Annotated in this window: 51 protein-coding genes, 1 tRNA gene and 1 pseudogene (2 of these 53 only partly in view); 32 read left to right on the top strand and 21 right to left on the bottom strand. The window is 53.3% G+C overall.

Annotation, left to right across the window (positions count from 1 at the left end; genetic code table 11):
• From ATHL_RS09185 to ftsH, 7 genes are all read left to right on the top strand, one after another.
• A protein-coding gene (locus ATHL_RS09185) for a type II secretion system F family protein (RefSeq protein ID WP_062192560.1) crosses the window boundary here: on the top strand, nt 1-582 show its 3' portion. Its footprint begins 378 nt before the window's first position; only the last 582 of its 960 coding nucleotides appear in the window; its start codon lies off the left edge, out of view; the stop codon is at nt 580-582.
• 25 nt (nt 583-607) lie between these two features.
• Nucleotides 608-1,366, top strand: coding sequence for a ComF family protein (locus ATHL_RS09190; protein WP_062192562.1), 759 nt, complete (start codon nt 608-610; stop codon nt 1,364-1,366).
• A 13-nt stretch (nt 1,367-1,379) separates the two neighbouring features.
• Nucleotides 1,380-1,946: a ribosome hibernation-promoting factor, HPF/YfiA family gene (gene hpf, locus ATHL_RS09195; protein WP_062192565.1), complete on the top strand. Its 567-nt coding sequence runs from the start codon at nt 1,380-1,382 to the stop codon at nt 1,944-1,946.
• Between the two features lie 174 nt (nt 1,947-2,120).
• Nucleotides 2,121-2,678, top strand: a complete 558-nt coding sequence (gene efp, locus ATHL_RS09200; RefSeq protein ID WP_062192567.1) for an elongation factor P — start codon at nt 2,121-2,123, stop codon at nt 2,676-2,678.
• Between the two features lie 77 nt (nt 2,679-2,755).
• Nucleotides 2,756-3,121 carry a hypothetical protein gene (locus ATHL_RS09205; RefSeq protein WP_062192570.1) on the top strand — a complete coding sequence of 122 codons (366 nt, stop codon included), beginning with the start codon at nt 2,756-2,758 and terminating at the stop codon, nt 3,119-3,121.
• Nucleotides 3,090-4,304, top strand: coding sequence for a DinB family protein (locus ATHL_RS09210; RefSeq protein WP_062192572.1), 1,215 nt, complete (start codon nt 3,090-3,092; stop codon nt 4,302-4,304). The genes ATHL_RS09205 and ATHL_RS09210 overlap by 32 nt, the downstream gene beginning before the upstream one ends.
• A 117-nt stretch (nt 4,305-4,421) precedes the next feature.
• Nucleotides 4,422-6,287, top strand: a complete 1,866-nt coding sequence (gene ftsH / locus ATHL_RS09215) for an ATP-dependent zinc metalloprotease FtsH (RefSeq protein ID WP_062192575.1) — start codon at nt 4,422-4,424, stop codon at nt 6,285-6,287.
• A 5-nt stretch (nt 6,288-6,292) separates the two neighbouring features.
• Here the strand turns inward: ftsH and ATHL_RS09220 are convergent, their stop codons facing one another.
• The 5 genes from ATHL_RS09220 to ATHL_RS09240 all read right to left on the bottom strand — a co-directional run bounded on the left by ATHL_RS09220 (nt 6,293) and on the right by ATHL_RS09240 (nt 11,354).
• Nucleotides 6,293-7,195, bottom strand: a complete 903-nt coding sequence (locus ATHL_RS09220; protein ID WP_162787656.1) for a hypothetical protein — start codon at nt 7,193-7,195, stop codon at nt 6,293-6,295.
• Between the two features lie 119 nt (nt 7,196-7,314).
• The gene (locus ATHL_RS09225) at nt 7,315-8,973 is read right to left on the bottom strand and encodes a long-chain-fatty-acid--CoA ligase (RefSeq protein ID WP_062192580.1); all 1,659 of its coding nucleotides are present in this window, start codon (nt 8,971-8,973) and stop codon (nt 7,315-7,317) included.
• Between the two features lie 14 nt (nt 8,974-8,987).
• Entirely contained in the window at nt 8,988-9,950 is a 963-nt protein-coding gene (miaA, locus tag ATHL_RS09230; RefSeq protein ID WP_062192583.1) for a tRNA (adenosine(37)-N6)-dimethylallyltransferase MiaA, read from the bottom strand.
• On the bottom strand, nt 9,919-10,281 hold the full coding sequence (locus ATHL_RS09235; RefSeq protein WP_062192586.1) for a YraN family protein: 363 nt from the start codon (nt 10,279-10,281) through the stop codon (nt 9,919-9,921). Before ATHL_RS09235 ends, miaA begins: the two co-directional genes overlap by 32 nt.
• Nucleotides 10,278-11,354, bottom strand: coding sequence for an MGDG synthase family glycosyltransferase (locus ATHL_RS09240; RefSeq protein WP_162787657.1), 1,077 nt, complete (start codon nt 11,352-11,354; stop codon nt 10,278-10,280). The genes ATHL_RS09235 and ATHL_RS09240 overlap by 4 nt, the downstream gene beginning before the upstream one ends.
• A gap of 157 nt (nt 11,355-11,511) precedes the next feature.
• Between ATHL_RS09240 and ATHL_RS09245 the strand changes: the two genes are divergently transcribed.
• From ATHL_RS09245 to malQ, 4 genes are read left to right on the top strand one after another with little or no spacing between them, the layout of a single operon-like run.
• Nucleotides 11,512-12,681 carry a CinA family nicotinamide mononucleotide deamidase-related protein gene (locus ATHL_RS09245; protein ID WP_062192600.1) on the top strand — a complete coding sequence of 390 codons (1,170 nt, stop codon included), beginning with the start codon at nt 11,512-11,514 and terminating at the stop codon, nt 12,679-12,681.
• Between the two features lies 1 nt (nt 12,682).
• Nucleotides 12,683-14,659, top strand: coding sequence for an amidohydrolase family protein (locus tag ATHL_RS09250; RefSeq protein ID WP_062192603.1), 1,977 nt, complete (start codon nt 12,683-12,685; stop codon nt 14,657-14,659).
• The gene (locus ATHL_RS09255; protein WP_062192606.1) at nt 14,656-16,140 is read left to right on the top strand and encodes a glycogen synthase; all 1,485 of its coding nucleotides are present in this window, start codon (nt 14,656-14,658) and stop codon (nt 16,138-16,140) included. Before ATHL_RS09250 ends, ATHL_RS09255 begins: the two co-directional genes overlap by 4 nt.
• Nucleotides 16,137-17,669 (top strand): 4-alpha-glucanotransferase, encoded by a 1,533-nt coding sequence (gene malQ, locus ATHL_RS09260; protein WP_062192608.1) that lies wholly within the window; start codon nt 16,137-16,139, stop codon nt 17,667-17,669. The genes ATHL_RS09255 and malQ overlap by 4 nt, the downstream gene beginning before the upstream one ends.
• On the opposite strand, the gene ATHL_RS09265 is transcribed toward malQ, so the two are convergent.
• The gene (locus tag ATHL_RS09265) at nt 17,670-18,617 is read right to left on the bottom strand and encodes a DMT family transporter (RefSeq protein ID WP_062192611.1); all 948 of its coding nucleotides are present in this window, start codon (nt 18,615-18,617) and stop codon (nt 17,670-17,672) included.
• 164 nt (nt 18,618-18,781) lie between these two features.
• On the opposite strand from ATHL_RS09265, the gene ATHL_RS09270 reads away from it, so the two are divergent.
• The 3 genes from ATHL_RS09270 to ATHL_RS09280 all read left to right on the top strand — a co-directional run bounded on the left by ATHL_RS09270 (nt 18,782) and on the right by ATHL_RS09280 (nt 21,423).
• Entirely contained in the window at nt 18,782-19,393 is a 612-nt protein-coding gene (locus tag ATHL_RS09270; RefSeq protein WP_062192614.1) for a superoxide dismutase, read from the top strand.
• A gap of 40 nt (nt 19,394-19,433) precedes the next feature.
• A complete protein-coding gene (locus tag ATHL_RS09275; RefSeq protein ID WP_084001310.1) occupies nt 19,434-19,844 on the top strand; it encodes a 4Fe-4S dicluster domain-containing protein in 411 nt (136 codons plus the stop codon).
• A 130-nt stretch (nt 19,845-19,974) separates the two neighbouring features.
• Nucleotides 19,975-21,423 (top strand): aspartate ammonia-lyase, encoded by a 1,449-nt coding sequence (locus ATHL_RS09280; protein ID WP_062192616.1) that lies wholly within the window; start codon nt 19,975-19,977, stop codon nt 21,421-21,423.
• Nucleotides 21,424-21,436: 13 nt separating this feature from the next.
• On the opposite strand, the gene ppgK is transcribed toward ATHL_RS09280, so the two are convergent.
• The 4 genes from ppgK to ATHL_RS09300 are packed head-to-tail and all read right to left on the bottom strand — an operon-like array spanning nt 21,437 to nt 25,264.
• The gene (gene ppgK, locus ATHL_RS09285) at nt 21,437-22,204 is read right to left on the bottom strand and encodes a polyphosphate--glucose phosphotransferase (protein WP_236822360.1); all 768 of its coding nucleotides are present in this window, start codon (nt 22,202-22,204) and stop codon (nt 21,437-21,439) included.
• Nucleotides 22,201-23,343, bottom strand: a complete 1,143-nt coding sequence (mltG, locus tag ATHL_RS09290; protein WP_084001311.1) for an endolytic transglycosylase MltG — start codon at nt 23,341-23,343, stop codon at nt 22,201-22,203. The genes ppgK and mltG overlap by 4 nt, the downstream gene beginning before the upstream one ends.
• Complete coding sequence (gene ruvX / locus ATHL_RS09295; RefSeq protein WP_062192620.1) at nt 23,340-23,768, bottom strand: Holliday junction resolvase RuvX; 429 nt, start codon at nt 23,766-23,768, stop codon at nt 23,340-23,342. Before ruvX ends, mltG begins: the two co-directional genes overlap by 4 nt.
• Complete coding sequence (locus tag ATHL_RS09300; RefSeq protein WP_062192623.1) at nt 23,765-25,264, bottom strand: baseplate J/gp47 family protein; 1,500 nt, start codon at nt 25,262-25,264, stop codon at nt 23,765-23,767. The genes ruvX and ATHL_RS09300 overlap by 4 nt, the downstream gene beginning before the upstream one ends.
• A 333-nt stretch (nt 25,265-25,597) precedes the next feature.
• On the opposite strand from ATHL_RS09300, the pseudogene ATHL_RS18860 reads away from it, so the two are divergent.
• Nucleotides 25,598-27,223 (top strand): annotated as a pseudogene (locus ATHL_RS18860) (sugar phosphate nucleotidyltransferase); the annotation flags it as partial.
• On the opposite strand, the gene ATHL_RS19310 reads toward ATHL_RS18860, so the two are convergent.
• Nucleotides 27,177-27,875 carry a pseudouridine synthase gene (locus ATHL_RS19310; RefSeq protein ID WP_084001312.1) on the bottom strand — a complete coding sequence of 233 codons (699 nt, stop codon included), beginning with the start codon at nt 27,873-27,875 and terminating at the stop codon, nt 27,177-27,179. The pseudogene ATHL_RS18860 and the gene ATHL_RS19310 sit on opposite strands and share 47 nt — an antisense overlap.
• A gap of 97 nt (nt 27,876-27,972) precedes the next feature.
• Here ATHL_RS19310 and ATHL_RS18865 point away from each other — a divergent pair, with 97 nt between their 5' ends.
• The 7 genes from ATHL_RS18865 (at nt 27,973) to ATHL_RS09350 (ending at nt 32,892) form a co-directional block, all read left to right on the top strand.
• The gene (locus ATHL_RS18865; RefSeq protein WP_062192627.1) at nt 27,973-28,815 is read left to right on the top strand and encodes a 3-keto-alpha-glucoside-1,2-lyase-like domain-containing protein; all 843 of its coding nucleotides are present in this window, start codon (nt 27,973-27,975) and stop codon (nt 28,813-28,815) included.
• 3 nt (nt 28,816-28,818) lie between these two features.
• Nucleotides 28,819-29,400 (top strand): 3'-5' exonuclease, encoded by a 582-nt coding sequence (locus ATHL_RS09325; protein WP_062192630.1) that lies wholly within the window; start codon nt 28,819-28,821, stop codon nt 29,398-29,400.
• A 59-nt stretch (nt 29,401-29,459) separates the two neighbouring features.
• A complete protein-coding gene (gene msrP, locus ATHL_RS09330; protein ID WP_062192633.1) occupies nt 29,460-30,380 on the top strand; it encodes a protein-methionine-sulfoxide reductase catalytic subunit MsrP in 921 nt (306 codons plus the stop codon).
• 122 nt (nt 30,381-30,502) lie between these two features.
• Nucleotides 30,503-30,784 (top strand): 30S ribosomal protein S6, encoded by a 282-nt coding sequence (gene rpsF / locus ATHL_RS09335; protein WP_062192634.1) that lies wholly within the window; start codon nt 30,503-30,505, stop codon nt 30,782-30,784.
• Nucleotides 30,785-30,833: 49 nt separating this feature from the next.
• On the top strand, nt 30,834-31,241 hold the full coding sequence (locus tag ATHL_RS09340; RefSeq protein WP_062192637.1) for a single-stranded DNA-binding protein: 408 nt from the start codon (nt 30,834-30,836) through the stop codon (nt 31,239-31,241).
• Between the two features lie 14 nt (nt 31,242-31,255).
• The gene (gene rpsR / locus ATHL_RS09345; protein WP_114679488.1) at nt 31,256-31,525 is read left to right on the top strand and encodes a 30S ribosomal protein S18; all 270 of its coding nucleotides are present in this window, start codon (nt 31,256-31,258) and stop codon (nt 31,523-31,525) included.
• A 74-nt stretch (nt 31,526-31,599) separates the two neighbouring features.
• Entirely contained in the window at nt 31,600-32,892 is a 1,293-nt protein-coding gene (locus ATHL_RS09350) for a peptidylprolyl isomerase (protein WP_062192639.1), read from the top strand.
• A gap of 72 nt (nt 32,893-32,964) precedes the next feature.
• Here the strand turns inward: ATHL_RS09350 and smc are convergent, their stop codons facing one another.
• The 4 genes from smc to moaC all read right to left on the bottom strand — a co-directional run bounded on the left by smc (nt 32,965) and on the right by moaC (nt 38,653).
• The gene (gene smc / locus ATHL_RS09355; RefSeq protein WP_062192642.1) at nt 32,965-36,570 is read right to left on the bottom strand and encodes a chromosome segregation protein SMC; all 3,606 of its coding nucleotides are present in this window, start codon (nt 36,568-36,570) and stop codon (nt 32,965-32,967) included.
• Between the two features lie 59 nt (nt 36,571-36,629).
• The gene (rnc, locus tag ATHL_RS09360; RefSeq protein ID WP_084001314.1) at nt 36,630-37,340 is read right to left on the bottom strand and encodes a ribonuclease III; all 711 of its coding nucleotides are present in this window, start codon (nt 37,338-37,340) and stop codon (nt 36,630-36,632) included.
• Between the two features lie 124 nt (nt 37,341-37,464).
• The gene (moaD, locus tag ATHL_RS09365; RefSeq protein ID WP_062192644.1) at nt 37,465-38,178 is read right to left on the bottom strand and encodes a molybdopterin converting factor subunit 1; all 714 of its coding nucleotides are present in this window, start codon (nt 38,176-38,178) and stop codon (nt 37,465-37,467) included.
• Entirely contained in the window at nt 38,171-38,653 is a 483-nt protein-coding gene (moaC, locus tag ATHL_RS09370; protein ID WP_062192647.1) for a cyclic pyranopterin monophosphate synthase MoaC, read from the bottom strand. The genes moaD and moaC overlap by 8 nt, the downstream gene beginning before the upstream one ends.
• 88 nt (nt 38,654-38,741) lie before the next feature.
• Here moaC and ATHL_RS09375 point away from each other — a divergent pair, with 88 nt between their 5' ends.
• Nucleotides 38,742-39,533: a segregation and condensation protein A gene (locus ATHL_RS09375; RefSeq protein WP_162787658.1), complete on the top strand. Its 792-nt coding sequence runs from the start codon at nt 38,742-38,744 to the stop codon at nt 39,531-39,533.
• Nucleotides 39,534-39,594: 61 nt separating this feature from the next.
• Here ATHL_RS09375 and ATHL_RS09380 read toward each other — a convergent pair whose 3' ends face one another.
• Together ATHL_RS09380 and ATHL_RS09385 are read right to left on the bottom strand one after the other, a co-directional pair.
• A complete protein-coding gene (locus ATHL_RS09380) occupies nt 39,595-40,149 on the bottom strand; it encodes a hypothetical protein (RefSeq protein ID WP_062192652.1) in 555 nt (184 codons plus the stop codon).
• A 22-nt stretch (nt 40,150-40,171) separates the two neighbouring features.
• Nucleotides 40,172-41,116 carry an aldo/keto reductase gene (locus ATHL_RS09385; RefSeq protein WP_084001316.1) on the bottom strand — a complete coding sequence of 315 codons (945 nt, stop codon included), beginning with the start codon at nt 41,114-41,116 and terminating at the stop codon, nt 40,172-40,174.
• A gap of 139 nt (nt 41,117-41,255) precedes the next feature.
• Here ATHL_RS09385 and ATHL_RS09390 point away from each other — a divergent pair, with 139 nt between their 5' ends.
• Together ATHL_RS09390 and ATHL_RS09395 are read left to right on the top strand one after the other, a co-directional pair.
• On the top strand, nt 41,256-41,996 hold the full coding sequence (locus ATHL_RS09390; RefSeq protein ID WP_062192655.1) for a head GIN domain-containing protein: 741 nt from the start codon (nt 41,256-41,258) through the stop codon (nt 41,994-41,996).
• Nucleotides 41,997-42,099: 103 nt separating this feature from the next.
• The gene (locus ATHL_RS09395) at nt 42,100-44,889 is read left to right on the top strand and encodes a helicase C-terminal domain-containing protein (protein ID WP_062192658.1); all 2,790 of its coding nucleotides are present in this window, start codon (nt 42,100-42,102) and stop codon (nt 44,887-44,889) included.
• 2 nt (nt 44,890-44,891) lie between these two features.
• On the opposite strand, the gene ATHL_RS09400 is transcribed toward ATHL_RS09395, so the two are convergent.
• From ATHL_RS09400 to ATHL_RS09410, 3 genes are all read right to left on the bottom strand, one after another.
• Nucleotides 44,892-45,569 (bottom strand): helix-turn-helix domain-containing protein, encoded by a 678-nt coding sequence (locus tag ATHL_RS09400; RefSeq protein ID WP_062192660.1) that lies wholly within the window; start codon nt 45,567-45,569, stop codon nt 44,892-44,894.
• 243 nt (nt 45,570-45,812) lie between these two features.
• Nucleotides 45,813-47,744 carry a formate--tetrahydrofolate ligase gene (locus tag ATHL_RS09405; protein ID WP_084001317.1) on the bottom strand — a complete coding sequence of 644 codons (1,932 nt, stop codon included), beginning with the start codon at nt 47,742-47,744 and terminating at the stop codon, nt 45,813-45,815.
• A gap of 160 nt (nt 47,745-47,904) precedes the next feature.
• Nucleotides 47,905-47,991, bottom strand: a tRNA-Leu gene (locus ATHL_RS09410).
• 71 nt (nt 47,992-48,062) lie between these two features.
• Between ATHL_RS09410 and ATHL_RS09415 the strand changes: the two genes are divergently transcribed.
• Nucleotides 48,063-49,136: a C45 family autoproteolytic acyltransferase/hydrolase gene (locus tag ATHL_RS09415; RefSeq protein ID WP_162787659.1), complete on the top strand. Its 1,074-nt coding sequence runs from the start codon at nt 48,063-48,065 to the stop codon at nt 49,134-49,136.
• Nucleotides 49,137-49,142: 6 nt separating this feature from the next.
• Here ATHL_RS09415 and ATHL_RS09420 read toward each other — a convergent pair whose 3' ends face one another.
• Nucleotides 49,143-51,512, bottom strand: coding sequence for a TIGR04083 family peptide-modifying radical SAM enzyme (locus tag ATHL_RS09420; RefSeq protein ID WP_162787660.1), 2,370 nt, complete (start codon nt 51,510-51,512; stop codon nt 49,143-49,145).
• Between the two features lie 164 nt (nt 51,513-51,676).
• Here ATHL_RS09420 and ATHL_RS09425 point away from each other — a divergent pair, with 164 nt between their 5' ends.
• From ATHL_RS09425 to ATHL_RS09450, 6 genes are all read left to right on the top strand, one after another.
• A complete protein-coding gene (locus ATHL_RS09425; RefSeq protein ID WP_062192668.1) occupies nt 51,677-52,882 on the top strand; it encodes an NBR1-Ig-like domain-containing protein in 1,206 nt (401 codons plus the stop codon).
• 95 nt (nt 52,883-52,977) lie between these two features.
• The gene (locus tag ATHL_RS09430) at nt 52,978-53,898 is read left to right on the top strand and encodes a hypothetical protein (protein ID WP_062192671.1); all 921 of its coding nucleotides are present in this window, start codon (nt 52,978-52,980) and stop codon (nt 53,896-53,898) included.
• 196 nt (nt 53,899-54,094) lie between these two features.
• Nucleotides 54,095-54,643 carry a hypothetical protein gene (locus tag ATHL_RS09435; protein WP_062192674.1) on the top strand — a complete coding sequence of 183 codons (549 nt, stop codon included), beginning with the start codon at nt 54,095-54,097 and terminating at the stop codon, nt 54,641-54,643.
• 37 nt (nt 54,644-54,680) lie between these two features.
• Complete coding sequence (locus ATHL_RS09440) at nt 54,681-55,565, top strand: polysaccharide deacetylase family protein (protein ID WP_062192676.1); 885 nt, start codon at nt 54,681-54,683, stop codon at nt 55,563-55,565.
• Nucleotides 55,566-55,583: 18 nt separating this feature from the next.
• Nucleotides 55,584-56,981, top strand: a complete 1,398-nt coding sequence (locus tag ATHL_RS09445) for an MFS transporter (RefSeq protein ID WP_062192679.1) — start codon at nt 55,584-55,586, stop codon at nt 56,979-56,981.
• Nucleotides 56,982-57,110: 129 nt separating this feature from the next.
• On the top strand, nt 57,111-57,671 hold the beginning of the coding sequence (locus ATHL_RS09450) for a putative bifunctional diguanylate cyclase/phosphodiesterase (protein ID WP_062192682.1). 1,257 nt of this gene lie beyond the right edge of the window; 561 of the gene's 1,818 nt are visible here — the first part of the coding sequence; it begins with the start codon at nt 57,111-57,113; its stop codon lies off the right edge, out of view.

A 57,671-nucleotide genomic window follows, 5' to 3' on the forward strand; every position in this document is an offset into this window, starting at 1 on the left:
ATTACTTTTGGGCGGGTCAACTGGCCCATCGGCCAGCGCTTCCTGATCATTCTTGGCGGAACTTTGCTGGGTTTTTTCTTCCCTCAGATCTGGCTCACCAGCCGCATCAATCGACGGCAGAAAGAGATTCGCAAAGCCATGCCCGACGCACTTGACCTTCTGACCATCTGCGTGGAAGCCGGGCTGGGTTTTGACGCGGCCATGGCCAAAGTGGCCGAAAAATGGGAATCGGAGCTTTCTCTGGCCTTTGCCAGAGTCATTCAGGAAATCCAGCTTGGCAAAATCCGCCGTGAGGCCCTTCGCGATATGGCAGATCGAATTGGCATCCCTGAGATGACCAGCTTTGTCGCCGCAGTAATCCAGAGTGAACAGCTCGGCGTTAGCATGGCCAAAGTACTCAGAATCCAATCCGACCAGATGCGCGTCCGACGCAGACAGGCCGCCGAAGAAGAGGCCCACAAAGCGCCTGTCAAAATGCTCATTCCTATGGCTTTACTGATCTTCCCTTCGCTGATGATCACCCTGATGACTCCTGCCGCACTGCGGCTGATGAACTCGGCACTCGCCGGGATGTTCCGATAGCACCAGGAACAAGGAGAAATTTCTCATGATCACGTCGGGCCTGCAAAAGCGCCCGGCAGCGGTTGCTTATCATCTCTTCTGGAACGCCGTTGACTGGGTTTTTCCACCTACCTGTGGAGGGTGTAATCGAACAGGGGAGCGGTGGTGTGAACAATGCCAGAAGAGTACCCTCCTGTTAGCCGAAAACCTCTGTGAGCGTTGCGGAAATCCCCTCCCGTCAGACGGTCACTGCCCGGAATGCGACCGACAACGGCCTGTGTTCACCGCGTTACGCTCTTTTTGCGCTTACCAGGGGCCTGCTCGGAAAGCCATCCATCGTTTAAAATATCAGAGAGACCTTGGAATGGGCGAAGCTCTGGCTCAGGTTATGAGTCCGTGGGTTGCTTCACTTCAATGGCCTGTTGACGTCGTCACCAGTGTTCCCTTAAGCCCGGCAAGGCTGAAACAAAGGGGATACAATCAGGCTTCGATGATTGCTCTCCCCCTTGCATGGGAGATGGGGGTGCGTTTCGACTCGGGCCTTTTACATCGAGCACGAGAGACCTCTTCCCAGGTTGGCCTCTCCGCAGCCGAACGGATAAAAAACGTGGACGGAGCTTTTTATGCCCAAGGAAACCTTCGGGGGAAAACGGTGCTGGTTGTTGACGATGTTATTACTACAGGGGCCACCATGAATTCCTGTGCCTCGGCGCTTTTGACAGCCGGAGCGAGCGTAGTTTTTGGGCTGTCCTTCGCCAGGGCATTACTTGCCGACCATCAGGTCGAACCCGATCCCATTTTTTAATAAGGAGGATGTTATGACACTCAAGGTCGAGATTTACCATAAGAATATTGAACCCACAGAACGCATTACCGAGTATGTTACCAAGAAAGTTTCAAAACTGGATCGTTATTTGAACGATATCGAAGAAGCCAGGGTGGATCTCGGTTATCGAAAATCGATGCGCAACCCGGCAGACCGTCAGGTTGCCCAGATCACCTTACGAGGGCCAGGGTTCATCCTTCGAAGTGAAGAACGCTCCGACGACCTTTTTACCGCCATTGATACCGCTGTTGACCGTATCCAGCGCAAGATTGAACGTTTGAAAGGGAAAAGAGTTCGTGGCCGGGGCGACGGCACCCCTGCTTCAGCCGTTTCTGGTGAGGCTACCACCCCCGTGGAAGAAGAAGAGGAAATGCCCATCATTGCCCGACGAAAAGAATTTACCCTTGTTCCCATGGACGAACTGGAAGCGATTGAGCAAATGAAGGCTCTCGGGCACGAAAACTTCTTCATTTTCTTCAATGCAAACACCAATGCGATTAATGTACTTTATCTCCGCCGCGATGGGACGTATGGTTTAATTGAGCCACGCCTGGGCTGATTCGTCCCAAAACACCAGCCTGATACAACTCTATGAAGGCCCGCACCGGTCTGGGATTATCAACCAGACCGGTGTTATTGTTAATAAAGAATAGAGGAATATCATCTTGTCACCCTTCCAGGCGTTTGCTATAATTCCGACTGTTCGTTATTTCATTTCAAGAGGCAAGTTTTTATGATTGATGTCAATGATCTACGCAAGGGCGTTATTTTTGAACTGGATGGGAATCTGTTCCGGGTGCTGGAGTACAGCCACCACAAGCCCGGACGAGGGAATGCGGTGATTCGGATTAAAGCGCGGAACATGCGCACCGGAGCCACTTTGGAAAAAACCTTCACCTCTGGCGACCGGGTTCAAGACGTCCGGCTCGATTATCATAACGTCCAATACCTGTACAATGATGATCGATTCTATTATTTCATGGATACTGAAACCTTCGAACAGGTAGCTGTTGACAAGGAAATGCTTGCTGATTCTGCGGGTTTCCTGAAAGAGAACATGGAAGTCAAGCTTACCCTCTACCAGGGCACCCCGATGGACATCGAATTGCCCACTACCGTAGATCTGAAAGTAGTTCGTGCCGAAGCCGCCGTCCGCGGTGACACAGCGACCGGGGTTACCAAAAAGGTTGAGGTAGAAACTGGGGCTCAGGTAGAAGTGCCACTCTTTGTCAATGAAGGGGATACCATCCGCGTAGATACCCGCACCGGCACTTACGTCACCCGTGTCTAGATTCTGTTTCATCTGTTGAAAGGCTTATCGGGAACCCTGCCTTCAACCGAGGCGGGGTTCTCGCTAAAGAAAACCTTATGCGCACCCCGGCAGGAACCGAATGCCCATTTTTCTACGGTAATTATTTTCGCGGACGTTCGCAGGAAGAATGCCGTCTGATCGGCAATCAGCCCCGCCCGCACCACTGGACGCCAGACCTGTGCCGTACATGTCCGGTGCCGGGAATCACCCTGGCCAATGCCTGCCCGGATATGAAATTAAAAGCTCTGGTTCACACATCCTGGCTGGGGTTGATTCGAAGAGTCAAAATCTCTGCGTATTGCTTTCGAAGTGAAGCCCCGGTTAAAGACCCTTATATCGGCTGTGGATTATGCCATCCCCTTCCACCCGCTTTGACCAACGAGGACCAAAATGACGTGCACCCTCCTCCTGGACCTGGATGACACCCTTCTCACCAACAATATCGAAACCTTCTTACCGGCATACCTGAAAGCTCTGGGGGAATATCTTGCAAAATTCATCCCTCCGGACAGGCTTGCGCGCGAGTTAATGCGGGCAACTCGTGCTATGGTGGATAACCAAAACCCGGTCTATTCCCTCGAAGAAGTCTTTGACGCCCATTTTTATCCCGCTGTAGGTTTTTCCAAAGAAGCCCTCCAGGAACGCATCACCCACTTTTATGAAGTGGAATTCCCCAAATTAGCGCATCTAACCAGCCCGCGGCAAGAGGCCATCCGCCTGGTGAAGAGTGCAATGGACCAGGGCTGGCAGGTCGTCGTCGCAACCAATCCTCTTTTCCCACGGCGGGCGATCGAACACCGCCTTCAATGGGCAGGACTGAAAGTGGAATGCGTTCCTTTCCGTTGGATCACCTCGTATGAAACCATGCATTTTGCCAAACCCAATCCAGCCTATTACGCTGAAATCCTCGGGCGGTTGGGCTGGCCGCAGGAGCCCGTAGTTATGATCGGCAACAGTCTGGAAGAGGATATCCTTCCAGCCGCAGTGATCGGTATTCCTACCTTCTGGTTGGATGAAACGGACGCCACATTACCATCCACGGTCGTTCCAGGCAGTGTAAAAGGTAATCTTGCCCAGGCGGAGGGCTGGTTTTCCCGGATGCTCCAACACCACGATCCCTGCCCCCTCACTCCAGAAGCTATCCTCGCCAATCTGATCTCCACCCCTGCAGTGTTCGATGGCATGAAACGCGACCTTCCACCCGGGGAATGCAACCGAAAACCCGAACCCGATGAATGGTGTTTCACGGAGATCATCTGTCACCTGCGAGATGCTGATCGGGAGGTTAATCTTCCCCGGTTAAGTCACATCCTCGCCCAGGAGAATGCCTTTATCTCAGCCGTTAATACTGACGAATGGTCAGCGACTCGAAATTACTGCGATGAAAATTTGGGATTAGCCCTGCATGGATTCGCCGCCGCTCGAATGGAGCTTGTGCATCAGCTGGAAAAGCTTTCTGACGATGACTGGAATCGTCAGGTACGCCATGCCATTTTTGGCCCCACATCCCTGCTTGAATTGATGCGTTTTATCACTACCCACGATCGCAGCCACATCCAGCAGGCCATTCAAACCCTAGCCTCCGTTCGTTCAACAGGCATATAAGAGTTTGATAAGAACCTTTCTCTTTTTCGACCTAAAAATTGATAAGCTGGGGTGAGATTGGTATAATCTGTTCAGCAGTCTTAATTTTTTGAAGACTGCAAGTATTGGAGGTTATTTGTGAATTCACGGAACCAATCCTATATCATTTATGTGCTGCTCTTCATCGCGATCATCGCCATCCTGGTTTATCAATTCACTCAGCAGGGGAACAGTCAGGATGTGCTTACCATCAATGAAGTAGCCGCAGACCTTCAGGCTGAAAAGGTTGCTCGCATCGTTGAGAATGAAAACCGCCTCAAAGTCATTTACCGGGACGGTACTCAGCGTGACTCAACCATCGAATCCAACGCGACTTTCGTGGAGCAGATGTTGAGTTTGGGAGTGAAACCCGATCAACTCAGCCCGACTAAAGTAAAGATCGAAATCAAACCCCCCAGCGCCTGGCTTGGCCTGCTCACCCTGCTGGGATACGTACTTCCCTTTATTGTACTGGCAGGGGTGTTCTTTTTCATCTTTCGCCAGGCTCAGGGTAGTAACAATGCCGCCATGTCTTTTGGAAAGTCGCGAGCACGCATGTTCACCGGTGACCATCCAACGGTAACTTTCGAAGATGTTGCCGGGGTTGAGGAAGCCAAGGAAGAACTCAAAGAGGTGGTTGAATTCCTGCGTGAGCCGCAGAAATTCATTCAACTTGGCGCGCGAATCCCCAAAGGGGTTCTACTGGTAGGCCCCCCGGGAACTGGAAAAACCCTCATTGCCAAGGCTGTGTCTGGCGAAGCGGGCGTACCTTTCTTTTCCATTTCCGGGTCAGAATTTGTAGAAATGTTCGTAGGTGTTGGAGCCAGCCGCGTGCGCGATCTTTTCGATCAGGCCAAACGTCACTCGCCGTGTATCGTCTTTGTGGACGAAATTGATGCCGTTGGACGACACCGCGGTGCCGGTCTGGGCGGTAGCCACGATGAACGGGAGCAAACCCTCAACCAGCTTCTCGTCGAAATGGATGGCTTCGATACCGATACCAACATCATCATTATGGCCGCTACCAACCGCCCCGATATTCTTGACCCGGCGTTATTGCGCCCGGGACGCTTCGACCGGCGGGTGGTTCTTGATCGTCCGGATATGCGCGGACGGGAGGCGATCCTAAAAGTGCATGTCAAGGGAAAACCTTTGGCGCCCGAAGTTGATCTGAGCATCATTGCCCGCGCCACCCCGGGGTTTGTCGGGGCTGACCTGGAAAATCTGGTGAATGAGGCAGCCATCCTCGCCGCTCGCCGCAACAAGAAGGCCATTGGCCAACCCGAATTTGAAGAAGCCATTGAGCGCGTCATCGCTGGACCCGAACGGAAGAGCCGCCTGATCAGTGAAGAAGAGAAACGCATCGTGGCATATCACGAAGCCGGCCATGCGGTGGTGATGAACTCCCTCCCCGAAGCCGACCCCGTGCAGAAGGTTTCGATCATCGCCCGTGGAATGGCCGGGGGATACACCCTGTCTTTGCCGGAGCAGGACCGCACCCTTATGCCAAGAAAAAAGATGCTAGCCGATCTGGTTGGCTTGCTGGGCGGGCGTGCCGCCGAGGAACTGGTCTTCGATGACATTACCTCAGGAGCATCAAATGACATCGAGCGAGTCACACAGTTAGCCCGCACTATGGTTACCCGTTTGGGAATGAGCGAAGCTCTTGGCCCCATGGTTTACGGGCAAAAAGAAGAACTGATCTTCCTGGGACGCGAAATTTCTGAGCAAAGAGACTATTCAGAGGCCGTGGCTGAACAGATCGACCGCGAAGTCCGTCGTCTGGTGAATGAGGCATACGCCCAGGCAAAATCGATCCTTATGGAGCATCGCGATAAACTCGATGCTGTAGCCCAGCGCCTGCTGGAAGTGGAAACCTTATCCCGCGAAGAATTCGAGAAAATCTTCCCCCCACCCGTGCGAAAGCGCGGTGGGGTGCCATCTCTGGTTTCCAACCAGAATTAACCTGCTCAGGTGTTCAAAGAGGGAGTGGAATAAGCTCCCTCTTTGAATTTTAAAATCCATAAACCCGGGGCAATGATGGTCACCACTGCCCAGGCCTGATCGATCCCATAGGCAAACAGGATCACCAGAAGGGTGGGAACACCCAGCATCACAGCCCCCCACTGTAAACGTTTTGAATCCAGTAGCGGGATCATCTGAATCAAATCATAATCGTGAACCAGCGGGCTGATACAAAAATACCAGAGAGTCAGCAGATCCAAATCAAGCTTTTGCCGAACGTGCTTCAAAATCCATACAAAACTCAGAAGTGTTATGATCACCCAGAGCCCCCAGAACGCCCATCCATGAATACCCAGCATCACCAATCCACGTGGCACAAAACCCGCCAGAGCCCGTTCAAACAACGGACGGGGATGGCTCAGCCATTGAGAGAGCCAATCGGGAGCAACCAGGAAAGGTATCCCATAAATGAAGATCATCGCCGCCACCCACCCTAAAAACTGCTTTGGAATCTGACCCGTACCCCGAAAAGCTTTCCACCAGCGAGAAATCGCCCAGCTCAGAGGGAGAAGACCAAGCTGAGGCTTGATCAGGGTCAGTGCAAGCCAGATTCCCCCGCCAAAGTGATCCGTCTTCTGACGCTGGCGGTATCCCCATAACCCTATCATGCCAAATACCGCCGTTTGCCCTCCCAAAAAATGAGCTATCAATGGAGCATATAACAAGACCCAGAGCTTCCACCCACTGATCCACCACGCCACTATCACCGGCAAGAACAGCCACAAGGCCATGCTAACTGGCCGGGGCAGCGCAGCAAAACCAGCAAAAATCATCACAAATGGCAAGGGGTAATAGCTATTTTCGCCATACACTTCCTCTCCGCGTAAGAAGCGAGTGCCAATTTGCATGAAAGTCTCATAATCAACTGGCCCCTGGTCATGTTGTATCACGAAACCGATATAGAGCAGATAAACGGCCAGAAGCAAGAGAGAGAATATTCGGGGAAAAGTAGTTATGGCTGCATTTTTCAGGGATTTTTTTGTAAATGTTGCCATATCAGTTCCCTTCTGAGGATTTTCCCCACCCCTGTCCGTGGCAGACTCTCGCGAAATTCCACCTCCACGGGCACTTTATAATACACCAGAGCACGGCCGCACCATGAAATGATCTCCCCGGGGTCGAGTTCGCTACCCGGTCTGGGTACGATCCAAACCTTTACGGCTTCTCCCCGCAATGGGTGTGGAATACCCGCCGCCGCGACTTCCAACACACCAGGGTGCTGGGCAACCACCTCTTCAACCTCCCTTGGCCACACCTGGAATCCACTCACTTTGATTAAATCTTTCTTTCGATCAAGGATATAAAAATACCCATCGGAATCCATCCTGGCGATATCGCCGGTATACAACCAACCGTCACGCAGGGTGTTTACCGTTTCTTCTGGTCGGTTATGGTATCCCCACATCACCTGCGGGCCGCGAATCAACAACTCACCGGACTCGCCAGCAGGCAGATCTCGACGATCATCTTCCAAATCCACAATCCGGCAATCCACATCAGGCAAAGGCAACCCAATAGAACCAGCCCGCTTCTCTCCCAGCATCGGGTTGCAGTGGGTGGCGGTCGGTGCTTCAGATAGGCCATACCCCTCCATCAGCCGGGCACCGGTTAACTCCTCAAAACGAATTCGAACTTCTTCCAGCAATGGCGCAGAGCCAGATATACACGCCCGGATCGAACGCAAATCAAACCGACCTGCCAGAATGTCAGGATGACGGTTGATAGCAGCATACATGGCCGGAACACCAGGGAAAAAACTCGCCCGCCTGGTGTGAATTTTCTCCAGCAAACCGGTTAAATCTCGCGGATCAGCCACCAAAACCAGACGGGCAGCCATCATGACCCCCACGCTCATTCCAACCACCATGCCATAGACATGATAAAGAGGAATAGCCAGTAACACCGTCTCTTCTCCATCCCGCAATCCGGCTAACCAGTGCCGAAATTGCACTGTATTGGCCACCAGGTTGCGATGTAGCCCAATCGCAGCCTTCGGGATACCGGTAGTCCCACCACTGTACTGGAACACTGCTGGAGAATCCCGGGTTATCAGGCTCGAAGCGTGGGTAAACTTCCCCATACAGACGGCCTCTTGAAGCGAGCATTCAGCGTCAGACCTCGGATATTGTTCTTCGTCCTCCAACCAGGCACTCATCCGGTCAGCGTCTTCAAGTTCAGACCAGATAACCATGCGCAAAGCGGTGCTCTCGCGGACTTCTTTCACGATCTCTTCAGAATGGGTCATTGCCAGTAACATGGTCACACCGGCATCCTGCAAATGGAATTGAACTTCTCGCGCCCTGTAATGAGGGTTGAGCGCCACCACTATTCCACCCGCTTTAAGCACAGCATAAAAAGCCAGCACAAATTGCGGAAGATTGGGCATCATGATACCCACCCTCTCACCCATCTTCAGCCCCAGTTGAACCAATCCATCGGCAAGGCGATCCGTGAGTCGGGACATTTCCCGGTAGGTAATCGTTTTACCTTCAAAATCGGTACAAATCTGGTCAGGAAAGCGAACGGCCGCCTGATCCAAAAAGTCAAACACCCGTAAAGGGGGGTATTCCAGGTGATAAGGAACACCTGCATCGTATTTTCTCAGCCAGGGTCGTTCTACATCCATATATTCCTCGATTTTCAGACAGGAGAGTTGATCTCTCCCGTGAGCCAGCGGTGGATCAACTCGATCACTCTGTCAGGGGTCTGTTCATCCACAGTAAACCAGTAAATATCCGGGTCTTCCTCTCGGAACCACGCCCCCTGCTGACGGACATATCGGCGAGTCAGACGTTTCATCTCAGCAATGGCCTCCTCAAGTGAGCATTCACCACGTAAAAAACGGAAAACCTGCCGGTATCCAATGGCCGACATGGAAGGTAGATCAGCTCCGTATCCCTGAGATAACAACCTTTGCACTTCATCCACCAGACCGCTCCGAATCATGCGGTCAATCCGTGCATCGATAAGTTGATAAAGCTCACCACGGGGGCGCGTTAAACCAATACGCAATACATTATAAGGACTGGGAGTTTTACCCCGTTGCGCCGAGAAACGCCGTCCTGAATAGAAAATGACCTCCAGTGCCCGAATCGTCCGCCGTACATTGCGCGGATCGATCCTATAAGCAGCTTCTGGATCGAGGATCGCCAGCTTCCGGTGCATGGTATACGCCCCGGTTTGCACCGCCATAGCTTCCAGTACCTGCCGCAGACGGTGATCCGGTGGCTGCGAGGGTGGTTGCCAGCCTTCAACCACAGCCCGGATATACTGTCCCGTTCCCCCGACCAGAAGGGGAAGCTTTCCACGAGCATGAACCTCATCAATGATGACTCTGGCCTGTTTCTGGAAGTGAGCCAGACTCCAGAGTTCATCAGGGTTTGCCACGTCAATCAAATGATGGGGTACCCGGGCACGTTCTTCGATAGAAGGTTTCGCCGTCCCAATATCCATTCCCCGGTAAAAAAGGCGCGAATCGGCAGAAATGATCTCTCCATCCAGCGCTTCCGCAACACGAATGGCCAGCTCACTTTTTCCTACCGCGGTTGGCCCAACAATCACCACCAGCGGTTTATGTGGTGAGGGCATTTTCGAAATGCTCAATTTGTACCTCCCCTGGTCGGTCAGGTCGCCCTAGAATCGCAATCACATCTACCTGCCAGGGAGACTCTGTGCCACAGGATTGCCAGTAAAACTGAATGGCAGCCAGCAGATGATTACGCTTCTTTCCTGTAATGGCATCTTCTGGTAATCCAAAACCGCTCCCGGTACGCGCTTTAACCTCGATGAAAATGATCGTTCCTTCACGCTGTGCGATGAGGTCAATCTCTCCATAGGGGGTCTCCAGGTTACGATGGAGCACCTCATACCCCCGACCAAGCAGATATTCTTCCGCCAGTGTTTCACCCCAGCGCCCAATTTGCCGACGATTCATTCCAAGCCCCCCAGCACCATTCGTGCCACCTGTTCAGCCGCATCGGGCTTTCCAATCGCCCGAAATGTATCTTTCAGGGTGAGTAACCACCGGGTGTCCTCCATTGCACGCCAGACGAGCCGCGCCGCCAGTTCAGGAGAGGAAGCATCCAAAAACAACCCATGCCTGGCCAGAAAGGAAACATTGGCCGATTCAGCCCCCGCTCCCGCTCGTAAACATCCCAGTGGTAAACCACAGGCCAGTGATTCGGCTACAGTCAGCCCTCCCGGTTTACTGAAGAGAAGATCCTGCCCGCGCATGAAACCGACCATGTCGCTTACAAATCCCTGAACATCCACCTCCAACTGAGTTCGCCGGGATAACCTCCTAACGCGCTCTCGCAACGTTTCACGATTCCCGGTAACCACCGTAAAACGCACTCGAGTCTGACAGGGCTCCAGCGCTTCCCAGAAGTTTCTCAACCAGGCTTCCATGGAAGTATACGCCCCACTGTATACTCCACCCGCCAGAATTCCCACTTGAAGTACTCCTCCACCTCGCAGAGCCGGCCATCCTTCCTCCGGCTCAAATCCCTTTCTCAAGGGAATTCCCGTCGGATGGATTTTCTCAGGATTTTTCCCACGTTTGATGAAGTCTTCACGAACATCCTCATGAGCCACAAAATAACCATCCACACCCTCAATCGGCCAGTAACCATGAGCACCAAAATCGGTGACTACACCGTACACCCGCCAGTTTTTCTTATAACGCTGTCTGGCATGAAGCGCCATGCGTAATGGAACCACATGCGTGGCAAGCACAACCCCATCCTGAAATTCAGGCAGGCTCCGCTGCCAGAACTCCCATTGAGAGACCCATCTCACCCAGGGTGATTTCCCTCCTCTCCAGGCCTTGCCGTATACAAACCTCAGATAACGAGTGGTAACTGCCAGGCCGGTGTTTCCTACCTGCGGGAAGAAGGGAAATACTCGCTCGATAGGATCGTACAATGCCACCTGAAGCTGTGGTTCCAGCCTTAGAAGGGCATCCCGAATCGCCCTGGCTGCCATTAAGTGCCCGGAGCCTATGCTCAAATAAAGCAAAGCAATTCTATCCACTTTGTCAGCGGCTCGATTCGTGTTAAACTAAAATCACCCGCAAGGGACGTGTTTCGGGATTATAAATTCCCTCAAGAAATACGTCTCTTATAAGCAAAAGCACACCCATTTTACCTGATCTTGAGGCCCCTGCATGCCCACAGCTGAAATTATCACCATTGGAACCGAACTTCTTTTAGGCGAAATCCAAGACACCAATACCCGCTACCTTGCACGGGCATTGCGTGACCTGGGCATTGATCTTTACCGCACAACAACCATCGGAGATAACGAAGAACGAATTGCCCGGGTAATAGAAGAAGCCCTGGGCCGCTGTCAGATCATCATTACGACCGGTGGACTGGGGCCGACAGTGGATGATCCTACCCGACAGGCCGTAGCCCGGGCACTGGGGGTGCCACTGGAATTTCGGAACGATCTCTGGGAGCAAATCTCCAACCGCATCTTAACCCGTTATGGCCGTCAGCCCTCAACCAACAATATGCGACAGGCATGGATCCCCGCCGGATCCATTCCCATTCCCAACCCGGTCGGTACAGCCCCGGCTTTTATCGGAGAACGTGGCGATGCCTGTGTTATCAGCCTGCCCGGCGTACCACGGGAGATGGAATACCTTTATCAGAACGCAGTAGTACCCTATTTAAAACAACGTTACCATCTCACAGGGGTGATAAAAGCCCGGGTTTTACACACCGCGGGGGTTGGAGAATCGCAAATTGACGAATGGATTGGAGATCTGGAGACTCTCTCCAATCCAACTGTGGGGCTGCTCGCTCATCCAGGTCAATGCGATATCCGTATCACCGCCAAAGCCAATTCACAGGAAGAAGCCGATCAAATGATCGCTGAGCTTGAGGCCACCATCCGCCAGCGATGCGGAGATTCCATCTACGGAACCGATAACGAAACCCTTGAGGACGTGGTCTTCCAAAAACTCGCCCGTCAGGGCTGGAAACTGGCCGTTTTTGAAAGCGGGCTGAATGGAGCATTACGCGAACGCCTGCAAAGTCACGGCATGCCACCGGAATGGATTGCCGTGGCAGAATCTCCATACATGCCAAAGGATCTCGAAACGATACTTCGTGATCTTTCCCATCGCCTTAAAGCCGAGGTAGTTCTTGGTGTCTGCCTGATTCCAGAGGAGGATAAACAATCCCTGACCCTTCTGGTGCTCTCCCCTTCGGGAATGCTGGAAAATCAGCGTTCTTATGGCGGCCCTCCCCAGCTCGCCGCGAGCTGGGCGATTCATTCTGCGCTGGATTTTCTCCGGCGCAACCTGCCCACCCCCCTGGAGGAAAACTAAAGTGAAACAGGCTGACCTGATTCTGACCAATGCCCACGTGCTGACCATGGATGAACAGATGAAGCAGTTCCCTCAGGGAGCTGTAGCAGTGCAGGGTGAAAGTATTCTCGCCGTTGGCCCGGCAGATGACATCATCCGCGAATTTAACGCCCCCGTCCTCATCGACTGCGGCGGAAAGGTGGTGATGCCGGGTTTGATCAACGCCCACACCCACGTCCCCATGACTCTCCTTCGCGGGTTGGCTGATGACCTGCGATTGGATGTCTGGCTTCTGGGGTATATGATGCCGGTGGAAAGGGAATTTGTCTCACCTGACTTCGTGCGCCTTGGGACGCAAATCGCCTGTGCCGAAATGATTCGGAGCGGTGTCACAACCTTTGCAGATATGTATTACTTTGAAGAAGACATTGCCAGGGCAACGGCCGAAGCAGGCATGCGAGCATTGTGCGCTCAAACCGTGCTTAAATTTCCCACCCCTGATGCCCAGTACTTCGAAGAATCCCTGGCGATGGCGCGGGATTTCATTACTCGCTGGAAAGACCATCCCCTTATTATTCCTTCCGTTGCTCCCCACGCCCCATACACCTGTACCGATGAAATTTTACGATCAACAGCCGCTCTGGCAGCTGAGTTTGATGTGCCGCTCCACACACACCTGGCCGAAACCGCCCAGGAAGTGGATAATATGCGCCGCGAACAGGGCATGCCCGTCATCCCTTACGTGAAAAAACAGGGACTCTTTGAGGCAAAAGTGCTGGCCGCCCACTGTGTCCATGTGGACGAAGGGGAATTACGAACCATGCTCCACGCTGGAGCAGGTGTCGCTCATAACCCCTCCTCAAATTTGAAGCTGGCTTCGGGAATCGCCCCGGTGAGCCGGATGCTTGCGGTGGGACTGAATGTTGGCATTGGCACAGACGGTCCCGCCTCCAACAATGATTTGGATATGTTCGAAGAAATTCGTCTGGCAGCGTTCCTGGCCAAGGGCTCTACCAGCGATCCCACTACCGTACCGGCGCCCCAGGCCCTGCTCATGGCCTCCCGGCTTGGCGCTCAAGCCATGCACATTGGGCACCTGACCGGCTCTCTTGAGCCCGGAAAACGTGCCGACCTGATCGTGGTGAACATTTTCCCGTTACATAATGCCCCTCGCTTTCTGCGCGATGAAAACAGTGTCTATTCCCAGCTTGTGTACGCCGCTAAATCAACCGATGTTACCGATGTGATGGTTAACGGCCGCTGGTTAATGCGCGACCGCACCTTGCTTACTCTGAACGAAACGGAACTGATCCAGGCCGGGCAAGAATACGCTCGCCGGATTGACACCTTCCTCATTCAGCGGGAACAATCCATCCTTTCAAAACTGGTTGCCATTGGCGGGGCCATGGAGGAAGAAAGCTTCGAGATTCAGGTAAAAGTTCCCCTTGAACGGATCGAGCCGATTCTGGAATCCCTGCAAAAACCGCTGGTGCATATTCTTCGCAAACGACACTACCATGAATATGACACCTACTTCTTCTTCCCTCAAGAGGAAGAAGGTATCCTCCGTTACCGTGAGGATGATTTTGTTAACGAGAAGGGTGAAGTCTACAACGTGCGCTCCAGGTTAACACTCATCGGAGCACATGAACACCACCTTCCCCAGGTACTTCTCTCTCGCAGTCGATACTATGCACCCGCATCTCACTCCCTGCGTTTCTACCGCGAGTATTTCAAACCCCAGCGTGAAGTGGAAATTCAAAAAGACCGTTTACGTTTCCTGATCAGTTTCAAGGAAACCGAGTTCTTCGTCAACCTCGATACTCTTACCATGCCTCCTCTCGGTCATTTCCTTGAAATAAAAGCCCGTACCTGGAGCCGCAAGGATGCTCGTCAAAAGGCTGATCTGACCCAGGAACTGCTCGCTTACCTTGGCGCACCAACCGATCAGACCATCATCAGTGACTACATCGACATGGTACAATCAGAAAAGCGATGAAGCACAACGTTCTACGCATACTCTTTGCCGCCGCAGAAGCCGCTCCCTTCGTGAAAGTGGGAGGGCTGGGAGATGTTGTGGGTTCTCTCCCCCCGGCTCTTCTCGACCTGTCTCCATCTCTTAAGGGAACGCAACTCGATATTCGCGTGGCCATCCCCTTCCATGCGGTCATTCCCCGTCAGGTTGCACCTTCCCAGCCCGAAGTGACTTTCTCCATTTCCACTCCGGCAGGGCCGAAGCAAGCCCATGCCTACCGCGCTGATTTGCGCGGCATTCCTGTTTACTTCATCGACGGTGACCCAATCCCCAGAGAAGGCGGTGTTTACAGCCTCGATACTCAAAAAGACGGAGAGAAATTTACTTTCTTCTCCCTGGCATGCCTAGAATTATGCCGTGCCCTCCAATGGAAACCCGACATTCTTCACGCTCATGACTGGCACGCCGCATTAGCCATTCACCAGCTGGCAGAACTTCGGGAACACGATCCCTTCTTTCGTTCTACCCGTGGAGTGTTGACCGTGCATAACTTACCGTACATGGGGGCTGGCACAGACCAGGCCATGCGCGCGTACGGCATCAAGCCCAGGCTTGACCCACGCCTACCCCCCTGGGGAAGCTATCAACCTCTTCCCATGGGACTGGCCGCGGCCGACCACATCACCACAGTATCTCCAACCTACAGCCGTGAAATTCTCACCCCTGAATTTGGCTGTGGATTAGAAACTTTCCTCCAATCCCGGGCCAGCTCGCTTACGGGTATTCTTAACGGGCTGGATATGAAAGAATGGGACCCGGCCACGGATCACTTGATTAAAGCGCCTTTTAACCGGGACGATCTTGCCCCACGGGAGGAAAATCGGAAAGCTCTTCTGGAAGAGGTCGGGCTTGACCCGTGGAGCGATGCCCCTTTGCTCATCCTCGTAAGCCGTTTTGATCGCCAGAAAGGCATCGATCTGGTGTCCGATGCTTTACGCCAGGTTCAGAGCGAACCCTGGCAGGCTATCTTCCTTGGGAGTGGAGATCCTCTCCTTGAGGAATCAGCCCGCAGGTTAGAATTGGACTTACCCAGCCGGGTTCGCGCCGTTTTGCGCTTCGATAGCCAGCTTTCTCGCCGAATGTTTGCCGGGGGTGATGTGTTATTAATGCCATCCCGCTACGAGCCCTGCGGCCTCACTCAGATGATCGCCATGCGTTACGGCTGTTTGCCGGTTGCTCATGCTACAGGCGGCCTGCGTGATACCATCATCGACCTGGGTGAACCCTCCCGTAGCAGTGGTTTCCTCTTCGAAACTGCTTCTGCTTCGGCGCTGGCGGCAACACTGCGCCGCGCCTTTGCAGCGTATGCCAACCGCCCCTCCTGGGTTGCTCGTCAGCGTTTTGCCATGAGCCAGGATTTTTCATGGTCTCGTTCCGCTCAGGCTTATCTTGATCTCTACTTCGCATTAACCGATTCAACCCAAAATCAGGGAGATATTGAATGAACTTCGCGCGCTCTGCTGGTATCCTCCTCCACCCCACCAGCCTTCCCGGCCCGGATGGCATCGGCGATCTTGGCCCGGAGGCATATCGCTGGGTCAACTTTCTGGCGGAATCTGGTTGTTCATTATGGCAGATCCTCCCGTTAGGCCCAACCGGCTATGGCGATTCTCCCTATCAGTGCTTTTCTGCTTTTGCCGGAAATCCCTATCTGATCAGCCCGGCTTTGCTCCTGGAGGATGGTTTGCTGACCGCCGCAGACCTTGAAGATCGCCCCACCTTCCCTGCAGACCGGGTAGATTATGGGCCAGTGATCCAGTGGAAACTCACCCTCCTCGATCGAGCCTATCGCCGCTTCAAACGTTCCAGTTCATCCAGACGTCGTGAAGCCTTTGAACAATTCCAGAGTGAAAACGCTACATGGTTGCCCGATTTTGCAACCTTCATGGCGATTAAAGAATCACAGGGGGGTGTTTCCTGGGAAAACTGGCCCAGGCCGTTACGTCGGAGAGAACCAGGCGCCCTGCAGACCTTTGCCGCCGAGTTCGCTGACACCATTCAGAACCACATCTTCCGCCAATTTCTTTTCTTCCGCCAGTGGCAGGCATTACGCCAATATGCCCACTCCCGTGGAATTCAAATCATCGGGGACGTGCCCATCTTTGTGGCCTATGACAGTGCCGACGCATGGTCGCACCCCGAATTATTCTATCTCGATGATGAAAGCCGTCCCACGGTAGTCGCCGGGGTTCCCCCGGATTACTTTTCAGAGACCGGGCAACTCTGGGGAAACCCACTCTACCGATGGGATGACCATCAACAGTCTGGTTTTGCATGGTGGATTGAACGGATCAGAGCCACTCTTCGCACAGTAGACATCATTCGTCTGGACCACTTTCGTGGGTTTGCTGCCTACTGGGAAGTCCCTTACGGCCATCCCACTGCGGAACATGGCAAGTGGTCACCTGGCCCCGGTGCGGCCTTCTTTGAGGCTCTGCGGAACGCACTGGGAAACCTGCCCATTATTGCCGAGGATTTAGGTGAAATCACCCCGGATGTCATCGCCCTGCGCGATCAATTTGACCTGCCCGGCATGAAAATTCTCCAATTTGCCTTTGCCGCTGACCCGGACGATCTCTTCCTCCCACACAATTATGTTCGCAACTGCGTGGCATACACCGGCACCCACGATAATGACACCTCGCTGGGATGGTACCTCTCGGCTCCTGAGAAAGAGAGAGACCTGGCTCGCCGTTATCTGGCACGCTCCGGTGAGGATATTTCCTGGGATTTGATCCGTGCCGTGTGGAGTTCGGTAGCCGTTTTTGCCCTGGCGCCTCTGCAGGATTTCTTGAAACTGGGAAGCGAAGCCCGCATGAACTACCCCGGACGGGCTGGAGGAAACTGGGCATGGCGCTTCGAAGCACACGCCCTCGATGACGCTCTCAAAGCCCGTATCAAAGAAACGAATTTTCTGTATGGCCGCCTGCCAGAATCGATGAAGCCGCCGAAAATCGTTAAAAAATGGACCTGATTATTCGGATCGGCCCTTCCCCTTTTGACCATTCCAGGTAGCCAGAGAAATACCCATCAAAATAATCCCACCGCCAACCACTTCCAAAAAACCTGGCCATTCCCCGAGTACGGGAATGGCCAGTAACGTTGCTCCAATCGGCTCTGCCAGAACCGCAATAGACACGAACACCGCAGGCAAATATCCCAGGGCAAAGTTATAGGATGTGTGTCCGAGAAGCTGGGGAATGGCCGCCAGACAGAGCAACCACACATACGTCAACCCGTGAAACCCGCCAAGGGCTTCCCCGGAGAGCAATGCCATCCCCACCAGAAGCACGGCCGCAAAACCATAAACCATGCTAATATAACTCACCAGAGACAGCGTGGCCCGGACCTTCCGACCCACAAGCATATACCCTGCGGCAAGCCAGGCTCCCGCCAGTGCCAGGACATTCCCCAAAAAGGATCTCCCCTGAAAGAATCCTTCCAGGCCACTACAGGCCAGCCCGTTAACTGTCCACGAGCAGACCTCGGCCAGGCTCACCAGAACCCCTCCCAAAAGCGCCACCAGCAACCCGCCCCAAATTCGTGGACTTAACCGCTCTTTGAGGAAAATTGGAGAGAGCAGACCCACCCACAGAGGAGTTGTGGTTACCAGCACCACCGAACTCGCCACACTGGTATACGCCAGAGAGGTGATCCACACTGCAAAATGCACCGCCAGAAACGCTCCTGAAAGAAGCAGCCAGGTGATCTGGTCTTTCTTCAATTGGCGAATTTCGGCCCTTTTCTGCCAGGTAAATGGAAGGAGAATCAGGCTGGCAAACACCAGGCGATACGCCGCCACTACCAGCGGTGCTGCCTCCATTTGCGCCAGCCTTACAAAAACAGCCGAGGTAGAAACCGCAAAGATTCCGAAAAATAACACCAAAAAGGGAGAGACAGGAGGTCGGGATTCTGGCGCCATGAAATATCTTCTCCTGGAATTTGACAAATATCACCCTAATAGATAGAATTAGATCGTAACTTTCTGGAACCTGCGCAACAGCAGGCCCCGGTCTTTCTCATAAACCGTTGGAATATCAGAGATGTTATTCCACAGAGACTCTATTATAATAAAGGAGTAACCCAATGTCCTTCTCAATGCTTCCCCTACCTTATGCCTACGATGCCCTCGAACCTTATATCGATGCCCGCACCGTTGAGATTCACTACAGTAAACATCACGCCACGTATTTGAACAATCTGAACGCCGCTCTTGAAAAGCATCCGCAGTTCTTTGACTTGCCGATCGAAATGATCCTGAAAGACCTGGATAATATTCCCGAAGATATCCGCACCACCGTACGCAACAATGGGGGTGGTTATTACAATCACAACCTCTACTGGGCCATTATGGGCCCCGGGAAGGGCGGAGAACCAATCGGAAGTCTGGCCTCAGCCATTCAGACAACGTTCGGGAGTTTTTCAGCGTTCAAAGAACAGTTCGAGAAAGCCGGGCTGGGGCGTTTTGGCAGTGGCTGGGCCTGGCTGAGCCGCAATGTTTCCGGGGGACTGGTTATTCATTCTACCCCCAATCAAGACACCCCCCTTGCCGAAGGCCTGCACCCCATCATCGGAGTGGATGTTTGGGAACACGCCTATTACCTGAAGTATCAAAATCGCCGCGCTGAATACCTGTCGAACTGGTGGAATCTGGTAGATTGGGAAGCAGCTCAGCGGCGTTTTGAACAAAAATCGTGAGTGATCCAAGGTTCAGGTTCATTTTTCGAAGGAGGAATCCATGACGCACGTAATCACCAGCCTCTGCCTGCGCGACGGTGGATGTGTCACCGTCTGCCCTGTCGAATGTATTGTTCCGGGTAAACCCGAAAGTGAGTGGCCGTGGTTCTACATCGACCCGGATACCTGCATCGATTGCGGCGCCTGTGTCCCCGAATGTCCCTGGGAAGCCATTTTCCCGGAGGATGAGGTTCCCTCTGCCTTCAAAGCTAAAGAAGGGCAGCGGCTTTCCATGCCGGTTGGCACCCCTGGTTTCACCGAGGTTTACGATGGAGTCAACCATGAAGGTGAACCGGTTCACCTGGAAGCCACAAAAACGCTTAAGGCTGGTGAGGTCGTTGATCTTACCCCGGCCATTGAGATCAATAAAAAATTCTTCAAAGAAGGGCCCGGGTATTCCGCTGCTTCTTGAGCTGAGCCTTATAGAGGATCAACAGGCGGGCCTGGCCTCCCCGGAGAACTTTTCTTTTCCCTGAGGACATTCCTGAGGGCTATCCGTTAGGTACACAGACGGATAGCCCTTAATTATTCCTGGAGGTTCAATGAATTCAGAAACAGCTCCCTTTCGCGTTGAACGCGACTCCCTAGGTGAAGTCCGGGTTCCCCAAAATGCCCTGTGGGGAGCGCAAACCCAGCGAGCCGTTGAGAATTTCCCGATCTCTGGTATACGTCCCTGGAGAGCGTGGATCTGGTCTGTGGCAGTAATTAAACGGGCCGCGGCTGAAGTCAATAGCGAGCTCGGTTTACTGGACAGACCATTGGCCCAGGCAATTGCCCGCGCCGCAGATGAAGTCATGGAAGGGCAGTGGGATGATCAGTTCGTTGTCGACCCATTCCAGGCTGGCGCAGGCACCAGCCACAACATGAATGTCAATGAGGTGATTGCCACTCTGGCCTCGCGTCTCCTGGGAGGGGCGCCTGTGCATCCCAATGATCATGTAAATATGTCTCAATCCACCAATGATGTCATCCCAACTGCTATTCGCCTGGGAGCGCTCTGGCGGCTGGATGAACTCCTCAATGCCGTAGAGGACCTTGCCTCTGCCCTCAATGACAAAGCTACAGCCTTTGATGATGTGATCAAATCGGGGCGTACCCACCTGCAGGATGCTGTACCGATAAGGCTGGGGCAAGAGTTTTCCGGTTATGCACGGGCAGTCAAAAGAGATGCCGGGCGTATTCGCCGTGCCGCTGAAGGCCTGCGTCGCCTTGGCATTGGCGGTACCGCTGTAGGCACCGGACTTAATGCCCATCCGGAGTACCATCCACGCATGGTAAACCGCCTGAGTCTGCTCACCGGTTTCCGACTTGAGGAATCGGATAACCTTTTCGAAAGCATGCAAAGCATGGCCGATGTAGCAGATTTTTCTGCCTCCCTGCGAACCCTGGCCATCACCCTGACCCGCATTGCCAACGATTTTCGCCTGCTGGCTTCGGGCCCCGCTACCGGCCTGGATGAAATCCGCCTGCCAGCCGTGCAACCCGGATCGAGCATCATGCCGGGGAAGGTGAATCCCGTGATGGCCGAAATGCTTAACATGGCCATGTTCCACATTCAGGGATGCGACCTGACCATTTCACTGGCAGCCCAGGCCGGGCAGTTCGAATTGAACGTGATGATGCCGATTATTGCCCATAATCTTTTTGAAGCAATGCAGATTAGTATCGGTTCAATCCGGGCATTCACTGATAAGTGTGTCCGTGGGCTACTGGCCAACCGCCTAAAAGCCGAAGGCTGGTTAGCACGGAATGCCATCCTTGTTACGGCCCTGAACCCTCTGATTGGATATAGCGCCGGAGCCGCACTGGTAAAAGAAGCCTCGAATCGCAACCTGACCATTCTGGAGGTTGCCCTCGAAAAGGCTCATCGCGGTGAACTTCGGCATCGCGATACCGGCATCCCCGTATCAGAGGATCAAATCCAAAACGCTCTGAGCAACCTCCGCCGCCTGACCGAGGGAGGAATAATCAGTTCTGGCGGAATCGGCTAACCCGGGTATGCCCTCAGCTAAATTTCGTCCTGGCGTAAAGCGCCGCGCCTACGATTCCCGCCTGATTGAGGAGTTGAGCGATCACCACTCTCGTACGCAGGTTAAAATAAGGCACAAATTTATCTGCCGACTTACTTACACCCCCACCCAGAATGAAGAGGTCAGGCCAGAAGAGGTTTTCTAACCGCTCCAGGTGTTCGTTCAGGCGCTTTGCCCAGGCCTGCCATGAGAGTCTTTTTCGCTGTCGCGCTGCATCCGAGGAACGAGTTTCAGCATCCTTACCGCGAATTTCAATGTGCCCCAGTTCTGTGTTTGGCACCAGAATCCCATCCACGAAAAGTGCCGTGCCGATTCCCGTGCCGATGGTGATCATCATCACCACCCCCATCTGACCGCGCCCGGCGCCAAAGGACATCTCTGCCAGCCCGGCGGCATCCGCATCGTTCACCACATAGAAAGGGCATCCTGTAGCCTCGCTGAACAACGAGGAAGCGTCCAGGCCGATCCATGTTTTATGGATATTCGCCGCTGTTCGCACCACACCCTTCTGAACAACTGCCGGGAAACCGGTTCCCACCGGCCCATGGTAGTTGAAATGAGCAACCAGCTCTTTCACGGTTGCGGCTACCTCTTCGGGTCGGGCCTTTTCGGGAGTAGGAAGGCGAAAACGCTCCGTAGTCATTTCACCGGTATCGGTATTCACTACCGCACCTTTGATGCCAGTTCCGCCGATATCGATCCCCAGAATTTCCATGGCTGCTCCTTTTTTAAAATAACTCATGGACAGGCATTCTGTAAATGCTCTTCGTAACTTCGCGCAAAGGTATGCCGTCCCGAACCATCACAGGCGGCGCGAAAATAATAATAGGGGGTCTGTGCCGGATAAGCCACTGCCCGCAGCGCCTCGATAGAAGGGTTGCAAATGGGGCCGGGGGGTAACCCCTGATTTAAATAAGTATTATACGGGGAATTGATTTGCAGATCACTGGCAGATAACGGATTAGTCCACCAGGTGTTTTGAGAAGCATTGAACCCAAGCGCATACTGCACCGTGGGGTCGCTATCGAGTTTCATGCCATCTTTTAAACGGTTGAAAAACACCGACGCAATCAACGGCTGCTCTTCGACAAGTATCGCCTCCCGTTGAACAATCGAAGCCAGCGTCACCGCTTCCTGCAGGCTGAGATTCTGGCTTGCAAATGCGTTCCGCAGATCATCCGTAACGGCTTGATCAAATGCCCGCATGAAAGTCCTCACCATCATATCTGCTGTAAGATTGCGCATTAACCGGTACGATCCCGGCAAGAGCGTCCCCTCAAGCGGCTTCCCTGAGGGCCAATCCGCAGGCAGGATAGACTCCGGGGGTGTTCTAACCACCTGTAGAAAAACCTCCGGGCGGATGGATAACCCCGAAGTGGGCAGTGCGGCAGCAATTTCCTCAGCGCGCCACCCGGGCAGGATGTTAAATTCTACCTCCTCAGGGGTCGCATCCTGTAACTCCAGAGCAATTTCGCGGGGTGTCATGGCGGGGCTGAGCGTATATTCCCCGGCCTGAATTGTAGTGTCCAGTCCGGTATACATCAGGTATGTTCGAAAAACCGTTCCATTCCAGACCAAACCGCTCTCTTCAAGGCGAATAGCTACCGAATTGGCAGTTTCTCCTGGTCGGACGATAAAAGTACGAGGTTGCCCTTCTTTATCCAGAGGACGATTGAGATCTTCTCGATGCAGGAGCAATTCCACCACGGCAGTGATGCGCTGTGCCTCTCCCAGTGCAGGGTTGGCCGGGCCAAAAGCATCTTCTGCAAGGCGGGGAAGCAGGTAATACCCCGACCCCCCCATCAGCAGCAGAAGGAATGAAAGAATGAACACCCCCAGCAGCACGAGTTCAAGGCATCCTAAACGGGGTCTCTTTTTCATGGTTCGGCCTGTGCGTCTAAATAGCTTTGTAAAATAATCGTGGCGGCAATCTCATCCATGTGGCCGCCTCGGCGGCTGCGTTTAACCCCCATGGCAATCCGTGATTCACGTGCAAGGCGGGTACTACCACTCTCATCCCATAACTCTACAGGAAGATCCGTTTGCCCGCGAATGGCCTCTGCCAGACGAACCGCTTTACGTCCTTGCGGGGTGGGATAACCATCCTCATCCAGTGCCTGCCCCACCACAATCTTCACCGCGCCCTGCTCCCGGGCGATCTGAGCAATCTGAGCTGCATCGAGAGCTCTTGCCACGTGATGGATAATCCCCAGAGGGCCGGCAATGGTACCTGTTGGGTCGCTGATCGCCAGCCCGATGCGCTGGTCTCCCGGGTCTACCCCCAGAATGCGTCCGGTTTCTCTCATCGTTTTACGACCTCGATCCGAAAAGGCACCCAGGGCATTCTCGGCCACCAGGACGGGAATAAATACACTTCCGGAGGCTCAGCCAGTGAAAACATTGCCATGAGCCTGGATACTGCCTCGGTAGAAGGGTAGCCCACCAGTGCCTGAGCGGCAACACCGCCTGACCAGTCTGCCTCTGCCTTTCGATAAACCTGAGTTGTCCAGTGGATGGCGCCCTGAGCATCGATCTTGCTCCCCTCAGCAAAATGAAATTCCAGGGATTCTGGTAAAGGGTGAAAACCGGCCGGCAAACTGACGTTCAGCGCCGTTTGAGAAAGGGAGGATAAATCTGCTTTTCGGATGTACCATGCTGTAAACTCGGCCTGCAGATTAAGGCGCGCTTCACTGCCTGGCTGGCCGGGCTGGGGTTCTCGGGTTTCGCTCATTTTTTTACTCAGTTTCAGACTCCCCGGTACCAGAAGCTGATCAGACGTCAAAGATTTCAAAAGTTCTTCCATGGCAGCCGATCGAAGAGAGTTTTCCAGTGTCTGCTCCAGCTTCTGGTAATCTTGCTCAGCTGGAGAGGGAGACCATCGGTCTTCTCCTCCCTGAATCGGCTCCGGATTGTTCGCCAGCACGACCATTCCAAGCAATCCTTCCACCGCCAGTGTACTTCCGGCATCCAGATTGCCCTGCGAACCCGGTAAAAGCGCCCTCACGGGCACAGTGACGGTCTGCCCCACCCCTCCGGGAACAATCACCTGGCGGGTTGTCTCATACCTATTGGAGCCTTCAGCACCACCCAAAATGACGGTTCCCTGAGGAATTTCGACAGGCTGCACCCCAAGGTTGGATAAAACGACCTCACCGGTCGCCGATCGATCTGGTAAGGCCGTCTTTCCAGTGCTGGGGCTCTGTTCACCTCCCTCAACTACCACACTCACCGGGAAAGCCGGCAAACCGCCAGAAAGGTTAACAGATGGAAGGTCAGGGCTTGCCCAGACCGGTAAATCTAACTTTTGTTCTATTTGGAGGGGGGTAAGGACAACCTTCGCAGAAGGCAAAAAGAAGGCAACCAGAGAAAAAACCGCCAGTATACCCAAAACAAAGGATAGGATCCGTAGAAAGGGATAATCCATTTGCTTCGGGCGAAGAGAAGACCTCCAGGTGCGCAAATCGGTGGGAACCACACGCGGTCGCTGATTCAACCAGTTCCGCCTGCGTTGCCTGCGCGGACGCCGCCACGAACGGTTCTGCGCCTGCACCACTGACCCAAACACCGGAATCCCCTCTTCCAGAGCAATCCGACGCACATCCTGATCCTGGGTCACCAACCCCAGTTGAGCCCCCAGCGAGCGGGCATGACGATGAAGCAGAAAAAGATCTACCTGCCGCTTCAGGACGCTTCCACGTTGAGGCCAGACGAGTAAAATCCGCGGTGCCTTGCTCCAGGCCATTTTATCGCGCACCGAAAGCACATCGTCATGACTATCCAGTTGAATGATGTGGGTTTTCATACCGTCTGAGTGAATTATACAACACCATCCTCTCAACCTGTGCGCCGATCAAATTGACGCAGTCGCCCAATCCCAATACAATAAAGATGTTCTTTATCCTCAACATCGGGAGCCGGCATGAAAATCTTCGTTCCTGGGCGCGTTTGCTTGCTTGGAGAACACTCCGACTGGGCGGGTGGTTACCGACGGATCAATGCGGACATTGAGAAAGGTTATGCCATCATCTGTGGCACCAACCAGGGCATCTACGCCGAAGTGGAGCCCCACCCCAACAAACTCATCCTTACTTCCACCACCCCTGAAGGTGAAGTCGTAGGCCCTTACGAAATTGCCATGGAACCTCAGGCGCTTCTGGAAGAAGCCCAACGGGGGGGATTCTGGAGTTATGTTGCCGGGGTAGCCTATCAGGTGTTGACGAATTACCATGTACGCGGGCTGGTCATGAACAACTATAAAACAGACCTTCCCATTCGAAAGGGTCTTTCTTCGAGTGCGGCTATCTGCGTCCTGACTGCCCGGGCTTTTAATCGTATCTACGATTTAAAACTAACCATCCGTGGCGAAATGGAACTGGCGTACATGGGTGAAATCACCACTCCTTCCCGTTGCGGGCGAATGGATCAGGGATGCGCCTATGGCAACCGTCCTGTCTTGATGACCTTTGATGGTGACCGCCTGGAGACCAAAGAACTCCGAGTGGATAAAGACATGTACTTCGTCCTGGTGGATTTGCTCTCCAAAAAAGACACGATGGAGATTCTCAACCGGCTGAACCGCTGTTACCCCTTTGCAGAAAACGAAGCCGAACAAAACGTCCAGCGCCTGCTTGGGCCCATCAATAAAGAAATTGTATTTCGCGCGGTAGAAGCCCTGCAACGTTCAGATGCCCCCACCCTTGGAGCATTAATGCAACAAGCCCAGGAATATTTTGACCGGTATGCCACACCGGTGTGCCCGGAAGAGTTAACGGCTCCTGTCTTGCACCGGGTGCTTAATTATGCTCCACTTCAACCTCATATTTATGGCTGTAAAGGGGTTGGCTCGCAGGGAGACGGCACCGCACAGTTTCTATGTCGGAGTGAAGCTGATCAGGAAGCCGTAGTACGTATTCTGGAAAAAGACCTGGGGCTACCCGCCATAAAACTCACGCTTAAAGCTGGCCCCAAGGTGCGCAAGGCAGTCATCCCGGCAGCCGGGTTTGGGACACGGTTATTCCCGGCAACCAAGGCCACCAAGAAAGAACTGTTCCCCATCATCGACCGCGATGGAATCGCCAAACCTGCGATCCTGTTGATTGTAGAGGAAGCCCTGGAAGCAGGTATCGAAGAAGTCTATATCATCGTCCAGCGTGACGACCTCAATGATTTTCGGAATTTTTTCAACGCCCAAATATCCATCGAGAACTTCAATAAACTCCCCCCGCATTTTCAAGAATACGCCCGCCGATTACTCCAGATTGGTCAGCAGGTTTCCTTTATCGTTCAGGAGAATCAAGAAGGTTTTGGGCACGCGGTGTACACCACCCGTGAACAAATCGGCGATGAACCCTTCCTGCTCATGCTTGGCGACCACATTTACCGCTCCAATGGGGCTGTTTCCTGTGCTCGCCAGTTGATCGATTGCTACAATCAGCATGGGTTGAGTGTGGTTGGCCTCAAACGCACCCCCGAGGCAGACATCAGCAGCTTCGGGGTGGTCAATGGCGTCTGGTTGGACGAACAGCGTGTGATGAACATCACCGAGTTCGCCGAAAAACCCACCCTCGATTACGCCCGCACCAATTTACACCCCCCTCGTCTTCCTGAGGGAGAATATCTCACAGTTTTCGGCCAGTACATCATCAAACCAGAAGTCTTTGATATTCTGGAAACCAATATCCGCAATAACTTGCGCGAGCGGGGAGAGTTTCAACTCACTTCGGCCCTCGACCGCCTCCGCCAGACCGACGGCTTCCTTGGTTTGGTGATCGATGGACGCCGCTTCGATATCGGGATACCCGAGCATTACCTCGAGACCCTGCAGGAATTCGCCCGCCCATGATTCTTAACGAGGTGCGGAGAGCGTTCACTTCATCTGGCGCAAGCTCACGCCATTCTCCAGGGCGGAGTTCTCCAAGGTGAATATCGCCGATGGCTACCCGCACCAGCCTCAGGGTCGGGTACCCCACCGCCGCCGTCATGTGGCGTATCTGCCTTTTTCGCCCTTCGGTTAGCACCAGGCGCAGCCAGGTCGTTGGCCCATGAGGAGTAACGGCCTTCGGGCGCTCGGGTAATTCCGGCTCCGGAATGACCATCACCCGGCAACGCCGGGTTGGTTTCCCTTTAACCATCACCCCGGTCATCAGGCGGCCAAGCGCCTCGTCAGTCACCTCCCCCTCTACCTGTACCAGATAGGTCTTCGGATGTTCATAACGGGGATCAGTAAGCCGATGGATAAGATCACCATCGTCGCTTAAAAAAAGCAGTCCTTCACTGTCCATATCCAGCCGCCCGGCAGGGTATACACCTGGCACGGGAATATACTCTTTAAGGGTTGGATGGCCCTCTGAATCGGTAAACGCCGACACCACTCCATAAGGCTTGTAAAAGATGAGATAACGAAAAGCTGACATTGAAACAACCCCGGGGTTTAATCTCTTACACAATTTTAACCGATGCGTTAGCATCTCCGCTATAATGGGAGTAGAAAGGTCAAGATACCATCAGCCTATGATCCACACGCCCAGGAATAAAAACCTTCTTCTCATCCTCACCGCGCTTCTTCTGGCGGGTTGTAACCTGCCAACCCGGCCCATGGTTACCCCTACCCCCACAGTCGATCTGGTGAGCACTCAAATTGCCAATCTTCTGGCAACCCGGGAAAGCAGTACCCAAAACGCCCCCTCTGCCACCGAAACGCCTTCTCCAATGCCGTCTGTCACACCTGAAGCCACCCCAACATTTCCACCTGTGCCCACACCCACTACCAATCCTTCTGACCCGGCATTAACGCTTGGAGACCCAACCTGGAAAGACACCCTCGACACAGCGAAAAATTTTTACCTCTTCGAAAATGACCAGACCAAAGTAGAAGCCGAGGATGGCACTCTGGCACTTACAGGACGAAATGCCAACGGCTGGCTGGGCTGGTCTCTGACCTATGCCCAAAACCCCTCGAATTTTTACCTTGAGGCCACATTCCGTACGCGCTCATGCGCAGGCTCTGACCTGTATGGGGTGGTTTTTCGCGCCAGCAAAGAGAATGCCGGGTATTTCTTCGGCGTTACCTGCGATGGCCGTTATAACCTGACCTATCGTGATCTTGACCATGATATTCAAAATGAATTGATATCGTTGAAAGCCACTTCTTCCATCCAGGCTAGGTCAGATCAAATCAACCGGCTGGGCGTATTTGCACAGGGAGATAAAATAAGCCTGTACATCAATGGCTCCCTGATCGATGAAGTCACGGATTCTACCCGGTCTTCCGGTTATTTTGGCGCTTTCGTCGCCGCAAACCAAACCGCGGGGTTCCGGGTAGACCTGGACCAAATAAAACTCTGGAAACGGTGAGTTATGAACACCCCAATCACCCAAACCCTTCAACAACGCGCAATCGAAACCGCCCGCATCATTCTGGCCGAAAAACCGGTTTACCTTGATACCGAAACTACCGGCCTGGGGCCTGAGGCTGAAATTCTTGAGATTTCTATTATTGATGATGATGGAGCAGTTTTATTCGAATCCCTGGTCAGGCCAGCAGGCTCCATCCCCGCCGATGTTACTCGCATTCATGGGATTAAAGATGTGGATGTTCAAACCGCACGTTCCTGGCCGGCTATCTGGCCAGAGGTACGCTCCATCCTCTTTGGCCGACTCATCGTAATCTATAATGCGGAATTTGACCTGAGAATGATGGCTCAATCTCATGCGCGTTATCGTCTGCCATGGAAAGAACGCTTCAGAACCTTCGATTTGCTCAAGCTTTACGCGGAATACCGTGGAGAATGGGACCCAAGGCGTCAGTCTTACCGTTACCACTCTCTCGATGCAGCCGGAAAACAGTGCGGCATCGTCTTGCCTAACGCTCACCGTGCTACAGCCGACACTCTGCTCACCCGTGCCTTGCTTCACTACATTGCCGGCGTTCCGTACTGAAAACCGCCCGATCAGTTTTCAGATTCCTCTTTTACAGGTGATCCTTTTTAGAGGTAATGATGAACAGAATACCATCTTCAGAAATAACCCCGGAATCGATCTATCTTTCCCGCCGCCGATGGATGCGCGAGGCGATCCTGGCGGCAGGAGCACTGGCCCTGGCAGCCTGCTCCCCCGCCTCGCTATCTGGAGAGGAGGCTTCTTCTCCTCCAGCCACTCCTCTTCCTGATACACCTAATACCTACGAACAAATCACGGGGTACAACAATTACTATGAATTTTCGACCGATAAAGAAGCCGTGGCCGGACTGGCCGCGGGGTTGATCACCTCTCCCTGGCAGGTCTATGTGGGCGGGCTGGTAAATAAACCCGGCACCTACGACCTCGATCTACTTCGCCGCAAATTCACCATTGAAGAGCGTATTTACCGCCTGAGGTGTGTAGAAGGGTGGTCTATGGTGATTCCGTGGAACGGTTTTCCACTCGCCAAACTCCTCGCGGAAGTAGAACCCACCTCCGATGCGAAATATGTCAAATTCACCACCCTTTACGACCCATCACAGATGCCCGAACAGAACTCTCCCTTTTACCCCTGGCCCTACGTTGAAGGTCTACGCCTGGATGAGGCCATGCACCCTTTAACCCTTCTGGCTACCGGTCTTTATGGTAAAGATTTACCTCCGCAAAATGGCGCCCCACTCAGGCTGGTTGTTCCATGGAAATACGGTTTTAAAAGCATTAAAGCCATTGTGAAAATTGAGCTGGTGGTTAATCAGCCCACCAGCCTGTGGATGGAAATCGCTCCGAATGAATACGGTTTTTATGCCAATGTTAACCCTGATGTTCCTCACCCGCGATGGTCACAATCCAGTGAACGGCGCATTGGCGAGCTGGGGCGTCGCCCCACCCTGAAATTCAATGGGTACGCTGACGAAGTTGCCTCTCTTTATACGGGAATGGATCTCCGCAAAAATTACTGAAAGGCTGTTCAAAACCAGGGCTCTCAGGTATAATAGCCCCCTGTAAACCACGTTGTTACTTTCCACTCCTGTAACGCCAACGGCGAAAACAGGGGCAAACCCAGGGAAAGGAGGATCCAGTTATGCGTAACTACGAGGTTGTCTTCATTGTCCATCCCGACCTGGATGAGACGGCTCTTACCGCGCTCATCGATAAGGTTAAAGGGTGGATTACTGAAGCTGGTGGATCGGTGGAAAAAGCCGACGTCTGGGGAAAACGCCGCATGGCCTATCCCATCCGCAAACAGCGAGATGGCCAGTACGTCTATTTTGAAACCAGCATGCCCCCTGCCTTCAGCAATGAGCTCGACCGCAATCTGCGGCTGACCGAGCCCGTGCTGCGCTACATGATCATTGCAAAGTAGTCAGCCATTTCTATTCATCTGTGTCGTCGGATCGAAACGAGGGAATGATATGAGCCGCGGATTGAATAAGGTCATGATCATTGGTCATCTGGGGCGTGATCCTGAAATGCGCTATACCCCTTCCGGAAAACCAGTGACAACTTTTACCGTCGCCACCTCACGAAGCTGGAATTCAACCGACGGAGAGCGGCATATTGAAACCGAATGGTTTAACGTCGTCGCCTGGGGCAACCTGGCTGAGATCTGCAAGCAATACCTCACCAAAGGTCAGCAGGTATATGTTGAGGGGCGCTTACAGACTCGCCGCTGGGAAGACAGTGAAGGAGTCAGGCACACCTCGGTGGAGATTGTCGCCAGCGAGATGATGGTTCTCGGTGATCGCCGGGATAATTCCTCAACCCAGGCTGGAGAAGTTCCCGACACAGAGAATGAATTCGATGACGAATATCCCTTCTAGTTGGAGTAAGACCTATGAGTGACGATACCATGATGGAGAACGAGCAACCAACGCTACGGCGCTACGTCTCCAGACCCAAAATTTGCCAGTTTTGCGTAGACAAAAATATCCTCATCGACTATAAACAGGTGGATATGCTCCGCCGGTTTATCACCGAGGAAGGAAAAATCCGTCCGCGTCGTCAGACCGGCACCTGCGCCAAACATCAACGTGCACTGGCAGTCGCCATCAAACGTGCCCGCCATCTGGCTTTCCTGCCTTTTGTGGGCGGCGATCTCGACTGATTTTTCGCGCCATCCAGAGGGGCATGGGCACACGCCGGCCCTTGCCCCTTTCTTTTTTTTCCGAGAGGTCGTCCATGGCAAAAAATCCTTCTCCTAGCGTTACCACTAAAAAACATCTTGCACGCATTGAAAAAGAGCGTCAGCAAACCCGTTACCTCGTAGCCGGGGTAACGGCTATTTTTGTCCTTGTCTTTGCCCTGATTGCCTACGGCATTCTGGACCAGAAGGTATTTCAATATCAGCGCGTCGTCGCGCAGGTAGGTAACGAAAAAATTACCGTGCGTGAATTTCAGACAGAAACCCGTTTTGCACGGTTCCTTCTCGTCCGTCAATATGAGCAGATCACTAGCAATCCTTTCCTCGCCCAATTTTACGGACAACAGATTCAACAAATTGAGACCCAGCTGGCCGACCCGACCAATATCGGAAAGCGGGTACTCGACCAGATGATTGAAGACCTCCTGGTCGCTCAAGAAGCCAAAGCCCGTGGAATCACCGTAAGTGATGAAGAGGTTGAAAAAGGATTGCAGGAGGCTTTCGGGTTTTACGCCAATGGCACGCCCACCCCTGCGCCCACCAGCACTCCCTTCGTGACTGCAACCCTCAACCCCACTCAGGAAGCCTGGTTGCCTCCTACCCCTACTGACACACCAACCCCTACTGCTGAACCGGCAACCTCTACTCCCACCCTTACCCCCACCGCAGTGACTCCCACACCGGGCGGTCCAACCCCCACGCCCGAAGCTTCTCCCACCCCGCTTCCCACCCCCACCGAGTTTACACTGGAGGGGTACAAAACCGAGCTGGGAACGTTCCTCAGCACGATAAAGGCCCTCGGATATGACGAAGCCCATCTCCGAAAATATATCTATTACAGTCTGCTTCGGAAGAAAGTTTACGATGCCATTACCGCCGATGTTCCAACCGAGGGAGAAAAAATCTGGGCCCGGCATATCCTCGTTGACACCGAAGAAGAAGCTAAACAGGTGATTGATCGATTAAACAAGGGAGAGGATTTCGCCAAACTGGCATCAGAAGTATCCAAAGACACCGGAAGTAAAGATCGCGGAGGCGATTTGGGCTGGTTCACCAAGGGTGTCATGGTATCTGAATTTGAAAACGCCGCATTTGCCCTCAATATTGGGCAAATCAGCCAGCCAGTCAAATCGCAGTTTGGCTACCACATTATCCAGCTCCTCGGCAAGCAGGTACTACCCCTGACCGACAATGAACTCAACAACGCCAAACAGTCTCGATGGAACGAATGGCTGACCCAGGCAAAAGCCAGTGATCAAGTAAAGACGTTCGATATCTGGCAGACAGTAGTACCAACAGATCCTGCCGTAACCCCCTATGCAGGGCAATAATTAACCCACCAATTCAATTTCATCGAAAAGAGGCCGGCTTTTGACCGGCCTCTTTTCGGTGGTCCTTCAAATTCATTGAACCATCTCGTCGCTCAATTCATCCAGACGCAGGCTGATTACCTGGCTGGCCGAATCCCGCCCCATAGTCACCCCGTAAATCACATCAGCTGCCTGAACAGTATTCCGGTTATGCGAAACGATGATAAACTGGGTCTTTTCAGAAAGTTCACGCAAAAGGTCGCGGAACCTGCCAACATTGGCTTCGTCTAACATGGCGTCCACTTCATCCATCACGCAGAAAGGCGTGGGTGACACCTTAAGTAAAGAAAAGATCAAAGCCACCGCCGTAAGGCTTCGCTCTCCTCCAGAAAGGAGTGACAGCCCCTGATCACGACGGCCAGGCAGGCGAGCTTCGATATCAATTCCCATTTCAGCCGTACTCTCCGCGTCATTCAAAATTAACCGGGCCGATCCACCTCCAAAAAGCCGGGTGAACATCTGTCGAAACTCCGCCGCAACCGCATCAAAAGTTTTATGAAAATCTCGCCTCATTAATTCATCTAACTCAGTGATCACCTGCCGGAGATCTGCATCGGCTTTCTGGAGGTCGGCCACCTGGCCAGTGAGAAATTCATATCGCTCTTTCACCGAACGATATTCGTGTTGGACTTCGGGGTTAATGGGCCCCATCCGCCTGAGCAAAGCCCGTTGACGTGAAATATTCTCTTCCAGATCGGCAGGTACCTCGGTAATAGCTGGAAGTTGCTCAACCATACCCTCCAGTGGCAGTGGGGTTGGCCCAGAAACGTCCCCTGAATATTCAAAAGCCACAAGCCCGAAATCTTCCTCGATTTTCCGGCGTAAGGTTTCTAAAGAATCACGGCAGCGGGTCGCTTCCAGTTGAGCCTGGGTGGTGTATCGCTCAGCCAGAGTCACAGCCTGCTGAGCCGCAATTAAATGATCCCGGAGGCGGGCGCTCTCCTCCTGCACGGTTTTTAGCTGTAGTTCGGCTGGCTCAATTTGCTCCCGCAACCCCTCGATTTGCTGATTCAACACCTCTTCCTCTGCAAGCGCCTGACGACGTTCAGAATCCACCTGTTCCAGGCCGATTCTCGACTCCTCCAGACGCTGTTTCAGAGTTTCAATCTGACTCTGAATGCCGGTCAATCCTTCAGTTAATTCCATCAGGCGCTTTTCGGCATCTCTCACTGCGCGAGCAGTCACTGCTTGAGCGGTGTTCCAGTGATTCACGGTAGATTGAAGCTCTTCCAGGGGTAAACCGTTAAGCGAGCGGTTCAACTCACGTACTTCTTCGCTTAATGCCTGCACTCGAAGGGCACCTGCCTCCAGCTCCTTCGCGACCTGTTGCCTTTCCCCTTCGGCTCGTTCGATTTGTCCTTTGAGTGCATTTGCTTGCCGCACCTGATACTCCTGCTTCTGGCGAGCCTGTTCATTTTCGAGGACGGCCTGCTGGTATCCCTGGCTGGCTTTCGAGAGAGCCCCCTGCGCCTGCTTTACCATGTTTTCCAGCTCTTTTTCCCGGGCACGCAGTTCAACGAATTGATTCTCGACCGTGCGTAATTGTTCATTCAAAGTTTCCAGGCGGAGAGAAACAGCCTCAACTGATTGCCGCAATTCCTGAAGCCGCCGGGAGCGGCTGATCAGATGGTTGGGTTTCCCCTCCTTGCCAGCAATTACCATACCATTCCCTGAAAAAACTTCGCCCTTCAGGGTTACAACGCGCGCCCAATCGGGCAATTGTTCAAGGATCCGCCGGGCGCTCTGCCGATCTCTGGCCACCAGAACGTGTCCGAGCAACACTTTGATAGCGGGTTTCCATGCGTCAACCACCTGTACCAGATCAGCCGCAATTCCCAGGCAACCTTCATCCCCGACTTGCCTGATCTCCTCACGCACACGCGCCTCCGCGACAGGCACAATCACAGCGCGTCCCTTTTCGGCTCGTTCCAGAACCTCAAGTACCTCATCCAGATGGTCCGATGCATCCAGCAACAGGCAGTCCAGAGCTTCTCCAAGCGCCGCGGCAATAGCATGCTCGAACTCAGCAGGAACAACCAGGCCACCAATGAGCGCCTGAAACTTTCCCTTGAGTCGCCCCTGTTGGGCCTCTTGCAGTAGAAAACGCGTCCCGCTGGCAAGGCCGCTGAGCGAACGCTCAGCCTGCTCAAGAACCTCAAGCTGGGCTTTATATCGTTCACGTTCGGCTTCCAGCTTCCCGCGTTCTTCAAGCATTGCACGCCTTTGTTCTTCCAGCTTTCGCAATGCATCCCGGTGAGTATTGAGTCCGCCTTCTGCCCTATGCAGTTCCTCCTCGGCACTCTTTCGATTCAACTCCCATTGTTCCAACCTGGCCTGCAAACGCTTACGATCCTCTCCTTCATGCGCCATCGTTTGTTCCAAGCCGCGCAGGCTGGCCGTTAATGTCTCCAGTCGATTCGCCAGCTCATCGGACCGGGCCTTCCATTGCACCTGATGTGTCTCAGCACTCACCAGTGCCCGCCTGGCTTCACGCAGTTTGCCTTCCAGTTCACTACGTTCAGCCTGCCGTTTGGCCAGTGCCTGCCGTGCCCTTTCCAGTTGTTCCGCCGACTCGGCGAGTTCCGCTCGAAGGCGTTCTACCTCTTCCTCCAGCTCTCCATGCCTTGCCTGACGGGCAACCTGTTCTTCTTCCAAACGGGCCAGGTCACTCTGCATTCTTCGGCGCTGCTCCACCAGCGAGCGTTGGCGTTCCTCCATCACCGCCAGGGCACGGCTAATTTTTTCCCTTTGGGTATGGAGTTCAGCCGATTGGCGGTGCCACGTGTTGAGCCTTTCTCGCAATTCCTGTTGTTGTTCATCCACTTTGTTAACGGCATTCTCAGCCTCTGTTTGCCTCTGACGCGCCTGTTCCAGACGCTCTTCCTGAACTCGCAGAGCTTCTCGGGCATGGATCAGTTCTGCCTGACTGCGCTGCCAGTGATACCCGTACCACTCTCGTAAAAGAATCCGTAAGTCGTTGCGGATTTGCTCATATTCCATGGCCCGCTTTGCCTGACGTTCCAGGCTTTGCAGGCGCGGTTCCAGTTCACTGAGAATATCCTGCACCCGTTCCAGGTTTCTGCGCGTGGCATCCAATCGGTTAAGGGCTTCCTCGCGCCTTGCGCGATACAGGCCTATTCCGGCGGCCTCTTCAAAGAAACGCCGCCGCTCCTCCGGTTTTAAGGAAAGGGCCGCATCAACCAGGCCCTGCCCGATGATCGTATAAGTACGTTCCGCCAGTCCAGATTGCGCCAGCAACTCAGTGATCTCTTTCAAACGCACCCGCTGTCCATTCAATAAGTATTCATTGGTGCCATCACGATAAGCGCGTCGGGTAATGCAGACCTCAGAGTAATCAATCGGTAACCAACCACTCTCATTATCAAATACGATCGAGGCCGAGGCCATCCCCGCCCGCGGGCGCAGTTCCGATCCAGAGAAAATCATATCCTCGGTTTTACGCCCGCGTAAAAGACTGTAGGATTGTTCCCCCAGCACCCAACGCACCGCATCGGCAATGTTTGACTTCCCCGATCCATTTGGCCCCACGATGGCCGTCACCTGTCCGGGGAATTCAAAAATAGTACGGCTCGCAAAGGTTTTGTAACCATGAAGTTCAAGCGATTTTAATAAAGGCATAAAGAAGCCATACCCCGCATGTGGTAAAAAAACAGGAAAAGAAATAATAGCCCGTCGGATTAGAGCATTCCAAGACGCTCCAGAGCGTCCTTTGCCGCTGCTTTTGCAGCCGCCTGCTTGCTGTGACCGGTGCCTCGCCCATACAACTCTCCATTGATAATGACTTCCACTTCAAACACTTTCGAGTGATCGGGGCCAAAAGCATTACGTGTGATGTAATGCGGTGCCTGAAACCCCTGCGATTGTGCCCATTCCTGCAGGAGGCTTTTGGGGTCTTCAATGCTATGCGTGGCCAGAATCCGGTCAGAAGCTTCTTCAAGCATGGGCGCAATAAACTCTCGCACCGCCTCGATGCCCTGGTCGAGATAAATCGCTCCAATCAGCGCTTCGAAAGTATCACACAACAGGGCGGGGCGGTCACGCCCTCCCGCCTGGCTCTCCCCTTTTCCCAGCCGCATGGCAGCCCCCAGGCCAATCTGACGGGCAAATTCAGCCAGTTGCTCGGTATACACCAGTGCCGAACGCATTCGCGTCAGATCGCCCTCGGGCATTTCCGGGAAGCGGTTGTAGAGCCAGGCTCCTACAATAAAATCCAGAATTGCGTCACCCAAGAACTCCAGGCGTTCATTATCTTCCAGCGCTTCAGCATGCTCGTTCAGGTAGGAACGATGGGTTAAAGCCCGGCTGAGCAACATCCAGTCATTGAAATGCAAACCAATTCGTTTCGCAAATTCTTGCGGAGACTCTACATGATTGGTGATCTGCTCCATTTGTCTCTCCCTGGAACCCAGGGGACGCGAGCCGCCCGATTCGTCTCCATATTTTCCATCTCTCCGATGGCCCCGGCAGCTTGCGTCCCATTAGTTCCCGAATAACACCTGCTTCACCATGGGGTTAATCGCCCCTTCTGGGATGGTAATGGCCATCCACCCAGATTTCTCCATGTGGACCAATTTCCTTCTTCCAAACCGGCACAATTTCTTTTAATCGGTCAATCCCGTATCTTGCCGCCTCAAAGACACCTGTGTCTCGATGACTGGCACTGCAAGCGATGACCACTGTCGGTGTGCCTACCTCAAGACTGCCAATCCGTTGAATGATGGCAATGCCCTCCACCGCTGGCCAGCGTTCGCGGATTTCTCTGGCTACCTGAGCCATTTTAGCTTCAGCCATGGGAATATAGGCTTCATATTCCAGTTGAATGGTCTCATGCGCCGCTCCACGAGTGGTCTTTCCTCGAACCATTCCACTGAATACACAGGCTGCCCCCGTGGTTGGTAAAGTAATTTGCGCCACAACTTCATTCAGATCGAGAGGTGCTTGGGTGACCCGTAAAATGGTCGGCCCCCCCTCCCCTCCACTCACCGGTGGGAACAGCCCAACTTCTGCCCCATCAGCCACCGGGTCGCTGTCAAACGCAAATTCGCGGTTAACGGAAATGATTATACTCCCTGACGCGCCCGCCAGGGCAGGAAACCTTTCCAGAAGTATAGCCTTCAGATCTGCCACCCGCGCCCCTTGTGGAATTTCCAGGGTCGTGCTGGTCATTCCAACCCGTTCCTTCAGAGAGGCAAAAAAAAGCACTGTAACCTTAATCAGATCATTCATTGTGCACATCCCCACTCAGCCCCCCATGTTTTTCCACAAGATGGATATTTTCGATCCGGGCATTTTTTTCCACCGCTTTCACCATATCGTATACAGTTAATGCAGCCACACTGACAGCAGTTAAAGCCTCCATTTCCACGCCGGTCTTTCCGGTAGCGCGGGCAGTGGCGGTAATCCTTACGCCTGGCAGATCGTCCGCCAATTCCACCTTCACTGCAATGTGATTCATGACAATGGGATGACAGAGAGGAATCAATTCAGCAGTTTTCTTGGCACCAAGGATTCCGGCGATCTGAGCCACCCCAAGCACATCCCCTTTCTTCAGCAACCCCTCCCGAATAAGCTCCAGAGTGCTGGCCTGAAGATGTACCTCGCCGCGAGCCACTGCCATACGTTCCGTATCGGGTTTATTCCCAACATCGACCATTCTGGCCTGCCCGGAATCATCAAGATGGGTAAGTTTCTTTGAGTTCAAGGCACTCCTTTCTAATAATCAGATGAGAACAAAGTTAAATTATAAACCCTTCCCTCAGGTTTCTGACGCTTCTGCTATAATTCGCCCTGTGAGTTTCCAGGTAGCCGGACATCAAACCGAGCATTATCGGATCAGCACGCCTGTTTATGAAGGCCCGCTGGACCTGCTTCTTGAATTAATCGAACACGCCGAGCTGGATATCACCGCCCTGGCACTCGCCCAGGTCACGGACCAATACCTGGCATACCTCCAACACATTTCTGACCGCGATCCGGCTGAGGTTTCTGCATTTCTGGTGATCGCATCCCGCCTCTTGCAGATTAAATCTGCCGCTTTGCTTCCACGGCCACCGGCTGAAGCCTCGTCAAAAGATGACGAAGACCCCGGCGAAGCCCTCGCCCGGCAATTGATCATTTATCGCCGTTTCAAAGAGCTGGCGGAGGTTCTTGCCGACCGCGAAGCCAGAGGATTACGCACTTATCTCCGGGTGGCCCAACCGGCTTTTAAATTCGAAGCCCGCCTTGACCTTACAGGCATCACCGTCCAGCATCTACGCGATGCGGCACGTGCCATACTTCTTGGACGCCCGGATTTACCCTCGTTAAATCAGGTGGTTTCGCGACCTCGCATTACCATCCGGGAGAAAATTCACGGAATCCTTGAAACGCTCCGCCGCTTCGGGCAAACCACATTCCGCTCCCTGCTCGAAAAGAAGACCGACCGCGTGGAATGGATCGTCACCTTCCTGGCCATGCTGGAATTGGTTAAACGGCGCATTGTGGTAGCGAATCAGGATCAACTCTTTGGAGAGATTCAAATCGAGCCAACCGGCGAAACCCTCTCTTCAGAGGCAGAAGTCGAAACCGAATTTATCGATTGACCTTTATAAAAAAATGGCGGCAGAAGAACCTCCTGCCGCCACATCCACGCAGAAAAGAGAATCAGGCTTCTTCTGCTCCCTCTTCTTCGTCTTCGAAGAGCTCATATGGAAGCCGATTCGCAATCCAAACACACATCAAACGAATATCATCACTTTCAGCGGGTGAATCAGGGAACATCTCGGCGTAAGTTTGGTCGAGCACTTCATACGTCTCGGTCTTGGGCCACTGCGTCATAAACCCAGGCAGTTTACTCCGATCGGCTTCTGGGGGAAGAAGTTGTTCCCAGTTTCGGGCTTTGAGCATCTCAAAAACCCGGGCGCGCAAATCAGGATGAAGTTCAGACCACCCCTGCAAGACCTGGGCGGTAAACTCTGGATGGCGCTCAAAAGCCGTAACCGCCCCCTTCACCCGCAGAGGCAACGGGGCAATAGCACTGTTCCTGAAGCCCGGAATGTTAATATGCCTGCGGATCAGACCGTTCAACCTGCCCCTTCTTTCTCCAGGCAGTTTCTCTACATCCCGCAGCACCGATTGGATCACCTTTAGCCGGTAATCATCCAGCATGAACTCATTGATTGCATGAAAAGGTAAATAGCGAATCTGGGTATCATCCATAAGGCCCGATTATAAATCACACCTACCCTTCTTCCAAGAGCCGGTCACTCATTTCGTCCAGGTGATTAACTTCCTCTTCTGTGAGACGCCAGTGTAACGCCCCCGCGTTCTGTTCAGCCTGGCTGATGGTTTTTACCCCCGGGATGGGTAGAGCCCCTTTGCAGATCACCCAATTTAAGGCAACCTGTGCGGGGGTTTTTCCGCCATGCTCCGAACCGATCTGTTTAATCAACTTCATAAGCGGTTGAATCCGCTCCAGGAACCTTCTTCCGTACCGACCACCCCGGATTCCCGGAGGTGGAGACTCGGGAGAGTACTTTCCGCTTAATACTCCCATTAAAAGCGGGCTGTAAGCAATCAGCTTGACTCCCAGTTCATTGCACAATGCCAGCAAGCCATTCTTCTCCACGGTTCGGTTCAGAAGGCTGTATTCAACCTGGTTCGACGCCAGATGAATGCCTGCCCGCTGTAAACGTTCATAAGCCCGGCGCATCTGATCCGCATCGTAATTCGAGACTCCAACTGCCCGCGTCAAGCCAGCCTGAACCGCTTCAGCCATGGCATCCATCCACGTTTCAATATTGACTGGCGGAAGCGGCATATGGATCTGATATAAGTCCACCTGTGAAACCCCCAGTCGCTTTAGGGAGCCCTTGAGAGCGTTGATCAATGTTCTTCGTCCCAATCTCCAGGGAAAAGGCATGAACTTGGTCGCTACCTTTACAGGTACCTCAGTCGTTTTGAGAAATTGCCCCAGGATCTGTTCAGATTGCCCCTGCCCGTAAACTTCCGCGGTATCAAAAAACCGCAGTCCAGCCGCGATGGAAGCCTCAAATGCCTCTCGTAAATCGGCCAGAGAGTAACCCCGACCATATCCCCACGTCAGTCGGTCTCCCCATGCCCAGGTACCCACCCCCATCTCAATCCCCTCAAAAATATCCGATGCAGTGGCGGATTCTTCGTTCATACAACCTCCTGGTTCTATTATCTACAGATCGGGTAAAAAAGCACAACCGGGGATGAAACTTTACGAAACTAATTCACAAATCCTGCGTAAATGAAAGTGAAAAGGATCAATTTCAGATTTCTTCAGGAAAGGAACCATCATGAAATTCCGTCTGCTTTTTGTCATCATTATTTTAGCATTTGTTACCACCACCGCCTGTGGATTTTCCATCAATCTGGGCAACGAACGCATTCGCGGTTCTGGTAACGTGGTCACTGAAACCCGTGAAGTCTCGGGCTTCAATAAAGTATTACTCAGCGGCACAGGTGAACTCATCGTTACTCAGGGAGATAAAGAGGCCCTCTCGGTAGAAACCGATGACAACCTTCTCCCTTATATTATCACCGAGGTCAACAACGGTCAGCTCGAGCTAAAGCTCAAACCACGTCTGAGCCTGCTCTTCAATACCCGCCTTATCTATCATCTCACCGTGAAAGACCTCAATGAAATTCAAATTGCCGGATCTGGCAAAGTAACCATAGATCGTCTGAACACAAGCCGGCTGGATTTGAACACTTCAGGCTCGGGTAAGTTTGAAATCGACGATCTACAGGCTGACAGCCTCTCTGCCACAACCAGTGGCTCCGGGCAATTTGTCATCAGCGGAAAAGCTGACAACGTTTCAGTAGAAATCAACGGCTCCGGTAAATTTGCCTGCCCGGATCTGGAATCCAGGAACGTTACGGTACGAATCAACGGTTCCGGCGAGGTTACTGTCTGGGCCAAAGACACACTGGATGTGCGCATCAGTGGGAGTGGGGCAGTACGCTATTATGGGAATCCTCAGATCGACCAGTCCATCTCTGGCTCTGGAAACGTCAGAAGGCTTGGAGATAAATAACCTTCCATAGTTTTCCCCTGAACCGACATAAAAGGCGATGGAGGCTATAGCCTCCATCGCCTTTTATAGAAATTTTGACCGGTAAACTGGTATAATCCCTTTCATGCCCTCTTTGGTCGCCATTGATATCGAAACTACCGGTCTTGATCCAAACAACGATGCCATCATTGAGATTGGCGCAGTACGCTTCAATGGCCCACGCATCGAAGACGAATGGTCCACCCTTATTCACCCGGGGCGCCCAATCCCATCGTTTATTTCTCAATTAACTGGCATTACAAACGACATGGTGCGTCATGCCCCTTCCATTCGAGAAGTTATTGCAGACCTGGCTCAGTTTGTTGGCGACGCTCCCGTGTTGGGTCACAATGTCTCGTTTGATCTTGCCTTTCTTAACCGCCAGAATCTTTTACGATTCAATCAGGTAGTGGATACTTACGAGCTGGCATCGGTGCTTATGCCCAACGCCAGCCGGTATAACCTGGGTGCGCTTGGGCAGACTCTGGGAATTTTACTGCCGGCAACGCACCGCGCTCTCGACGATGCGCGCGTGACCCATGCAGTCTACTTACGCCTGTTGGATCTGGCTCACCAATTACCCATAGAACTGATTGCTGAATTTGTCCGGCAGAGCGAACCATTTGACTGGGGAGCCGCATACACCTTCCGCGAGGTGCTGCGCTCGCTGGCCCGAAAGCCCATTCCTGCCCGAAAAGCCCAGGATCAGGGTTTGTTCCTCTTTCGGCCTGAACCTCCCTTACCCCCGGTAGAATCGGTTGAAACCCCCATTCCCCTCGACGTTGATGAAGTGGCCGCTCTGCTTGAGTATGGTGGGCCATTCTCCCGTTATTTCTCTGGTTACGAATATCGCCAGCAACAGGTTGAAATGCTCCGCGCCGTGGCACAGGCGCTTTCGAAAGGCCAACATCTCATGGTAGAAGCCGGAACAGGTACGGGAAAATCCTTTGCTTACCTTGTACCGGCGGCTCTCTTTGCTCTCCAGAACAATACGCGGGTGGTCATTTCCACCAACACTATTAACCTGCAAGATCAATTAATCAAAAAAGATATTCCAGACCTGCGTGAAGCTCTGGGGATTGACCTGCGGGCAGCTGTTTTAAAAGGTCGCAATAACTACCTTTGTCCGAGACGTCTGGAAAACCTGCGCCAGCGCGGCCCAACGAGCGTCGATGAGATGCGTGTCCTCGCCAAAGTGCTCACCTGGCTGCAATTCTCCGATTCAGGTGATCGAAATGAGATTAATCTCAACGGACCAATCGAGCGAGATGTTTGGAGCCGCATCTCTGCCGAGGATGAAGGGTGCAAGGCAGAAGTGTGTATGGAGCGCACCGGTGGAGCATGCCCGTTTTATCGAGCACGTCAGGCCGCTCAGAGCGCCCATCTTCTCGTCGTCAATCATGCGCTTCTTCTTTCGGATGTGGCCACTGGCAGTCGTGTCCTCCCGGATTACGATTATCTTATTGTCGATGAAGCTCATCATCTGGAGGCCGCCACAACCAGCGCCCTCAGTTTTCGCGTCACCCAGGCCGATCTGGCCCGGCTCCTCCGTGAATTAGGTGGCACGAATACCGGGATTCTCGGACGCCTTTTACTACTTCTCAATCAGCTTTTGCGTCCCTCCGACTTTGCCGCCATGCAACAGGCTTTCGAACGCGCGACTGACCTCATCTTCCGTCTCGAACACGCCTACAGCGCTTTTTTCCGCGCTATGGAAGAATTCCTGGCGGAGATCCGCGAAGGACGCCCGGTTGGGGCATACGGCCAGCAGGAACGTATCCTCGAATCTTCCCGCACCCTTCCACCCTGGACCAACATCGAAATTACCTGGGATGCCGCCCATGAAGTCACCGGGCTTCTTTCCAATCTCCTGGCTGAATTGTATAAAACCTGCGGAGAACTCCGTGATACGGCCAGCGATGAATTCGAGGATACCCTCGAATCGCTTGCGAACGTCTATCGGCGCCTCATGGAAGCCGATGCAAACCTCCATGCTTTCGTGGCTCAACCCCAGCAAAGTTCCATTTACTGGGCAGAAATTTCTCCCAACAGCAATCAACTCTCTCTGCAAATTGCTCCTCTCCACATCGGCCCATTGATGGAAGAGTACATCTGGCATGAGAAAACCAGCGTCATCCTGACCTCAGCCACACTGACCACCCACGAGGGCTTCGATTACCTCCGCAGCCGCCTGGCCGCCGATGAAGCAGAAGAGCTTCAGCTGGGCTCTCCATTCGATTACGAGAGCGCCGCGCTCCTCTATCTGGTGAATGATATTCCCGAACCGGGGGATACCAACGGCCACCAGCGCGCCATCGAACAGGCACTGGTGAGGTTAGCCAGAGCTACCGGCGGGCGAATGCTGGCTCTTTTCACCTCATACACTCAATTGCGCCGTACCTCTCAGAACATCTCCGCCCCATTGATTGAATCTGGGATTATTGTCTATGAACAGGGAGAAGGTGCATCACCTAATACGCTCCTTGAAAACTTTCGCGAAGCCGATAAAGCCGTCTTGCTGGGCACACGCTCCTTTTGGGAAGGGGTGGATATCCCCGGTGAGGCGCTCTCGGTGCTGGTGATTGTAAAATTACCCTTTGACGTACCCTCAGACCCGATCATTGCGGCCCGTTCAGAAACCTTTGATGACCCTTTTAATGAATACCAGCTCCCCGAAGCCATTCTGCGCTTCAGGCAGGGATTTGGCCGGCTCATCCGCACCCAATCTGACCGCGGGATTGTGGCCATCCTTGACCGGCGCATTCTCACCAAACGCTACGGGCGCGCATTTCTCGAGTCCCTTCCCCCCTGCACCCGAAAAATCGGCTCGGTCAATGATCTCCCAGCCATAGCCGCTCGCTGGCTCAATTTATAAATTTACACTTCTTCCGGAATATTAGCATCCTCCACTTCGTGCCCGTCACCTTTATCTTCCTCTGTATTCTGCAACAGGGTAGCCAGGTGATACTCCACCGGGCTTTCATTTTCATTGAAGCAACTGATCACAATAATCGCATTGACCACCGTCTTACCGGCATTGCGCCAGCGATGATTCATATAAGCGGAAAAAATCAGGCTGTCTCCGGGCTCTAGAATATAGCGCTTATTTTCCACCTCATATTCAAGTACGCCGCGTAAACAGTAAACAATTTCACTCCCTGCATGAAGCATCCCGCTCGGCCCACTGCTGCCCCCGTTCTCCAGGGTTAACAGGAAAGCCTCGACCCTTCCCGAAAAGAATTCGCCCCCCAATCCTTCAATCAACCCCCGCAGGAATGGAATGCGGGTTCGTTCGCTCGCTTTGCGAAAAACCACGTTCTCCTTTGAACTTTCCGGGCGGAAGAAAGCAGTGATTGGTACCTGCAGCGCAGCAGCCAGTTTGGTTAGCGTAGATACTGAGGGAGAGGTCAAACCGCGCTCGATCATACTCAACGCGTTTGCCGACAGCCCCGATCGCCTTGCCAGCTCACGCATCGAAATTTGCCGTTCTTCTCGTAAATGCTTAAGGCGTTGCCCTACATCTACCGACTCCGCTTCTCTGGAAAAAAGATCCATCAAAGGCCTCCCAATCTAAAACCATTTCTTCGGGTAGTTCATCGTTACCCCTTGCTTACTCCTCTCCTTCCCGGAAAAACCTCTAAGGGCAAAAGAACACCCGATATGCTGTAATTATAGAGCAATCAGGTTAAACAATCGATATTCTATACGGCTCGATTTTTCCAGGAAATACGTTCGCAAGAAAAAGAAGATACGAAAAGGTGGAACAACCTCTTTGTCGTTCCACCTTTTCTGCCTCATTCAGGATAAACCTATAATTTTCCCGGTTTTTAGGTCGAGATCAATGTCGAAAAATGCCGGACGGGTTGGTAAACCAGGCATCGTGCTCATTGTTCCGACCAACGGATAGAGGAAACCCGCCCCTACCGAGGCGCGAATCTCCCGTACAGGCAATCGGAATCCCCGCGGCACGCCTTTGAGGTTAGCATCATGGCTCAGGCTAAGATGAGTCTTGGCCATGCAGATTGGCAAACGGTCGAAACCTAACCGCGTATACTCTTCAATTTGCGCCTCGGCCTCAGGAGAATAATCCACCCCATCTGCGCCATAAACCTCACAAGCGATCGTCTCAATCTTTTCTTTAATCGTCATTTCCAGAGGATACAGGAAATGGAACTGGCGTGGTTTTTGCGCTGCCTTGACCACCGCTCTGGCAAGCTCAACTGCACCTTCACCCCCCAGCGCCCAGTGATCCGCCACAACTGCATCCTCCGCGCCGCCCTCTTCCACGGCAACCTTGCGAATCAGTTCCAGTTCAGCAGGGGTATCGGTAGCAAAGCGGTTGATCGCCACCACCACCGGCACACCGAACTTCCGCGCGATGCCAATGTGATGCAATAAGTTGCACAACCCGGCGCGTAACAGATCGAGGTTTTCCTCAGTATAGGCCGGATCTAAAGGCCGCCCTGCAACCACTTTTGGGCCACCACCGTGCATCTTCAACGCACGCACAGTGGCCACCAGAACCACCACACTTGGTTGCAATCCGGAATAACGGCATTTAATATCAAAAAACTTTTCCATGCCAATATCAGCACCAAATCCCGATTCTGTGACGACATAATCTGCCAGTTTCAAAGCAATGCGGTCGGCAAGGATCGAGCTGTTGCCATGAGCAATATTAGCAAATGGTCCTGCATGAACAAACACAGGGGTGCCTTCCAGAGTCTGCATCAGGTTTGGTTTAATCGTGTCCTTCATGAGCACGGTCAGAGCTCCCGCCACTCCCAGATCTTCGGCAGTAATCGGTTCGCGAGTATGACGGCTCAGGGCAACCACGATCTTTCCAATCCGCTCGCGCATATCCGCCAGACTGGTGGTGAGAGCAAGAATGGCCATCAGTTCCGATGCCACCGTAATATCAAAGCCCGTCTCACGCTCGAAACCCTCTTCGCCCTCGCCCTTTCCGATAATAATCTTGCGCAAAAATCGATCGGAAGTATCCAGCACCCTGCGCCAGGTGATCGTAGCGGGGTCAATGTCCAGCCGCACCAGGCGAGAGCGCTCTTCCAGGGTAAGCTCATCCGGGTCCGTTTTATGGATGCCCAGACGGCGTAACCGGCCAAGCAAACCAGCACCAAAGCGGCGCTTTCCATCTTTTCCAGGAGGGCACAGGCGGTTGAAAAGCTGCTCATCCGTAGCTCCGGCCTCATGCAGAATACGCGCGTCAATAGCTGCTGCCATCAGATTGTTGGCCGCGGTAATGGCATGAATATCACCGGTCAAATGCAAATTAAACTCATCCATCGGCACTACCTGACTGTACCCCCCGCCGGCAGCCCCCCCTTTAATCCCAAAGGTCGGCCCCTGGCTGGGTTGACGAATGCAGGTAAACACGCGGTACCCTAAATGTGCCCCCAGTGCCTGGCTCAGCCCCACCGTAGTGGTGGTCTTCCCCTCTCCCAAAGGCGTCGGAGTAATGGCAGTCACATCAATATAATGACCATCCGGGACGTCTTTCAATCGCTCCAGAACCGAAAGACTCACTTTGGCCTTGTAAGGACCATACAGCTCGATTTCTTCAGGGAGCAACCCCAACTCTTCGGCCAGCTCGCTGATCGGCTTCATTTTTGCGGCCTGCGCGATTTCGATGTCGGATGGAACTGGTGAGACTCGTTCCAGTCGAATAGCTCGAAACGAACGCCTGGAGGGAGAAAAATGAGATTCGCCCATGTATCTGAACTCCTTTCCATATTCATTAATCGGGAAATCCGATCATGCAGTGACGGCCACCCGCCATGAATTGTCTGACATAATTATACAACTGAGCAATACGTTCCATACCTGGAATTAAAAAGAAAAGCGGCGGCTTGATGCCTGACCGCGTACGTACTGGTAGGGCGGGTGGGACTCGAACCCACAAGACCTCGCGGTCGGTGGATTTTAAGTCCACTGCGTCTGCCAGTTCCGCCACCGCCCCGTGTTTTTATTTTACCCTAAAGAGCTGAAATTGACCAGACAGATTGCCCTGGTAATGGTAGAATGGAAGCCATGATGCAGCGACGTATTCCCCTCATCGAGATATATGGAAGCCATTATCAAATGGGTTGCCAGTTTGGCGAAGCCTGCCGGGATCAAATTCGTCACAGTGTCGAAAATGCCCGGGAACTTGTTCAGGATGCCTATGATACACTTCAATTAAACTGGGAAGGCGCGATTATCCAGTCTCGCAAGTACATCCCGTTTGCCGAAGAACGTTATCCTGAGTATGTGGCCGAAATGCGCGGTATCGCCGATGGAGCCGGTGTATCTTTTGATGAAGTGGCGGTGGTAAATGCCATGGAAGCCGTCACCATGGATGCCCTCCACCTGACCAAATGTACCAGCATGGCTGTTGCTCCTGAACGCAGTGCCAATGGACATGTGCTGGTCGCTCATAATGAGGACTGGCTGCCAGAAGACGAGAATGACCTGGTCATCATTCGCGCCCGGCCAGAAGACGCTCCTCCCTTCCTGGCCATGACCTATGGTGCTCTACTCCCCAACATCGGTTTCAATGCCGAGGGTATCGCCCAGTGTTGCGACTCGGTGTATCCCAATGATTCTCGGATTGGCACGCCCCGGGTGGTCGTCTCACGGGCTGTACTCAGTGCTCGCACCCCCGCCGAAGCCATCCGCTACACGCTTTCACCCCAGCGCGCCGCCGGATACAACCACCTCATCGCTCATGTCAGCGGTGAACTTTACAATGTGGAAGTATCCGCCCGTCGCTTCGCCATTCTCGGAAGTGAACAGGGCGTTATCGCTCATACCAACCATTTCATGCACCCGCACATGCAAGAAATTGAGTCCGATCCCGATGAGCTGATATCTACCCGCGTGCGGTATTTTCGTGCCCATCGATTGCTCAGCCTGACACCCTTGCACACGCTTGACTCATTGAAAACCATCCAGCGCGATCATGTGAATTATCAGGATTCGATTTGTAACCACGCCATTGACGAAAAGCAACCACTCGACCGCGAAAAAACCATCACAGCTTTGCTCTTCGACCTGGACGAACGCCGTATGTGGGCTACCTGGGGCAACCCCTGCGAGAACGATTATTTCGAGTACAGCCTTTAAACCGGGTCAATCCAAAGGTAAACCCGCCTGCTCCCAGCGCTCGGTGGGAATTTCCAGATATTTCAACGCGCTGATTACCATCCCCCTGGCCCGCTCCTTTAAATGCGAGCAGTCGCCTGGCGCCTGATTTAAATCTACCTGAGCTTCTTCCTGCACGCGTCCCCACGCCCGGCAGGCTCCACCGCAAAGATAACGATAAGCGCATCCTTTGCATCTCTCTCGGGTATCAACCGTAGCCCGCCTTAACTGACGAAAACGGTCTCCGCACACGATTTGCTCCAGCCCGCCTTCCTCGAGGACATTTCCAAGTGCCCAGGCCGGTGCATGCCAGGCATAACACGGATAGGCTGTTCCATCTGGTTCCAGGTATAGATTCTGCCCCATCCCACACGAGGCCGCTGGAGTAAATCCATAAGCAATTCTTTCATCAGGGGTGAGATGCCCCCACACCACTTCCGCTTCCAGATCAGGGGTATGATCCACAGCTCGGCCCAGTGGCAATAATGGGCGTATGCGCACCCTCCGAATACCCAGCTCACGCGCCAGGGCGCGGACATGCTGCCCCGGGCCACTCTGAGCCTGTGCCAGTGGTAATACTGCCGCCAGAGAAATTTCAGCCCTCTCACGAACCTCCACAAGCCGCCTCAAATTGGCTACCGTACGCTCATAACTCCCTTTTCCACGCCGTTGATCATGCATAACAGGGTCGCCATCCACGCTGATCACCACCTCATCCACGCTTTCGACAAGGAGTTTGAGCATGGTTTCATTGAGAGGGCCAACCAGACTGGTGCGTAACACTGTCCGTAAGGGGCGAACCACACCGTCCACTTTTTTCAAGGCGGTTAAAATTTGCTCTATTTGAGGATGCACCAGAGGTTCTCCTCCGGTGATCACTAGGTGTCGAAAGCCCAAACGGCCGGCCTCCATGGCCTGTTTGCCCACTTCTTCGGCAGGGAAAATTGCTCCTCCTCGTTCTCCACCGTACGCATAACAATGAGAACAACGCAGGGAGCAGTCAAAGGTCACATGCAGGTAAAGGTTGTTAAGTATCGTTTTCGGCTCAGTGAGCCGTTTCTTCAATTGTTCCAGCGCCTGAAGAGTACGCCCCGGTTCGCGCACCAGCCCGGCCCGAGAAAGCTTCTCAGTAGCTTCGTATGCTGACCTGCTGGCCGCCAGAGCTACCGCGCCCAGCACCTGCCCCGCGTTCTGAGCAACCTCAAACGGGTGCGGCTTCCCGTTCATCAAATCCAGAATCCCCCCGGTTGATAAATTTTGCTCTCGTTGGGGAGAAGCATCCACGATCGCCCGGATATGTTCTGGCTTGAAAAATTCTTCGGTTCCGAGGATGACGATTTTTTGAAAAATGCTTCGGTATGCCTCACAATAAGGATCACGTATTCCCTCCTGACCATTTGCCAGGACATTGTACGGACATCCCCCGTGACAAATATCGAAGAACTCACATTCCCCGCAAACTTCCACAACCTGGCTTTCACGGTTCGCCAGTTTAACCCACGCTGGTGAAGCCTCAAGCAATTGCCGGGATCCTTCTATACTCCCCAGCCGAAACGCATCCATCCCTGCAAAACGCTGGCATGGATACACCCCGCCATCCGCTCCCACCGCCAGATATTCCCCCAGGCAGTTCCCAAAGGTGCACATTCCACCTTTCCCCCGAACCACCGATCGGATCATTGCATCCAGTGTCGCAATACGTACCCGCCTCAAATTTTCCAGGTAATAGTCCAGCAAAGCGACCATCAGCTCTCCATACGCCGATGGAGGTAACACCCAGGGCTGCTTTGCCAGATCCACCCCCAGCACTGGCAGGGCGGCGTGAACTGAAAAACTCAACCCCTCCCGCGCAAAAAACTCGACCACCTCACGCCATCTTCGTGCCGATGAAGCGGTAAACGTGGCAATCACCCCCACTGGAACCCCATACAACCGGGCTTTTTCAATACCCTGCATTGTGCGTCGGAAATAGCCCGCCCCTCTCTGCCGATCATTCATTTCTTCGGGGCCATCCAGGCTGGTGCCTATGGAAACAGGAAAACCCGAAAACAACTCCAGAAAGGCTTCATTCAAGAGCCAGAGGTTGCTCTGTATGCTGAACCGAACGCTTTTTCCCCGCCATGATTGCATCAAAAGGGGCAGAGCTCGTTGATAAAACTGCACTCCAGCGGTTAAAGGCTCTCCTCCATGAAAGGTTACCTCCAACGTTTCACCATCACCGGGCAAAGCCGACAACCACTCAGCCGTCCGCATCAACACTCGCTCATCCATCCGCCCACTTCCCTGATGAGGCCCAAAACAATAACTGCACTGCGCCGGGCAACTCAGAGATGGGACAATCAGCAAATGACGGGCCATATTTTCCATTATACGAAGAGTGCAATCTTGAACAACCTGTTTTTCGGGGTATCTTTTTTGAAACCAGCCCGATCAAAGTGGAACTTTTTAAAGTAGATTTCGTTATAAAAACGAGTCATTAATACCTTTTGTGGTATGAATTAATGAGAAAGGATCGCCCAGTAATGTATCGTAAACTCTTCATCTGGATCATTTTGATCACCGCTCTGGTGCTTTCGGCCTGCAACATGCCTCTAATGCGAACGCCCACACCCGCTAACCTTGCCGGTACACTCGCCGCACAGACGCTCCAGGCCATGTTGACCCAGGCCGCTACAGCTACCCCTCCTCCAGGCGGGCTGATCGCCACAGCCACACCTCAATCCCTGCAACCCACCTCAACGACCATCCCAACCAGTACTGCAGTGGTTCTTCCTTCCAAAACACCGGTACCCGTACCATGTGATGCCGCCGCTTTCGTCAGCGACATCACCATCCCCGACGGCACCCTGCTTTCAGCCAATCAACGGTTCACGAAAACCTGGCGCCTGAAGAACATCGGTACCTGCACCTGGACACGAGAATATGGTGTGGCCTTCATCGATGGAAACGCAATGGGCGCTCCGGCGGTGGTTTATTTACCGGCATCTGTTGCCCCAGGAGAAACAGTAGATATCTCTCTGGAGCTCACCGCCCCGTCAACACCCGGGTCTTACCGGGGCAACTGGAAACTGCGTAATGCCCGCGGGGTCATTTTTGGCACCGGTCTGACGGGAGAATTTCCCTTCTATGTGGATATTCGGGTTGCTGTCCCCACCGGAAATGATGGGAGTAGCTACAATTTTGTGTATAACGTCTGCCAGGCCGAATGGAGTAGTGGAGCCGGTAGCCTGCCCTGCACTGGCAAAGATGGCGATAGCCGTGGTTTTGTTCTCTATCAGGACAAACCCCGCCTTGAAAATGGTAACGTCGATAACGAGCCAGCCTTACTCACTCAGCCTCAGGCCATTACCGATGGTGTCATCCGCGGAAAATATCCCGCGTACACTGTCAAAGCCAATGACCGCTTCCGGGCCATCCTCGGATGCGAATACAACGCCCAGAATTGCAATGTGCGATTCCAGCTGGATTATCAGGTGGACAATGGTCCCATTCAAACCCTGGGCTACTGGGATGAAAAATACGAGGGCGGTTTTACCAACGTCAATCTGGATTTAAGCCCCCTGGTCGGGAAATCTGTTCGATTTATCCTTACGGTACTCGCGAATGGTTCACCTACCGGTGATCGGGCCCAGTGGCTGATGCCCCGCATCCTCAACGTCCCCCCGACGCCAACGCCAACAATTACGCTAACTCCAACATTGACGGCCACCACCCCTGCCTATCCATAACCAATCAGAGAGGGTTTCTCCCTTTGAGATCTCCCGGCCGATTCTGTACCGGGAGATCTCGTTTTAACGTATAATGATTCCAGGAAAAGCACAAAATGCCTGCATATTTCTCCGCACGCCTGACCTATGCTAATGGTATCGCGGCTCAGGGAGTTGAAGTACGGGTTTTTGATCGAGACGAGCCCGGCCATACGGATGACGACCTGACCCTCTCCCCCGGCCTTACGGATTCCCTCGGACGTTTTCAAGTAGTGTATGACCCCGCCCGGGCGCAGGATCACCAACTGGTGACTCGCACAGTACCGGCTAATCCTCCCTTCGATTGGACACCCGTCCAGCGCACCTTTCTTGAACCTGACCCCGGGGACGATTTTCAACCCTATCTGCGTTTTACATATACCATTGCAGGTAAAAAAAACACCGGTAGTGCTCCCCTTAAACCCCGGCAAACAGTATTTCAACTCCCCGAGGTGCTCGAAAAGCCTTTTCTTCCCACCTTGCACGGATTTCACTTTGTTAATCGCTTCAGCGGGCTTTTCCTGCCTTTCTCTCTCCCCTTCTTTCCTGACCTCGGAAACCCTTCAGCCACATACGGGCTATGTGGAGGCATGTCAGCCGCAGCGCTCGATTTCTTTCTCATTAATCGTGCCATTCCTCAAACCAGTGAAGTCCCCGTCAGTGGGGCTCCCCTCCAACGGTACCTCTACAAGCGACAGCTGGATTCTTTCGGGCGGCTGGGAGAGGTCATCCTGCGGTTCATCGAGTGGATGGGTCTTCCTCCAGACTCACCTCAAGGGCTGTTCAAACGAACTCTGGAAGAGTTTGAGAAAATTCGCACTCGCCTGAACCGCTTTAATCCGGTGCCCCTTGGGTTGGTCTATGTACTCTGGAAAGAATCTCGTGAAGTCTGGCAAAATCATCAGGTGCTGGCTACCGGTTATACCCGCGACTCTCAGAATCGCCTCCAGATCCGCATTTACGATCTATCTGCGTTTTACATATACCATTGCAGGTAAAAAAAACACCGGTAGTGCTCCCCTTAAACCCCGGCAAACAGTATTTCAACTCCCCGAGGTGCTCGAAAAGCCTTTTCTTCCCACCTTGCACGGATTTCACTTTGTTAATCGCTTCAGCGGGCTTTTCCTGCCTTTCTCTCTCCCCTTCTTTCCTGACCTCGGAAACCCTTCAGCCACATACGGGCTATGTGGAGGCATGTCAGCCGCAGCGCTCGATTTCTTTCTCATTAATCGTGCCATTCCTCAAACCAGTGAAGTCCCCGTCAGTGGGGCTCCCCTCCAACGGTACCTCTACAAGCGACAGCTGGATTCTTTCGGGCGGCTGGGAGAGGTCATCCTGCGGTTCATCGAGTGGATGGGTCTTCCTCCAGACTCACCTCAAGGGCTGTTCAAACGAACTCTGGAAGAGTTTGAGAAAATTCGCACTCGCCTGAACCGCTTTAATCCGGTGCCCCTTGGGTTGGTCTATGTACTCTGGAAAGAATCTCGTGAAGTCTGGCAAAATCATCAGGTGCTGGCTACCGGTTATACCCGCGACTCTCAGAATCGCCTCCAGATCCGCATTTACGATCCCAATTACCCACTACGGGACGATGTCCGTATCGAAGCTGAACGTGTACCCGTGGGACAGGGACAGTTTGGCCTGATCTGCCGACAGTGGATCGGCGACTCCCCCAAAACACTTCACGGCTTCTTCGCCATGCCCTACCAGCCTGTGATCCCTCCAGAAGATCTATCACAATAAATTCCCTCCATCCTAATATTCATATAAGGAGACTTCAATGCAGCCCAACCCCCTCCTCAAAAAACTCGGCTTTTCAGACAAAGACCGGGTCGCCATCATTCATGCGGATGATGTCGGAATGTGCCAGGCGAGCATACAGGCCTTTGCCGAACTTGATGCCTTCGGTCTGGTTACCTGCGGAGCTGTGATGGTGCCATGTCCCTGGTTCCCCAAAGCTGCCGAGTACGCCCGTGAACACCCCCAGACCGACCTCGGCCTGCACGTGACTCTCACCAGTGAGTGGCAATGTTACCGCTGGGGACCGGTATCCACGCGTGACCCCCGCAGTGGCCTGCTCGACGCCGAGGGATTCTTTCCGCGCCGCTCAGAAGAAGTGCAAAAACAGGCCAGCCCGCGCTCGGTTCAAAGAGAAATCTGGGCGCAACTGGAACGTGCCAGGCAATTCGGCATCAGGCTTACCCATATTGATACCCACATGGGAAGTGTGGTTCATCCCAGGTTTCTTCAAGCCTACGTTGACCTGGCCCGAAAGAACCATCTTCCAGCCATGATTCTGCGGATGGACGAACCCGCACTCCTCAGTATGGGATTGAATCCGGTTACTGCAAAACTGGGCGCTCGTCTGATCCAGCAGTTGGAAGCGAGTGGTTTTCCCATGGCCGATGCCATTTTCCAAATGCCCCTCGATCAGCCTGAGAATCGCCTTGACATCGCCAAAGCCGCTTTTGCCGCCCTGAAACCAGGAATTACGCACTTCGTTATCCATCCAGCGGTAGATACACCTGAATTGCGGGCTATCACTCCTGACTGGCGTGGCCGCGTCGCCGACTACCTCACCTTCCAGCGTGAAGAACTGCGCGATTACATTCGCCAGATCGGGGTTCAAGTGATCGGGTATCGAACGATCCAGGCTTTGATGTAAATTAATCGGGAGGATTCCATGGAATATAACGCCGTAAAACTCACCCGCGGCTACAAGTTCATCTGGGGGGTGGCCGCCCTGGGCACCTCGATCATTTCTGGAATCTACGGCGCCCTGCTCCCCATTTTTTACCAGGACTATCTGGGACTCGCCGGGCGCTGGATCACTCTGGCCTCCTTGATATACGCTATCTGGAATGCCATCAATGATCCGCTATTCGGATATATTACCGATTCCACCCGTTCACGGCATGGACGACGCATTCCCTATATGCGCTACACTGCCCCCTTCCTCGCTCTGACCTTTGTTCTGGTCTGGTTCGCCCCTCCCCATGCAGGAGAAAGGGCCCTCTTTTTCTGGATGCTCGTCTCCATGCTCCTTTACGACACCTGCTATACCATCATCGGGCTGGTTTATTCGGCCCTTCTGCCAGAGGTGAGCGAGTCGGATTCGGAGCGGAACGATTTACAAATTTCATCATCTCTCTTCTCATTACTCGGCACCCTGCTTGGCTTTATCATACCTGACCTCTTCCGCCCCAAAGCTGGCACTTCGCCATCGTTTCTCCCGCTTCAGGTTTCCATGGTGGTTGTGGCCATCGTGGCCATGTTGCTCATTCTCGCCACCACACTCAAGGTGAAAGAGCGTCCCGAATTTACCAGAGTGGATGACCCCATCCCGCTTGGGAAGGCGATTCGCTTCACTTTTACCAGCCGCTCCTTTCTGATCCTGGTGGCAGCCAACTTCATGTCTATTCTCATGCAATCGCTCCTGCTGGGCGCCATTTTCTACCTGGCCGATTATGTTCTACAGACGAATACCATGATCCTGCTGGCGTGCCTTTTCATTCCTTTAATTATCGGTGTGCCTATCACACGATATATTCGACAGTGGTTGGGTGTGGTAGGAGCCCAGCAATTCCTCCTGGTTATCGCGGGGATTGGTCTGGTGTTAGTGGCTTTCGTACCCGCTCCTCTCATTCCAGTTTGTATGGCCCTGGCAGGGTTCGGCTTGAGCGGCCCCCAGACCCTCTCAAACGTCCTTTTTGCACAGGTGGCCGACGAAGACGAACTTCGTTCAGGAGTACGCCGCGAAGGCGCCTTTTTCGGCGTCAACGCGCTGATCACCAAACCTGCCCAGTCCATTGCCTTGGCACTCTTCCCAATCATCCTTAATGCGACCGGGTTTGTAACCCGCAATGAGAATCAGGGAGAAATTTTCCTCAATCAGCCCCCCCTCGCCCTTTTCGGCATCCGGGTATTAGGAGGATTGATCCCCGGGATTGCCATGCTTCTGGGTGCTCTGATTCTTACCTTGTATCCTCTACGAGGAGAATATCTGAATCGAATCCAGCGTCAGATACTGGAACTCCATGCCAAAAAACACGCCCTGCTTGATCCCCAAAGCCGATCCTAGCCCTCTCTTCCCTGCCCAACTACTTTCAGCCGGCTAATAACCGGCTTTTTTTTGGCACGTTCCTTGCAAGTTCAACAGGAGACCGCCCAATGATCTTTTCCCGCTGGATTAAGCAAAAACGGAGCCCGCATGGAGACGCAACAAAGCCCAAGGATTCAAAATGTCGAGTCAATCATCACCGAATGCCTGCGGATCATGGCCCAATATACCGAAGCCAGTCGGGTTTGTTTGATGATTTTTGTTTGTCGCGATGAAAACAACCGGAACTTTTATAACTGGCCATCGGAGCCGATAACCAAAAGCGCCTTAACTCTCCACTTTGATTCACCCTGGTGGCTTCATCAACTGCGTTCTCACACCTTGCTTCACGTTGACGCCCAAACGATCTTACCTCAGGATGTAGCTGTCGAAAGAGACAGGCTTCTTTCCATAGGAATCGAACGATTTGTTCTTCTCCCGGTCTTCGATGGCAAACGCTTGATAGGAACATTCTACTTTGAAAATCCCTTGCACTTTCCAGCCCACAACAGCTCTGATGTTGACCTCCTTAAGCTCGCGGCACAGTTAGTTGTGAAAGTGATCTGCACCTCAAGGGCGCTGGCAACCCTCCGTCGCGAACGCATTCACCTGCTTTATCAAGGTTTCCATGACCCCGAAACCGGGCTCCCCAACCGGACAGCCTTCCTCAAA

The organism is Anaerolinea thermolimosa (assembly GCF_001050195.2).
GTDB classification, from domain to species: Bacteria; Chloroflexota; Anaerolineae; order Anaerolineales; family Anaerolineaceae; genus Anaerolinea; species Anaerolinea thermolimosa.

Excerpts from the sequence above, each read along its gene's own strand:
- ATHL_RS09210 (WP_062192572.1), top strand. The coding sequence starts at position 3,090 with ATGACGTGCACCCTCCTCCTGGACCTGGATGACACCCTTCTCACCAAC.
- ATHL_RS09440 (WP_062192676.1), top strand. The coding sequence starts at position 54,681 with ATGCAGCCCAACCCCCTCCTCAAAAAACTCGGCTTTTCAGACAAAGAC.
- malQ (WP_062192608.1), top strand. The coding sequence starts at position 16,137 with ATGAACTTCGCGCGCTCTGCTGGTATCCTCCTCCACCCCACCAGCCTT.
- ATHL_RS09385 (WP_084001316.1), bottom strand. The coding sequence starts at position 41,116 with ATGAACGAAGAATCCGCCACTGCATCGGATATTTTTGAGGGGATTGAG.
- ATHL_RS09205 (WP_062192570.1), top strand. The coding sequence starts at position 2,756 with ATGCGCACCCCGGCAGGAACCGAATGCCCATTTTTCTACGGTAATTAT.
- ATHL_RS09420 (WP_162787660.1), bottom strand. The coding sequence starts at position 51,512 with ATGGCCCGTCATTTGCTGATTGTCCCATCTCTGAGTTGCCCGGCGCAG.
- ppgK (WP_236822360.1), bottom strand. The coding sequence starts at position 22,204 with ATGAGTTATTTTAAAAAAGGAGCAGCCATGGAAATTCTGGGGATCGAT.
- ATHL_RS09340 (WP_062192637.1), top strand. The coding sequence starts at position 30,834 with ATGAGCCGCGGATTGAATAAGGTCATGATCATTGGTCATCTGGGGCGT.
- ATHL_RS09220 (WP_162787656.1), bottom strand. The coding sequence starts at position 7,195 with ATGCAAATTGGCACTCGCTTCTTACGCGGAGAGGAAGTGTATGGCGAA.
- mltG (WP_084001311.1), bottom strand. The coding sequence starts at position 23,343 with ATGAAAAAGAGACCCCGTTTAGGATGCCTTGAACTCGTGCTGCTGGGG.
- moaD (WP_062192644.1), bottom strand. The coding sequence starts at position 38,178 with ATGAATGATCTGATTAAGGTTACAGTGCTTTTTTTTGCCTCTCTGAAG.
- ATHL_RS09350 (WP_062192639.1), top strand. The coding sequence starts at position 31,600 with ATGGCAAAAAATCCTTCTCCTAGCGTTACCACTAAAAAACATCTTGCA.
- ATHL_RS09425 (WP_062192668.1), top strand. The coding sequence starts at position 51,677 with ATGTATCGTAAACTCTTCATCTGGATCATTTTGATCACCGCTCTGGTG.
- smc (WP_062192642.1), bottom strand. The coding sequence starts at position 36,570 with ATGCCTTTATTAAAATCGCTTGAACTTCATGGTTACAAAACCTTTGCG.
- efp (WP_062192567.1), top strand. The coding sequence starts at position 2,121 with ATGATTGATGTCAATGATCTACGCAAGGGCGTTATTTTTGAACTGGAT.
- ATHL_RS09245 (WP_062192600.1), top strand. The coding sequence starts at position 11,512 with ATGCCCACAGCTGAAATTATCACCATTGGAACCGAACTTCTTTTAGGC.
- ATHL_RS09270 (WP_062192614.1), top strand. The coding sequence starts at position 18,782 with ATGTCCTTCTCAATGCTTCCCCTACCTTATGCCTACGATGCCCTCGAA.
- ATHL_RS09255 (WP_062192606.1), top strand. The coding sequence starts at position 14,656 with ATGAAGCACAACGTTCTACGCATACTCTTTGCCGCCGCAGAAGCCGCT.
- ATHL_RS09400 (WP_062192660.1), bottom strand. The coding sequence starts at position 45,569 with ATGGATCTTTTTTCCAGAGAAGCGGAGTCGGTAGATGTAGGGCAACGC.
- ATHL_RS09225 (WP_062192580.1), bottom strand. The coding sequence starts at position 8,973 with ATGGATGTAGAACGACCCTGGCTGAGAAAATACGATGCAGGTGTTCCT.
- msrP (WP_062192633.1), top strand. The coding sequence starts at position 29,460 with ATGAACAGAATACCATCTTCAGAAATAACCCCGGAATCGATCTATCTT.
- ATHL_RS09405 (WP_084001317.1), bottom strand. The coding sequence starts at position 47,744 with ATGGGCGAATCTCATTTTTCTCCCTCCAGGCGTTCGTTTCGAGCTATT.
- ATHL_RS09280 (WP_062192616.1), top strand. The coding sequence starts at position 19,975 with ATGAATTCAGAAACAGCTCCCTTTCGCGTTGAACGCGACTCCCTAGGT.
- ATHL_RS09390 (WP_062192655.1), top strand. The coding sequence starts at position 41,256 with ATGAAATTCCGTCTGCTTTTTGTCATCATTATTTTAGCATTTGTTACC.
- ATHL_RS09190 (WP_062192562.1), top strand. The coding sequence starts at position 608 with ATGATCACGTCGGGCCTGCAAAAGCGCCCGGCAGCGGTTGCTTATCAT.
- ATHL_RS09325 (WP_062192630.1), top strand. The coding sequence starts at position 28,819 with ATGAACACCCCAATCACCCAAACCCTTCAACAACGCGCAATCGAAACC.
- ATHL_RS09430 (WP_062192671.1), top strand. The coding sequence starts at position 52,978 with ATGCCTGCATATTTCTCCGCACGCCTGACCTATGCTAATGGTATCGCG.
- ATHL_RS09235 (WP_062192586.1), bottom strand. The coding sequence starts at position 10,281 with ATGAATCGTCGGCAAATTGGGCGCTGGGGTGAAACACTGGCGGAAGAA.
- ATHL_RS09265 (WP_062192611.1), bottom strand. The coding sequence starts at position 18,617 with ATGGCGCCAGAATCCCGACCTCCTGTCTCTCCCTTTTTGGTGTTATTT.
- rpsF (WP_062192634.1), top strand. The coding sequence starts at position 30,503 with ATGCGTAACTACGAGGTTGTCTTCATTGTCCATCCCGACCTGGATGAG.
- ATHL_RS18865 (WP_062192627.1), top strand. The coding sequence starts at position 27,973 with ATGATCCACACGCCCAGGAATAAAAACCTTCTTCTCATCCTCACCGCG.
- ATHL_RS09300 (WP_062192623.1), bottom strand. The coding sequence starts at position 25,264 with ATGAAAACCCACATCATTCAACTGGATAGTCATGACGATGTGCTTTCG.
- ATHL_RS09445 (WP_062192679.1), top strand. The coding sequence starts at position 55,584 with ATGGAATATAACGCCGTAAAACTCACCCGCGGCTACAAGTTCATCTGG.
- rnc (WP_084001314.1), bottom strand. The coding sequence starts at position 37,340 with ATGGAGCAGATCACCAATCATGTAGAGTCTCCGCAAGAATTTGCGAAA.
- ATHL_RS19310 (WP_084001312.1), bottom strand. The coding sequence starts at position 27,875 with ATGTCAGCTTTTCGTTATCTCATCTTTTACAAGCCTTATGGAGTGGTG.
- ATHL_RS09275 (WP_084001310.1), top strand. The coding sequence starts at position 19,434 with ATGACGCACGTAATCACCAGCCTCTGCCTGCGCGACGGTGGATGTGTC.
- rpsR (WP_114679488.1), top strand. The coding sequence starts at position 31,256 with ATGAGTGACGATACCATGATGGAGAACGAGCAACCAACGCTACGGCGC.
- hpf (WP_062192565.1), top strand. The coding sequence starts at position 1,380 with ATGACACTCAAGGTCGAGATTTACCATAAGAATATTGAACCCACAGAA.
- ATHL_RS09380 (WP_062192652.1), bottom strand. The coding sequence starts at position 40,149 with ATGGATGATACCCAGATTCGCTATTTACCTTTTCATGCAATCAATGAG.
- ATHL_RS09435 (WP_062192674.1), top strand. The coding sequence starts at position 54,095 with ATGTCAGCCGCAGCGCTCGATTTCTTTCTCATTAATCGTGCCATTCCT.
- ruvX (WP_062192620.1), bottom strand. The coding sequence starts at position 23,768 with ATGAGAGAAACCGGACGCATTCTGGGGGTAGACCCGGGAGACCAGCGC.
- ATHL_RS09395 (WP_062192658.1), top strand. The coding sequence starts at position 42,100 with ATGCCCTCTTTGGTCGCCATTGATATCGAAACTACCGGTCTTGATCCA.
- ATHL_RS09415 (WP_162787659.1), top strand. The coding sequence starts at position 48,063 with ATGATGCAGCGACGTATTCCCCTCATCGAGATATATGGAAGCCATTAT.